This window comes from uncultured Sphingomonas sp. (genome assembly GCF_913774285.1).
Lineage (GTDB): Bacteria > Pseudomonadota > Alphaproteobacteria > Sphingomonadales > Sphingomonadaceae > Sphingomonas.
Window position 1 is genome coordinate 108,380 of the sequence record NZ_CAJYHX010000031.1, and the last position, 49,849, is coordinate 158,228.

Annotated in this window: 53 protein-coding genes and 1 tRNA gene (1 of these 54 only partly in view); 38 read left to right on the plus strand and 16 right to left on the minus strand. The window is 67.2% G+C overall.

What is annotated here, in order from left to right; genetic code table 11:
* Positions 1 to 609, plus strand: the 3' portion of a protein-coding gene (locus tag QZ670_RS17620; protein WP_294257801.1) for an alpha/beta hydrolase. The gene continues 360 nt to the left of window position 1, outside the view; only the last 609 of its 969 coding nucleotides appear in the window; the start codon falls outside the window, past its left edge; its stop codon occupies positions 607 to 609.
* Positions 610 to 668: 59 nt separating this feature from the next.
* Entirely contained in the window at positions 669 to 800 is a 132-nt protein-coding gene (locus QZ670_RS17625) for a hypothetical protein (protein ID WP_294257804.1), read from the plus strand.
* Between the two features lie 2 nt (positions 801 to 802).
* Here QZ670_RS17625 and QZ670_RS17630 read toward each other — a convergent pair whose 3' ends face one another.
* Positions 803 to 1,654, minus strand: coding sequence for an IclR family transcriptional regulator (locus QZ670_RS17630; RefSeq protein WP_294257805.1), 852 nt, complete (start codon positions 1,652 to 1,654; stop codon positions 803 to 805).
* 122 nt (positions 1,655 to 1,776) lie between these two features.
* Between QZ670_RS17630 and QZ670_RS17635 the strand changes: the two genes are divergently transcribed.
* The 4 genes from QZ670_RS17635 to fucP are packed head-to-tail and all read left to right on the plus strand — an operon-like array spanning position 1,777 to position 5,906.
* Entirely contained in the window at positions 1,777 to 2,517 is a 741-nt protein-coding gene (locus tag QZ670_RS17635; RefSeq protein ID WP_294257808.1) for an SDR family oxidoreductase, read from the plus strand.
* Positions 2,505 to 3,827: an L-fuconate dehydratase gene (locus QZ670_RS17640; protein ID WP_294257810.1), complete on the plus strand. Its 1,323-nt coding sequence runs from the start codon at positions 2,505 to 2,507 to the stop codon at positions 3,825 to 3,827. The genes QZ670_RS17635 and QZ670_RS17640 overlap by 13 nt, the downstream gene beginning before the upstream one ends.
* Positions 3,824 to 4,591, plus strand: coding sequence for an SDR family oxidoreductase (locus tag QZ670_RS17645; protein WP_294257812.1), 768 nt, complete (start codon positions 3,824 to 3,826; stop codon positions 4,589 to 4,591). Before QZ670_RS17640 ends, QZ670_RS17645 begins: the two co-directional genes overlap by 4 nt.
* Positions 4,592 to 4,625: 34 nt before the next feature.
* Complete coding sequence (gene fucP, locus QZ670_RS17650; RefSeq protein WP_294257815.1) at positions 4,626 to 5,906, plus strand: L-fucose:H+ symporter permease; 1,281 nt, start codon at positions 4,626 to 4,628, stop codon at positions 5,904 to 5,906.
* A 47-nt stretch (positions 5,907 to 5,953) separates the two neighbouring features.
* On the opposite strand, the gene QZ670_RS17655 is transcribed toward fucP, so the two are convergent.
* From QZ670_RS17655 to QZ670_RS17670, 4 genes are read right to left on the minus strand one after another with little or no spacing between them, the layout of a single operon-like run.
* Positions 5,954 to 6,571 carry an LUD domain-containing protein gene (locus QZ670_RS17655; protein WP_294257817.1) on the minus strand — a complete coding sequence of 206 codons (618 nt, stop codon included), beginning with the start codon at positions 6,569 to 6,571 and terminating at the stop codon, positions 5,954 to 5,956.
* The gene (locus QZ670_RS17660) at positions 6,568 to 7,959 is read right to left on the minus strand and encodes a lactate utilization protein B (RefSeq protein WP_294257819.1); all 1,392 of its coding nucleotides are present in this window, start codon (positions 7,957 to 7,959) and stop codon (positions 6,568 to 6,570) included. Before QZ670_RS17660 ends, QZ670_RS17655 begins: the two co-directional genes overlap by 4 nt.
* The gene (locus QZ670_RS17665; protein ID WP_365894684.1) at positions 7,956 to 8,717 is read right to left on the minus strand and encodes a (Fe-S)-binding protein; all 762 of its coding nucleotides are present in this window, start codon (positions 8,715 to 8,717) and stop codon (positions 7,956 to 7,958) included. The genes QZ670_RS17660 and QZ670_RS17665 overlap by 4 nt, the downstream gene beginning before the upstream one ends.
* A gap of 50 nt (positions 8,718 to 8,767) precedes the next feature.
* Complete coding sequence (locus QZ670_RS17670; protein WP_294257825.1) at positions 8,768 to 9,400, minus strand: TetR/AcrR family transcriptional regulator; 633 nt, start codon at positions 9,398 to 9,400, stop codon at positions 8,768 to 8,770.
* A 102-nt stretch (positions 9,401 to 9,502) separates the two neighbouring features.
* Here QZ670_RS17670 and QZ670_RS17675 point away from each other — a divergent pair, with 102 nt between their 5' ends.
* From QZ670_RS17675 to QZ670_RS17695, 5 genes are all read left to right on the plus strand, one after another.
* Complete coding sequence (locus QZ670_RS17675; RefSeq protein WP_294257828.1) at positions 9,503 to 10,705, plus strand: efflux RND transporter periplasmic adaptor subunit; 1,203 nt, start codon at positions 9,503 to 9,505, stop codon at positions 10,703 to 10,705.
* A gap of 6 nt (positions 10,706 to 10,711) precedes the next feature.
* Positions 10,712 to 13,885 (plus strand): efflux RND transporter permease subunit, encoded by a 3,174-nt coding sequence (locus QZ670_RS17680; RefSeq protein WP_294257830.1) that lies wholly within the window; start codon positions 10,712 to 10,714, stop codon positions 13,883 to 13,885.
* 5 nt (positions 13,886 to 13,890) lie between these two features.
* Positions 13,891 to 15,321, plus strand: a complete 1,431-nt coding sequence (locus QZ670_RS17685) for an efflux transporter outer membrane subunit (RefSeq protein WP_294257833.1) — start codon at positions 13,891 to 13,893, stop codon at positions 15,319 to 15,321.
* Positions 15,322 to 15,382: 61 nt separating this feature from the next.
* Positions 15,383 to 15,691 (plus strand): hypothetical protein, encoded by a 309-nt coding sequence (locus tag QZ670_RS17690; protein ID WP_294257835.1) that lies wholly within the window; start codon positions 15,383 to 15,385, stop codon positions 15,689 to 15,691.
* 279 nt (positions 15,692 to 15,970) lie between these two features.
* Positions 15,971 to 16,822 carry a fumarylacetoacetate hydrolase family protein gene (locus QZ670_RS17695; protein ID WP_294257838.1) on the plus strand — a complete coding sequence of 284 codons (852 nt, stop codon included), beginning with the start codon at positions 15,971 to 15,973 and terminating at the stop codon, positions 16,820 to 16,822.
* Positions 16,823 to 16,984: 162 nt separating this feature from the next.
* On the opposite strand, the gene QZ670_RS17700 is transcribed toward QZ670_RS17695, so the two are convergent.
* Together QZ670_RS17700 and mgrA are read right to left on the minus strand one after the other, a co-directional pair.
* Positions 16,985 to 17,446: a GreA/GreB family elongation factor gene (locus QZ670_RS17700; protein ID WP_294257840.1), complete on the minus strand. Its 462-nt coding sequence runs from the start codon at positions 17,444 to 17,446 to the stop codon at positions 16,985 to 16,987.
* Complete coding sequence (gene mgrA, locus QZ670_RS17705) at positions 17,443 to 18,507, minus strand: L-glyceraldehyde 3-phosphate reductase (protein WP_294257982.1); 1,065 nt, start codon at positions 18,505 to 18,507, stop codon at positions 17,443 to 17,445. The genes QZ670_RS17700 and mgrA overlap by 4 nt, the downstream gene beginning before the upstream one ends.
* Before the next feature lie 148 nt (positions 18,508 to 18,655).
* Here mgrA and thrC point away from each other — a divergent pair, with 148 nt between their 5' ends.
* From thrC to QZ670_RS17720, 3 genes are all read left to right on the plus strand, one after another.
* On the plus strand, positions 18,656 to 20,047 hold the full coding sequence (gene thrC, locus QZ670_RS17710; RefSeq protein ID WP_294257842.1) for a threonine synthase: 1,392 nt from the start codon (positions 18,656 to 18,658) through the stop codon (positions 20,045 to 20,047).
* The gene (locus tag QZ670_RS17715) at positions 20,044 to 20,913 is read left to right on the plus strand and encodes a class I SAM-dependent methyltransferase (RefSeq protein WP_294257845.1); all 870 of its coding nucleotides are present in this window, start codon (positions 20,044 to 20,046) and stop codon (positions 20,911 to 20,913) included. The genes thrC and QZ670_RS17715 overlap by 4 nt, the downstream gene beginning before the upstream one ends.
* A 218-nt stretch (positions 20,914 to 21,131) precedes the next feature.
* Complete coding sequence (locus QZ670_RS17720) at positions 21,132 to 22,481, plus strand: PQQ-binding-like beta-propeller repeat protein (RefSeq protein ID WP_294257848.1); 1,350 nt, start codon at positions 21,132 to 21,134, stop codon at positions 22,479 to 22,481.
* A gap of 350 nt (positions 22,482 to 22,831) precedes the next feature.
* Here QZ670_RS17720 and QZ670_RS17725 read toward each other — a convergent pair whose 3' ends face one another.
* Both QZ670_RS17725 and ykgO read right to left on the minus strand, forming a co-directional pair.
* Positions 22,832 to 23,452 (minus strand): HAD family phosphatase, encoded by a 621-nt coding sequence (locus tag QZ670_RS17725; RefSeq protein ID WP_294257851.1) that lies wholly within the window; start codon positions 23,450 to 23,452, stop codon positions 22,832 to 22,834.
* A gap of 8 nt (positions 23,453 to 23,460) precedes the next feature.
* Entirely contained in the window at positions 23,461 to 23,586 is a 126-nt protein-coding gene (gene ykgO / locus QZ670_RS17730) for a type B 50S ribosomal protein L36 (RefSeq protein WP_010543750.1), read from the minus strand.
* A 228-nt stretch (positions 23,587 to 23,814) separates the two neighbouring features.
* Here ykgO and QZ670_RS17735 point away from each other — a divergent pair, with 228 nt between their 5' ends.
* From QZ670_RS17735 to QZ670_RS17760, 6 genes are all read left to right on the plus strand, one after another.
* Positions 23,815 to 24,426, plus strand: a complete 612-nt coding sequence (locus QZ670_RS17735; RefSeq protein WP_365894682.1) for a DUF4136 domain-containing protein — start codon at positions 23,815 to 23,817, stop codon at positions 24,424 to 24,426.
* The gene (locus tag QZ670_RS17740) at positions 24,423 to 25,541 is read left to right on the plus strand and encodes a M14-type cytosolic carboxypeptidase (RefSeq protein ID WP_294257861.1); all 1,119 of its coding nucleotides are present in this window, start codon (positions 24,423 to 24,425) and stop codon (positions 25,539 to 25,541) included. Before QZ670_RS17735 ends, QZ670_RS17740 begins: the two co-directional genes overlap by 4 nt.
* Entirely contained in the window at positions 25,538 to 25,996 is a 459-nt protein-coding gene (locus QZ670_RS17745; RefSeq protein WP_294257865.1) for a GNAT family N-acetyltransferase, read from the plus strand. The genes QZ670_RS17740 and QZ670_RS17745 overlap by 4 nt, the downstream gene beginning before the upstream one ends.
* 75 nt (positions 25,997 to 26,071) lie before the next feature.
* Positions 26,072 to 27,148, plus strand: coding sequence for a S8 family serine peptidase (locus tag QZ670_RS17750; RefSeq protein WP_294257869.1), 1,077 nt, complete (start codon positions 26,072 to 26,074; stop codon positions 27,146 to 27,148).
* 799 nt (positions 27,149 to 27,947) lie between these two features.
* Positions 27,948 to 28,454, plus strand: coding sequence for a hypothetical protein (locus QZ670_RS17755; RefSeq protein ID WP_294257871.1), 507 nt, complete (start codon positions 27,948 to 27,950; stop codon positions 28,452 to 28,454).
* Positions 28,454 to 28,771 carry a hypothetical protein gene (locus QZ670_RS17760; RefSeq protein ID WP_294257874.1) on the plus strand — a complete coding sequence of 106 codons (318 nt, stop codon included), beginning with the start codon at positions 28,454 to 28,456 and terminating at the stop codon, positions 28,769 to 28,771. The genes QZ670_RS17755 and QZ670_RS17760 overlap by 1 nt, the downstream gene beginning before the upstream one ends.
* 133 nt (positions 28,772 to 28,904) lie before the next feature.
* Here the strand turns inward: QZ670_RS17760 and QZ670_RS17765 are convergent, their stop codons facing one another.
* The 7 genes from QZ670_RS17765 to QZ670_RS17795 all read right to left on the minus strand — a co-directional run bounded on the left by QZ670_RS17765 (position 28,905) and on the right by QZ670_RS17795 (position 34,585).
* Positions 28,905 to 29,126, minus strand: coding sequence for a hypothetical protein (locus QZ670_RS17765; protein WP_294257876.1), 222 nt, complete (start codon positions 29,124 to 29,126; stop codon positions 28,905 to 28,907).
* A gap of 89 nt (positions 29,127 to 29,215) precedes the next feature.
* Positions 29,216 to 29,833 (minus strand): response regulator transcription factor, encoded by a 618-nt coding sequence (locus QZ670_RS17770; RefSeq protein WP_294257878.1) that lies wholly within the window; start codon positions 29,831 to 29,833, stop codon positions 29,216 to 29,218.
* Positions 29,830 to 31,599: a PAS domain S-box protein gene (locus tag QZ670_RS17775; protein ID WP_294257881.1), complete on the minus strand. Its 1,770-nt coding sequence runs from the start codon at positions 31,597 to 31,599 to the stop codon at positions 29,830 to 29,832. Before QZ670_RS17775 ends, QZ670_RS17770 begins: the two co-directional genes overlap by 4 nt.
* The gene (locus QZ670_RS17780; RefSeq protein WP_294257884.1) at positions 31,596 to 31,958 is read right to left on the minus strand and encodes a response regulator; all 363 of its coding nucleotides are present in this window, start codon (positions 31,956 to 31,958) and stop codon (positions 31,596 to 31,598) included. Before QZ670_RS17780 ends, QZ670_RS17775 begins: the two co-directional genes overlap by 4 nt.
* A gap of 134 nt (positions 31,959 to 32,092) precedes the next feature.
* The gene (locus QZ670_RS17785) at positions 32,093 to 32,737 is read right to left on the minus strand and encodes a sulfite oxidase-like oxidoreductase (RefSeq protein ID WP_294257886.1); all 645 of its coding nucleotides are present in this window, start codon (positions 32,735 to 32,737) and stop codon (positions 32,093 to 32,095) included.
* A gap of 13 nt (positions 32,738 to 32,750) precedes the next feature.
* The gene (locus tag QZ670_RS17790) at positions 32,751 to 34,127 is read right to left on the minus strand and encodes an FAD-containing oxidoreductase (protein WP_294257889.1); all 1,377 of its coding nucleotides are present in this window, start codon (positions 34,125 to 34,127) and stop codon (positions 32,751 to 32,753) included.
* Positions 34,124 to 34,585 carry a DUF4126 domain-containing protein gene (locus QZ670_RS17795; protein WP_294257891.1) on the minus strand — a complete coding sequence of 154 codons (462 nt, stop codon included), beginning with the start codon at positions 34,583 to 34,585 and terminating at the stop codon, positions 34,124 to 34,126. The genes QZ670_RS17790 and QZ670_RS17795 overlap by 4 nt, the downstream gene beginning before the upstream one ends.
* A 164-nt stretch (positions 34,586 to 34,749) precedes the next feature.
* On the opposite strand from QZ670_RS17795, the gene QZ670_RS17800 reads away from it, so the two are divergent.
* The 18 genes from QZ670_RS17800 to QZ670_RS17885 all read left to right on the plus strand — a co-directional run bounded on the left by QZ670_RS17800 (position 34,750) and on the right by QZ670_RS17885 (position 49,678).
* Positions 34,750 to 35,862, plus strand: coding sequence for an S-(hydroxymethyl)glutathione dehydrogenase/class III alcohol dehydrogenase (locus tag QZ670_RS17800; RefSeq protein ID WP_294257893.1), 1,113 nt, complete (start codon positions 34,750 to 34,752; stop codon positions 35,860 to 35,862).
* 20 nt (positions 35,863 to 35,882) lie between these two features.
* Entirely contained in the window at positions 35,883 to 36,266 is a 384-nt protein-coding gene (locus tag QZ670_RS17805; protein ID WP_294257894.1) for a VOC family protein, read from the plus strand.
* Positions 36,266 to 37,102, plus strand: a complete 837-nt coding sequence (gene fghA, locus QZ670_RS17810) for an S-formylglutathione hydrolase (protein WP_294257897.1) — start codon at positions 36,266 to 36,268, stop codon at positions 37,100 to 37,102. The genes QZ670_RS17805 and fghA overlap by 1 nt, the downstream gene beginning before the upstream one ends.
* Positions 37,103 to 37,165: 63 nt before the next feature.
* On the plus strand, positions 37,166 to 38,089 hold the full coding sequence (locus QZ670_RS17815) for a TraB/GumN family protein (protein ID WP_294257900.1): 924 nt from the start codon (positions 37,166 to 37,168) through the stop codon (positions 38,087 to 38,089).
* Positions 38,090 to 38,156: 67 nt separating this feature from the next.
* Positions 38,157 to 38,642: a DUF1440 domain-containing protein gene (locus QZ670_RS17820; RefSeq protein WP_294257903.1), complete on the plus strand. Its 486-nt coding sequence runs from the start codon at positions 38,157 to 38,159 to the stop codon at positions 38,640 to 38,642.
* A 274-nt stretch (positions 38,643 to 38,916) separates the two neighbouring features.
* Positions 38,917 to 41,106: a sodium-translocating pyrophosphatase gene (locus tag QZ670_RS17825; protein WP_294257906.1), complete on the plus strand. Its 2,190-nt coding sequence runs from the start codon at positions 38,917 to 38,919 to the stop codon at positions 41,104 to 41,106.
* A 310-nt stretch (positions 41,107 to 41,416) separates the two neighbouring features.
* On the plus strand, positions 41,417 to 41,635 hold the full coding sequence (gene infA / locus QZ670_RS17830; RefSeq protein ID WP_003049127.1) for a translation initiation factor IF-1: 219 nt from the start codon (positions 41,417 to 41,419) through the stop codon (positions 41,633 to 41,635).
* 13 nt (positions 41,636 to 41,648) lie between these two features.
* On the plus strand, positions 41,649 to 42,218 hold the full coding sequence (locus QZ670_RS17835; RefSeq protein ID WP_294257909.1) for a nucleoside triphosphate pyrophosphatase: 570 nt from the start codon (positions 41,649 to 41,651) through the stop codon (positions 42,216 to 42,218).
* Positions 42,211 to 43,161 carry a ribonuclease gene (locus QZ670_RS17840; protein WP_294257911.1) on the plus strand — a complete coding sequence of 317 codons (951 nt, stop codon included), beginning with the start codon at positions 42,211 to 42,213 and terminating at the stop codon, positions 43,159 to 43,161. The genes QZ670_RS17835 and QZ670_RS17840 overlap by 8 nt, the downstream gene beginning before the upstream one ends.
* A 5-nt stretch (positions 43,162 to 43,166) precedes the next feature.
* The gene (gene yacG, locus QZ670_RS17845) at positions 43,167 to 43,349 is read left to right on the plus strand and encodes a DNA gyrase inhibitor YacG (protein WP_125977343.1); all 183 of its coding nucleotides are present in this window, start codon (positions 43,167 to 43,169) and stop codon (positions 43,347 to 43,349) included.
* A 31-nt stretch (positions 43,350 to 43,380) separates the two neighbouring features.
* Positions 43,381 to 43,456, plus strand: a tRNA-Phe gene (locus QZ670_RS17850).
* 162 nt (positions 43,457 to 43,618) lie between these two features.
* Complete coding sequence (locus QZ670_RS17855) at positions 43,619 to 44,830, plus strand: integrase arm-type DNA-binding domain-containing protein (protein WP_294257916.1); 1,212 nt, start codon at positions 43,619 to 43,621, stop codon at positions 44,828 to 44,830.
* Positions 44,831 to 45,067: 237 nt separating this feature from the next.
* Positions 45,068 to 46,303, plus strand: coding sequence for an integrase arm-type DNA-binding domain-containing protein (locus tag QZ670_RS17860; protein ID WP_294257918.1), 1,236 nt, complete (start codon positions 45,068 to 45,070; stop codon positions 46,301 to 46,303).
* Positions 46,304 to 46,575: 272 nt separating this feature from the next.
* The gene (locus tag QZ670_RS17865) at positions 46,576 to 46,908 is read left to right on the plus strand and encodes a metalloregulator ArsR/SmtB family transcription factor (RefSeq protein ID WP_294257920.1); all 333 of its coding nucleotides are present in this window, start codon (positions 46,576 to 46,578) and stop codon (positions 46,906 to 46,908) included.
* An 11-nt stretch (positions 46,909 to 46,919) separates the two neighbouring features.
* A complete protein-coding gene (gene arsC, locus QZ670_RS17870) occupies positions 46,920 to 47,348 on the plus strand; it encodes an arsenate reductase (glutaredoxin) (protein WP_294257922.1) in 429 nt (142 codons plus the stop codon).
* A gap of 4 nt (positions 47,349 to 47,352) precedes the next feature.
* Positions 47,353 to 48,432 (plus strand): ACR3 family arsenite efflux transporter, encoded by a 1,080-nt coding sequence (gene arsB, locus QZ670_RS17875; protein ID WP_294257924.1) that lies wholly within the window; start codon positions 47,353 to 47,355, stop codon positions 48,430 to 48,432.
* Positions 48,432 to 49,187, plus strand: coding sequence for an arsenical resistance protein ArsH (gene arsH / locus QZ670_RS17880; RefSeq protein WP_294257926.1), 756 nt, complete (start codon positions 48,432 to 48,434; stop codon positions 49,185 to 49,187). The genes arsB and arsH overlap by 1 nt, the downstream gene beginning before the upstream one ends.
* Positions 49,184 to 49,678: an arsinothricin resistance N-acetyltransferase ArsN1 family B gene (locus QZ670_RS17885; protein WP_294257930.1), complete on the plus strand. Its 495-nt coding sequence runs from the start codon at positions 49,184 to 49,186 to the stop codon at positions 49,676 to 49,678. Before arsH ends, QZ670_RS17885 begins: the two co-directional genes overlap by 4 nt.
* The last annotated feature ends 171 nt before the right edge of the window (positions 49,679 to 49,849 follow it).

The following is a 49,849-nucleotide window of genomic DNA, read 5'->3' on the forward strand; positions in this document are numbered from 1 at the left end:
ATCCTGCGCTACCGCATCCCCACCGAGGGCTGGGCCAACCGTTCCACCGTGCCCCTCGCCGACGCGCAGCGCGGGCTGCGGCTGATCCGCGCCTCGGCCAAGCGCTACGGCATTGACCCCGCGAGGATCGCGACGATCGGCTTCTCGGCCGGCGGCCACCTCGCCGGCAGCCTGGCGACCCGCCATGCCGAGCGCGTCTACACCCCCGTCGACGCCGCCGACCAGCTTTCCGCCCGCCCCGATCTCGCCGGGCTGATCTACCCGGTGGTGAGCATGGCCGCGCCGTTCACCCATATCGGCTCGCGCGATCAGCTGTTCGGCACCGGCGCCGATCCCAAGGCGCTCGACGCCGCGTCGGTGGAGAAGCGCGTCACTGCCGAGACGCCGCCGATCTTCCTCACCCATGCCAGTGACGACGGGCTGGTGCCGATCGAGAACAGCATCGCGCTCTACCAGGCGCTGCTCGCCGCCAAGCGCCCGGGCGAGTTGCATGCGTTCGACCAGGGCGGCCACGGTTTCGGCGTGCGCCTGCCCAAGACGGTGCCCGCCTCGGCCTGGCCGACCCTGTTCGCAGCCTATGCGCGGCGGCTGGGGCTGCTCGCCGGCTGAACGCAACGATCGGCGTCCCGAAGCGTCTTTTCCTTGAATAATCAATGAGGAGGCGCCGCATGGACCCGAGAACCGAACCCGTCGAGAAGCGCGCCCGCAAGGGGCTCGGCGCCGTCGCGCTGATCGTACTGGCGATCATCGCGACGGTGTTTGTCGGCTACAACATCTACTACGCCGTCACGCCGGGCTGAGCCTAGTCGGCGCCCAGCCGGGCGCGGCGGCGGCGGACCGGGCTGGCGATCGACAGGCTGGGCACCACCGGCGACTCCACCCGATCGAACCAGCCGAGCGCCGAGGAGATCGCCGTCGCCGTGCTCCGCAGGACCGCCAGTGCCTCTTCCTGCGAGACGTGCGGCGCGTCGTCGATCGCCGCCAGGAACGGAATGGTCAGCGCCGCGACGACATGGCCGTCGAAACCGAAGATCGGGCAGCTCATGTCCGATACGCCCGCCATCCGCGCGCTGGGGATCGATTCATACCCCTTGGCGCGCACCTCGCCCAACCGATCCAGCAACTCCCTGGGAAGCCCCTTCGGGTACAGCGCTGCGCGCCGCTCCTCGTCCATCGCCGAAAGCAGCACATGGCCCGAACAGCTGGTCAGCAGGTCGATCTCGGTGCCCAGCCGCACCGCGAATCCGGTCTGGCCCGGGCTCTCCTGCCGCGCGACGATCAACCCGCGCGTGCCGTTGACCACCACCAGGTGGCAGGATTGCACCGTCGCCGCCGCCAGGCTGTGCATCAGCGGCGTCGCGACGTGGGTGAGCTCCTGCGCCGGCGTGGCGCGGTGAGCGATTTCCAGCACGCGGTAGGTCACCCGGTAGCGATCGCTGGCGCCGTCCTTGTGCAGCCACCCCCGCCGATCGAGCACGACGATGATGCGGAACAGCTCGCTGATCGATCGCCCCAGCCGCTGCGCGATCTCGCTGATCGTCAGCCCCTGCGGCTCGGTGCCGAGCAGTTCGATGACGTCGATCGCCTTTTCCAGCGCAGGCGCGGCATAGGCGGGCGATTTGTCGGCCGACGCGGTGGGTGCATTCTCGCTCATGCCAGCTAGGCTAGCCAATGCGACGAGCGGTGTCATGCCACTTGCGAACAATCGCGGCTTGCGCCTAAGAATGTGAAAGTCATTTTGACCTATGAAAACGTTCTGAAGGAGTTGGGGAGGCGATGCGTTTCGGCAACAAGACCGCGCTGGTAACCGCGGCAGGGCACGGCATCGGCCGCGCGACCGCGCTGCGACTGCGCGACGAGGGCGCCAGGGTGTTCGCGCTCGACCGCGACGCTGCCGCGCTCGCGACGCTCGACGGCGTGGAGCCGGTGGTGCTCGATCTGCTCGATGCCGACGCCATCGCCGCACTCCCCGAGACGATCGGCCAGGTCGACGTGCTCGCCAACATCGCCGGTTTCGTGGCGGCGGGCTCGATCCTCGACGGGACCGACGCCGACTGGATGCTCTCCTTCGACCTCAACGTCCATGCGATGCACCGCATGATCCGCGCCTTCCTGCCGGGCATGCTGGCGCAAGGCGGCGGCGCGATCGTCAACATGTCGTCGATTGCGTCGAGCGTGAAGGGCATCCCCAACCGCCATGCCTATGGTGCCTCGAAGGCAGCCGTAATCGGCCTGACCAAATCGGTGGCGGCGGACTTCGTCGCCAAGGGCATCCGCTGCAACGCGGTGTGCCCGGGCACGGTCGACACGCCCAGCCTCCGCCAGCGCGTCGCCGAACAGGCCGCGCAGCAGGGCATCGCGGTCGAGGAAGCACATGCCGCCTTCGTCGCGCGCCAGCCCATGGGTCGGCTCGGCCTGGAAGACGAGATCGCCGCGCTGATCTGTTACCTCGCCAGCGACGAGGCCAGCTTCACCACCGGCGCGGTGCATGTGATCGACGGCGGGTGGGTGAACTGATGGACATGGCGACTTCCACCCAGGCGACGCTCGGCGCCCGCATCACCGGCCTGCGCACGATCGACCTGCGCTTCCCGACCAGCGCCTCGCTCGACGGCTCCGACGCGATGAACCCGGACCCCGATTATTCGGCGGCCTATGTCATCCTGGAAACCGACGTGCCGGGCCTCGAAGGCCATGGCCTCACCTTCACCATCGGCCGCGGCAACGACATCTGCGTCGCCGCGATCGAGGCGATGCGCCACCTGGTGATCGGCCTCGACCTCGCCTGGATCGCCGAGGAGCCCGCGCGGATGTGGCGGCACCTGACCGGCGACAGCCAGCTGCGCTGGATCGGCCCGGACAAGGGCGCGATGCACCTCGCCACCGGCGCGGTGGTCAATGCGATCTGGGACCTCTGGGCCAAGGCCGAGGGCAAGCCGGTGTGGAAGCTCGTCGCGGACATGACGCCCGAGCAGCTCGTCCGCGCGATCGACTTCCGCTACCTCACCGATGCGATCACGCCCGAACAGGCGCTCGCCCTGCTCGCCGAGCGCGCCGCCGGCAAGGCCGAGCGCGTCGCCACGCTCGAGGCAAACGGCTATCCCTGCTACACCACGTCGGCCGGTTGGTTGGGCTATCCCGACGAGAAATTGCGCCGCCTCGCGCAGGAAGCGGTCGATGCCGGCTTCCACCATATCAAGCTCAAGGTCGGCCGCGACCTGGAGGACGATATCCGCCGCGTCCGCATCGCCCGCGAAGTGCTCGGGCCGGATCGCAAGCTGATGATCGACGCCAATCAGGTCTGGGAAGTCGGCCAGGCGATCGAGTGGGTCAACGCTCTCGCCTTCGCCAAGCCCTGGTTCATCGAGGAGCCGACCAGCCCCGACGACGTGCTCGGCCACAAGGCGATCCGCGACGGCATCGGCCAGGTACAGGTCGCGACCGGCGAGATGTGCCAGAACCGCATCCTGTTCAAGCAGTTCATGGCGGTGGGCGCGGTGGACGTGATCCAGCTCGACGCCTGCCGGATCGGCGGGGTGAACGAGGCGCTGGCGGTGCTGCTGCTCGCCGCCCGCTACGGCCTGCCGGTATGCCCGCATGCCGGCGGCGTGGGGCTGTGCGAATACGTCCAGCACTTGTCGATGATCGACTATCTGTGCTTTGCCGGCACCATGGACGGCAGGGTCATCGAATATGTGGATCATCTCCATGAACATTTCCTGGAGCCCTGCGTGATCCGCGACGCGGCGTACATGCCGCCGCAGCGCCCCGGCTATTCGATCGAGATGAAGCCCGAGACGCTCGTCCAATATCGGTTCGGCGCATGAACCTGGGGCTCGCCGGCAAGGTCGTTATCGTCACCGGCGGCTCGTCGGGGATCGGTGCCGCGATCGTGGCGGGACTGGCGCGCGAAGGCGCGGTCCCCGCCATCGTCTCGCGCGAACCGCCCCGGCCCGAGCTGGTCGCGCAGCTCGGCGAGGACTGGCTGTTCCACCCCTGCGAGCTCGCCGAGGACGATGCCGTGGTCGCCGCGGTCGACGCGGTGGCGGCGCGCTTCGGGCGGATCGACGGGCTGGTCAACAATGCCGGGCTCAACGACAATCTCGGCTTCGAGGCGACCCCGGCGCAGTTCCGCGCCTCGCTCGACATCAACCTCGTCCACTATTTCGGCATGGCGCGCGCGGCCCTCCCGCACCTCAAGTCGGCGCAGGGCGCGATCGTCAATATCGGCTCGAAGACCTCGATCACCGGGCAGGGCCACACCAGCGCCTATGCCGCCGCCAAGGGCGCGGTGCTGGCGCTGACCCGCGAATGGGCGGTGGCGCTGCGCGGCGACGGCATCCGCGTCAATGCGATCGTGCCCGCCGAGGTCGAGACCCCGGCCTATGCCGAATGGCTGAAGAGCTTCGACGACCCCGCCGCAAGGCGCGCGGAGATCGAGCGCCGCGTGCCCTTCGGCCACCGCTTCACCACGCCCGAAGAGATCGCCGACACCGCGCTGTTCCTGCTTTCCGGGCGGGCCAGCCACACCACCGGCCAGTGGCTGTTCGTCGACGGCGGCTACACGCATCTGGACCGCGCCATCGAATGACCCCAACAGGGGCGTCGCACCAAGGAGAGGACACATGGCCAGCAAGGCCGGACGCTACACCCCCGCCATCATCCTGACGGTCTCGCTGTTCTTCCTGTGGGGAATGGCGAACAACCTCAACGACATCCTGATCGCGCATTTCCGCCGCGCCTTCACGCTGAGCGATTTCGAGACCAGCTTCGTCCAGCAGGCCTTCTACATGGGCTATTTCCTGCTCGCGACGCCGGCGGCGATGCTCGCGCGGCGGCGGGGCTACAAGGCCGCGATCGTGACGGGACTCACCCTTTACGCGATCGGCGCGTTGCTCTTCTATCCGGCGACGCATTTCGGCGAATATCGCTGGTTCCTCGCCGCGCTGTTCGTGATCGCCTGCGGCCTGGCCTTTCTCGAAACTTCGGCCAGCCCGCTGATCGCCGAGCTCGGCAGCCCCGAAGGCGCCGCGCGCCGGCTCAACTTCGCCCAGGCGGCCAATCCGCTCGGCACGATCTTCGGCGTGCTGGTCGGCAAATATTTCATCCTCTCCAGCTTCGCGCAGGACGATCACGCGCTCGCCTCGATGTCCGCCGCCGAGCGGACCGCGACGCTGCGCGGCGAGCTCGCCTCGGTGCAGACGCCCTATCTGGTGATCGGACTGGTGGTGCTCGCCTTCGCGATCGCCGCCGCGCTGATCGCTTTCCCGGACAACCGCCGCGACGGCGACGCGCCCGCGGTGCCGACGGGCAAGGCGCTCGGCACCGTGCTGCGCAACCGGACGCTGCTGTTCGCGGTGGTGGCGCAGTTCTTCTATGTCGGCGCGCAGGTGGGGCTGTGGAGCTACACGATCCGCTACGCCCAGGTGAACCTGCCCGGCCTCACCGAGCAGGGCGCTGCCGACTATCTCTTCGCCAGCCTGGTGCTGTTCGGCGTGGGCCGTTTCGTCGGCGCGGCGATGCTCGGCAAGGTCTCGGCGCCGCAGCTGCTGGTGGTGTTCGCCGGGCTCTCGGCGGCGCTGGCGGCAGTGGCGGTGTTCGTCGGCGGGACGACCGGGCTCTATGCGCTGGTCGCGGCGAGCTTCTTCATGTCGATCCAGTTCCCGACGATCTTCGCGATCGGCATCGGCGGTCTGGGCCCGCTCAAGCAGATTGGCGCCTCGCTGATCGTGATGGCGATCATCGGCGGCGCGGTGCTGACCGCGGCGATGGGGCATGTGTCCGACCTCGCGGGGATCAACCTCGCGCTGCTGGTACCGGCGGTGGCGTTCCTGGTGGTGCTGGGCTTTGGCGTGCGCGCGACGGGGGCGGCGGGGGATGTGGCACTGGCGCCGGCGGGGCATTGAAGCGCTCTTAAGCCCCTCCCCCTGAGGGAAGGGGCTTAAGAAGAAGATCAGCCGACCAGTACCACATGCAGGAACCGCGGGCCGTGCGCGCCCCGCACGTACGTGCCTTCGATGTCGGTCGTGCCGCTGACGCCCGTTACCCAGTAGTGTGCGCGCGGCACTGCCCCGCCCGGCGCCGCATCCTCCAGCCAGCGAACCAGGCCGGCGACTTCCAGCACGACGATGTGCCGCAGCGCCAGGAAGTTGGGCAGCATCGGTGCTTCCGGCGAGGTCTCGAACACCAGCGAGCCCGTTTCCGCCACCCCGGCGCGGGCGAAGGCGAGCACCGTGCCGTCGTCGGCCGGGCAGTCTGCCAGCCCCGTCAGCCCCGACCAATCGAGCCCGTCCACTCGCGCATCGGGCGGCAGCCACAGCGCCGGTGTCGCCCCCTCGGCCGCAAGATACTCCGCCACCGCCTCCGGCAAGTCTGCCAGAGACCCGATCCGCGCGTGCGTCGCCGCCACGCTCGGCAGCGCGAGCTGCGCCAGGAAACGCGCCACCAGATCCTCCGGCCCCGCCGGCCGCTCACGTTCCTCGCCCGCGAGCAAACAGGCCGCCTCCGCCGCCAGCAGCGCTGGATCCCGCGCCGTCCCCAGCCGCGCCAGGATCGCGTCGCGTGCGCTCATCGTTCGCCCTTTCGGTAGCGGTCCATGAAGCTCTCCGGCGCGGGTGCGGGGAAGTCGCGCCCGCCGGTCCAGCCGCCGGCCAGCGGCAGCTTCGCGATCCAGCCGCGCCCGGCCAGCCGCATCGCCCGGATCGCCCAGCGCACCCCCGTCCGGTACGCCCAAGGCCGCCGCGCCGCCCAGGCCCAGAGCCCCAGCCCTGAGCGCAGCGTCACCGGCTCCAGCCCCTCGCGCCAGCTCTTCTCGCGCCAGCCGCGCAGCAGCGTCGGCAGCGGGATCGCGACCGGGCACACCTCCTGGCACTTGCCGTTCATCGTGCACGCGTTCGGCAGGTCGCGGCTCGCCGCCAGCCCGTCGAGCGCCGGGGTCAGCACCGATCCCATGGGCCCCGGATAGGTGCCGCCATAGGCATGGCCGCCGATCTGGCGGAACACCACGCAGTGGTTCATGCACGCGCCGCAGCGGATGCAGCGGAGCATCTCCGCCAGCCCGTCGCCCCGCATCGCGCTGCGGCCATTGTCGACCAGCACGATGTGCATCTCCTCCGGCCCGTCGCGGTCCCCCGCCCGCTTCGGCCCGGCATAGAAAGTGGTGTACTGGGTCAGCGCCGCGCCGGTCGCCGAGCGGGCGAGCAGCCGCAGCAGATGCACGGCATGGTCCATCGAGGGGACCAGCTTCTCGATCCCCGCGGTCACGATATGCACGCGCGGCGGCACCAGCGAGAGCTCGGCATTGCCCTCGTTGGTGACGGTGCAGATCTGCCCCGAATCCGCGATCAGGAAATTGGCGCCCGAGATGCCGACATCGGCGCCCAGCATCTCGCCCCGTAGCTGTCGCCTTGCACTCGCCGCCATCGCGACGATGCTTTCCTCGACATGCGGTTCGCGGTGGCGGGCATGGAAGAGTTCGGAGACCTGCTCGCGCGTCTTGTGCATCGCCGGCCAGATGATGTGCGAGGGCCGCTCGCCAGCGAGCTGGATGATGTGTTCGGCAAGATCGGTCTCGACCCGGCCGATGCCTGCTGCCTCCAGCGCATGCGGCAGGCCGATCTCCTCACCGAGCATCGACTTGGAGCGCGCGACGCTCTTCGCCCCCGCCTTGCGGCAGATGTCCACGACGATCGCACAGGCCTCGTCGGCGGTGGCTGCCCAATGGACCGTCGCGCCCGAAGCGGTCGCCGCCGCCTCGAACTGGAGGAGATAGGCCCCGAGATTGGCGATCACATGGTCCTTGATCGCCGCCGCCCGCTCGCGCGCCGCGCCGAAGCTGGGCCAGGCGCCGATCGCCGCGCCCCGCTTGGCCTCAGCGGTGCCGGCGGTACGCTCGACTGCGATCTTGAGCTGGCGGTCGGCGAGCGCGGCATCGACGCGCGCGTCGAAGGCGCGGCTCATTGCGCTTCGCCGATCGCCGGGCCGTCGGCCATGCCGGCCAGCACCTCGATGGTGTGGAAGGCGCGGACGTCCGACCCGCGCCGGTGCAGCTTGCCCGCCAGGTTCATCAGGCAGCCGAGGTCACCAGCCAGCAGCAGCCCCGCGCCCGTAGCCTCCACCGCCGTGGCCTTCTCGTCGGCGATCGCATTGGAGATGGCCGGATATTTCACGCAGAAGGTGCCGCCGAAGCCACAGCAGGTCTCCTCGCCGGCAAGCGGCACGAGGTCCAGCCCGTCGACCGCGCCGAGCAGCCGCCGCGGCTGCGCCTTGATGCCCAGCTCGCGCAGGCCCGAGCAGCTGTCGTGATAGGTCGCGGTCGCCGGCAGCGTCACGCCCTCGGGCCGCCAGCCGCGCGCGTCGAGCCAGGTGAGGATCTCCCAGGTCTTGGCCGCCACCGCTTCGGCCCGCGCCGCCCATGCGGGATCGTCGGCAAGCAGTTCGGGATAGTGGCAGCGGATCGTCCCCGCGCAGCTGCCCGAGGGGACGACGATCGCCTCGTACGGTTCCAGCATCGCGACGTTACGCCGCGCGAAATCGGTCGCCGTCGCGCGGTCGCCTGAGTTGAGCGCCGGCTGGCCGCAACAGGTCTGCGCCTCCGGCACCACTACCTCGCACCCGGCATCGGCCAGCGCCCGCAACGCCGCGAAGCCCACCCGGGGCCGCATCGCATCGACCAGGCAGGTGACGAACAGCGCGACGCGAGATGGCGGGGAACTCATATCCATGCGGCCCTTTCGCATATCGGCACCTGTGCTTCCACAGGAACGGGCTAGCCCGCCGCGGCTTCGGCCTGCATCGCGGCCACTTCGTGTCGGATCATCTTGAGTACCAGCGCGGCGGCGCGGTCGGTATCCTCGGCGGGACTGAGGAAGCGATGCTGCATCAGTCCCAGCGCCGTCGCGGTGATCAGGTCGGTCAGCGCACAGCGCCGCTCGGCAAAGGCGTCGCCCGGAATCAGCGCGGTCAGCGCCGCGAGCATGGTGCCGCGCACGTCCTCACGCGTTTCCTCGAAGATCGCGGCAATGCGTCCATTGCGCGCCGACTCGGCGACGATCTCGGCGAACAGCGGATCGGATTCGTCGGGTTCGGGGCGGATGAAGTCGCCCAGCCAGTTCCATACGAACTCCGGATCGCCGCTCTTGATTCCCGCGCACAGCGACTCGGGCGCGAGGAAATCCATGCAGTCGGCTTGCACAATTTGCGCGACAATCGCCTCCTTGGAGGAAAAATCGCGATAAATTTGACCGACCGCAATGCCCGATTCCTTGGCAATCTGGGCCACGCCGGTTGCGTGAAAACCGTTCGCAATGAACAACCTGCGCGCGGCGGACACGATTTTTTCGCGCCGCAACAGGGCCTTATCGCGGTGGGGAACTCCGCCTTCTTCCGTGGTTTCTGCCATCGGGCGTCCCTATAAAACCATCTTGACCGAGTCACTCGCTTCGCAGTAGCGGCGAATGTGAGCGAACGTTCACTCACATATATCACAACGGCAGGCATCCGCATGACTTTTTTCCGTCACACCGCGCCGGCTCTCGCGCTTGTCCTCGCCGCCTGTGGCGGTCAGTCCCAGCAGCAGGGTGCCGGGGCCTCCGGCGCCGCCGGCGGCCAGCAGGCGGCGCCGCCGCCGGTCTCCTATGTCGTCGTCCAGCAGCAGGCGGTGCCGCTCACCAGCGAACTGCCCGGCCGGCTGAGCCCCTATGAGAGCTCGGACGTGCGGCCGCAGGTCAACGGCCTGATCCTGGAGCGGCTGTTCACCGAAGGCGACATGGTGCGCCAAGGCCAGCCGCTCTACCGGATCGATCCGGCGCCCTACCGCGCCGCCGTCGCCAGCGCCCGCGCCGCGCTGACCCGCTCGCAGGCCGCGATCGCGTCGAGCGAGGCGCTCGCGCGTCGCTATGGCGAACTGGTCAAGATCAACGCGATCTCGAAGCAGGAATATGAGAATGCGGTGACCAGCGCCGCCCAGGCCCGCGCCGATGTCGCCGCGCAGAAAGCCGCGCTCGCCACCGCCGAGATCGACCTTGCCCGCACCACGATCCGCGCGCCGATCAGCGGCAAGATCGGTCGGTCGCTCTACACCACCGGCGCGCTGGTCTCGGCATCGCAGACCAATGCGCTGACCACGATCCAGCGGCTCGACCCGATCTATGTCGACATCCAGCAGTCGAGCGCCGACATCCTCAAGCTGCGCCAGTCGATCATGGCGGGCCAGGTCGCGCGCGACGGCAACGCCAAGGTCGCGCTGACGCTGGAGGACGGCACCAACTACGGCCCGCAGGGCACGATGCGCTTCGCCGACGTGACCGTCGACGAGACCACCGGCAGCCAGGTGATCCGCGCGCTGTTCCCCAACCCCAACGGGTTGCTGCTGCCGGGCATGTTTGTCCGCGCCCGCCTTGTCGAGGGCACCCAGCAGAACGCGATGCTGGTGCCGCAGCGCGCCGTCAGCCGCGACGAGCGCGGCAACCCGACGGTGCTGATCGTCGGCGCCGGCAACAAGATCGAGCCGCGCCCGATCCAGACCAGCCGGACCGCCGGCGACGCATGGATCGTTACCGGCGGGCTCAAGCCGGGCGACAAGGTGATCGTCGAGGGCGCGATGATGCTGCGCCCGGGCATGCCGGTCACGCCGCAGCCCTGGAATCCGAACGCCAAGCCCGCCCAGGGCCAGCCGGGTGCCGCCGCGCCTGCCCAAGGGAAGTAAGCCCTTATGTCGCGCTATTTCATCGATCGGCCCATCTTCGCCTGGGTCATCGCGATCATCATCATGCTGGCGGGCATCCTCGCGATCCGCAGCCTGCCGATCGCGCAGTTCCCGGCGATCGCGCCGCCCGCCGTCTCGATCACCGCGACCTATCCGGGCGCGGATGCCCGGACGCTGGAAAACACGACGACGCAGATCATCGAGCAGCAGCTGAAGGGCATCGATCACCTTCGCTATTTCTCGTCCTCGTCCTCGTCGGCGGGCACCGTTACGATCACCCTCACCTTCGAGCAGGGCACCAATCCTGACATCGCCCAGGTGCAGGTGCAGAACAAGCTGCAGGCGGCCACCCCGCTCCTGCCGCAGGAAGTGCAGCAGCAGGGCATCCAGGTCGCCAAGGCCACCCAGAACTTCCTGGTGGTGATCGGCCTCTATTCGGAGAACGGGTCGCACAGCGGCACCGATCTCGCCGACTATGCCGTCTCCAAGCTGCAGGATCCGCTGTCGCGCGTGAACGGCGTCGGCGATACCCAGGTGTTCGGTTCGCAATACGCGATGCGCATCTGGGTCGATCCGGTGAAGCTCAACAAGTATGCGCTCACTATGGACGACGTGACGACCGCGATCCGCGCGCAGAACGCGCAGGTCTCGGCAGGTCAGCTGGGCGCGCGCCCCGCGCCGAAGGAGCAGATGCTCAACGCCACGGTGTCGGTCCAGTCGCGGCTCACCACGCCCGACGAGTTCGCGCAGATCCGCCTGAAGAGCGGCACCGATGCCTCGGTGGTGCGCCTCGGCGACGTCGCCCGCGTCGAGATCGGCGCGGAAAGCTATGGCTTCGATTCGAAGTGGAACGGCAAGCCCGGCGCCGGCATCGGCATCAAGCTCGCCCCCGGCGCCAACGCGCTGACGACGGTCGATCTGGTCAAGGCCCGCGTCAACGAGATCGCCAAGACCTTCCCGGCCGACATCAAGGTCATCTACCCGTACGACACCACGCCGTTCGTCCGCCTGTCGGTCGAGCAGGTGGTGCACACGCTGATCGAAGCGGTGGTGCTCGTCTTCCTGGTGATGTTCCTGTTCCTGCAGAACTTCCGCGCCACGCTGATCCCGACGATCGCGGTGCCGGTGGTGCTGCTCGGTACCTTCGCGGTGATGGCGATCGCCGGCTATTCGATCAACACGCTCACGCTGTTCGGCATGGTGCTGGCGATCGGTCTGCTGGTCGACGACGCGATCGTCGTGGTCGAAAATGTCGAGCGCCTGATCACCACCGAGCATCTCAGCCCGGTCGATGCCGCGCGCAAGTCGATGGAAGAAATCACCAGCGCGCTGGTCGGCATCGCGCTCGTCCTCTCGGCGGTGTTCCTGCCGATGGCGTTCTTCGGCGGTTCCACCGGCGTGATCTACCGCCAGTTCTCGATCACGATCGTCTCGGCGATGGTCCTCTCGGTGTTCATCGCGCTGGTGCTCACGCCCGCGCTCTGCGCCACTATCCTCAAGCCGCACAATCCGGACAAGGCGGAGGGCCATGGCCCGCTCGCGCGCTTCTTCCGCTGGTTCAACCGCAATTTCGATCGCGGCCAGGCCAAGTATGAAAAGGGCGTACGCCGCACCGCGCGCAGCTGGAAGCGCTCGGGCCTGATCTATCTGCTGATCATCGGCGGCATGAGCTTCCTGTTCCTGCGCCTGCCCGGCGGCTTCCTGCCCGAGGAAGACCAGGGCATCGTGATCGCGCTGGTCCAGGGGCCGGCGGGCGCCACCTCGGCGCGTACTGACAAGGGGCTCGACCTGATCCGCGACCACTTCCTCAAGGAGGAAGCGGGCAATGTGAAGGGCGTGTTCACGATCAACGGCTTCAGCTTCGCCGGTGCCGGCCAGAACAGCGGCCTTGCCTTCATGCCGCTCAACGACTGGTCCGAACGCCCCGGCGGCAAGAACGCCGCGGGCTCGATCGTCGGGCGCGCGATGGGCGTGTTCTCGCAATATCGCGACGGCCTGATCTTCGCGATCACCCCGCCCGCGGTGCAGGAGCTCGGCAACGCGACCGGCTTCGACCTGCAGCTCGTCGATACCGGCGGCATCGGCCATGAACGCCTGCTCCAGGCGCGCAACATGATGCTGGGCATGGCGATGCAGGACAAGCGCCTGGTCGGCGTGCGCCCCAACGCGCTCGACGACGCGCCGCAGCTCAAGGTCGATATCGACCAGGACAAGGCCAAGGCGCTCGGGCTAGACCTCTCCTCGGTCAACAGCACCATCGCCACCGCCTGGGGTGGATCGTACGTCAACGACTTCATCGATCGCGGCCGCGTCAAGCGCGTCTATGTCCAGGCCGATGCCCCCTATCGCCTGACGCCGGAGGACATCGCCAACCTGTTCGTCCGCGGTCCCACCGGCACGATGACGCCCTTCACTGCCTTCTCGACGCTCAGCTGGGCGCAGGCGCCGGTGCAGCTCACCCGCTATAACGGCCTGCCCTCGATGGAAATCCTCGGCTCGCCCGCCCCCGGCACTTCGACCGGCGACGCGATGGCGGCGATGGAGGCGATCCATGCCAAGCTGCCGCCGGGCACCCAGCTCGAATGGACGGGCCTCTCCTATGAGGAACGCCTGTCGGGCGGCCAGGCGCCGGCACTCTATGCGCTGTCGCTGCTGATCGTGTTCCTCTGCCTCGCCGCGCTGTACGAGAGCTGGTCGGTGCCGATCTCGGTCATCCTGGTGGTGCCGCTCGGCGTGCTCGGCGCGCTGCTCGCGGCATGGCTCACCGGGCTCAACAACGACATCTACCTGCAGGTCGGCCTGATCACCACGATCGGCGTGTCGGCGAAGAACGCGATCCTGATCGTCGAATTCGCCGAGGAGCGGATGCGCGAGGGCATGAGCGCCTTCGACTCCGCAATCGAAGCCGCCAAGCTGCGTCTGCGCCCGATCCTGATGACCAGCCTCGCCTTCATCTTCGGCGTGCTGCCGCTGGCGATCTCCACCGGCGCGGGCGCCGGCGGCCAGAACGCGATCGGCCGTGCGGTGGTGGGCGGCATGCTCTCCGCGACGGTGCTGGCGATCTTCTTCGTGCCGATGTTCTTCGTCGTGGTGCGCAATCTGTTCGATCGCCGCCGCAACCGGAACGCGGGCCCGGATACCAACCATGACGGCGGTGCAACTGCGCCGCAGGGAGCCTGACGGCCGTGACCAACCGCTTCCCCCTGTTCCTCGCGCTGGCCGCGAGCACCGCGCTCTCGGCCTGCAACCTGGCGCCCAAGTACAACCGTCCCGAGCCGGCGATCCCGGCGGCGCTGCCCCAGGGCGGCGTCTACCCGGCGGCGGCCACCGACGCGCCGGACATCAGCAAGGTCGGCTGGCGCGACTTCTTCACCGACGATCGCCTGCGCAAGGTGATCCAGCTGGGCCTGGACAACAACCAGGACCTGCGCCTCGCCGCCGCCAACGTGCTGCAGGCGCGGGCGCAGTACCGCGCGCAGCGGGCGGACCTGTTCCCCGCGATCGGCGTGAGCGGCACCGGTACCTATACCAACACCGCGCAGTTCGCGGCGAGTGCCGGCGGCGCGCTGGGCGGCGGCGGCGTGCAGGACGTCCAGAACTTCAGCGTCTCCGGCGGCATCACCTCCTATGAGATCGACCTGTTCGGTCGCGTCCGGAACCTCAGCCGCGCGGCGCAGGAGCAGTATTTCGCGAGCAGCGAGGCGCAGCGCGCCACCCGCGTCTCGCTGATCGGCGAGATCGCCAGCGCCTGGCTCACCCTCGCCTCGGACCGCGAGCAGCTCGCCATCGCGCAGAACACGCTCAAGGCGTTCCAGCAGTCGCTGGAGCTGACCCGCGCGCAGTTCCGCATCGGCACGGCCTCCGAACTCGAGTCGCGCCAGGCCGAGACCAGCTACGAATCCGCGCGCAACGACGTGGCGACGGCACAGACCCGGATCGCGCAGGACATCAACGCGCTCCAGCTGCTCACCGGCGCCACCGTGCCGGCCGAGCTGCTGCCCGAGACGCTGGGCGACGCCAAGGCGACGATCGACGCGCTGCCCGGCAACGTGCCGTCGGACGTGCTGCTGCGCCGCCCGGACGTGCTCCAGGCCGAGCACCAGCTGATCGCGCAGAACGCCAATATCGGCGCGGCGCGCGCGGCCTTCTTCCCGAGCATCTCGCTCACCGCGACGGTCGGCACGATCGCCTCGACGATCGGCAAGCTGTTCGGGTCGAACACCGACACCTATACGGTCTCGCCCTCCGCCTCGCTCAACATCTTCAACTTCGGCAAGAACCAGGCGAACCTCGACTATTCGAAGGCCTCGCGCGACGCGGCGGTGGCGACCTATCAGAAGACAATCCAGACCGCCTTCCGCGAAGTCGCCGATGCGCTCGCCCAGCGCGGCACGATCGACGAGCAGTTGCGGGCACAGAGCGCGCGGGCCAATGCCGCGGAGGTCGCGGCGCGGCTGTCCGACGCGCGCTACCGGGCGGGGGTCGATTCGTTCCTCACCGTGCTCGATTCGCAGCGCAGCGCCTATGCCGCGGAGCAGAGCCTGGTCACCACCCGGCTCACCCGCGCGAGCAATCTGGTTACCCTGTATAGAACCTTAGGCGGCGGGCTCGACTAGACGCTTGCCAGTTGCGAAAATCGGCATAGTCTCTGGATCCAATAGGAGAAGGAGAGGTGTCGTGTCGCTGAACGAAGTGCACCCCGAACAGGCGCAGGAACTGCCGCTGCCACAGCTGCCGGTGCAGGCCGCCGACGAGAGCATGATCATCCTTGAGGCCCTGTTGTGCGTGATGCGGGAGAAGAACCTGCTCTCGCGCCAGGACCTCGAGCTGCTCTGCCAGAAGGTCGAGCGCCGCGCCGCGGGCGTGAGCAAGAACCCCCTGCCCTGCTGCCCGGACAAGGCGGCGAACGCGCGCAACTATATCCAGCGCCTCGCCGACTATCTGGGCCACCGCTATGGCGGCAAGCACCTCCGCCGGGTGAGCTGAGGGCCTAGGGGCACCCGCCCCATCCCCAGCCGTCATCCCGGCGAAAGCCGGGATCCATTGGGGTCTCCGTTGCGGCTCTTGCCGCAGCCGAGTGGCATCTGGATCCCGGCTTCCGCCGGGATGACGGGTGTTGATGCTGCGTGATGCGACCCCACCGGCGATTTCCGCTCGCCCCGCCCCCGCCTCCAATAATCCGACAAATCCGCAAATCCCGCTTTGGCGAGGCGGTTGCCCGCGCTAGGGCGCAATCGTCTGTCTTTCCTGAATGAGGACGCTTGCATGAAGTTGCTTCGCTACGGCCCGCGCGGGGGCGAAAAGCCCGGTATCCTGGACGCCGAAGGCCGCATCCGCGACCTGACCGGCCTGGTACCCGACCTGACCGTCGACGTGATCGAGCGGATCCGCGCGGTCGATCCCACCACGCTGCCGCTGGTCGAGGGCGATGTCCGCCTCGGCGTGCCGGTCGCGAACATCGGCAAGTTCCTCGCGATCGGCCTCAACTATGCCGATCACGCCCGCGAAGCCGGCCTCGAGCCGCCGCCCGAGCCGATCTTCTTCACCAAGGCGATCTCGTGCCTCACCGGCCCCAACGACCCGGTGATGATCCCCAAGGGCTCGCAGAAGAGCGACTGGGAAGTCGAGCTGGGCGTGATCATCGGCAAGACCTGCCGTTATGTCGACCAAGCCGATGCGCTGGACCATGTCGCGGGCTTCGTCCTCGCCAACGACGTGTCCGAGCGCGCCTTCCAGAAGGAGCTCGGCAGCCAGTGGGACAAGGGCAAGGGCTGCGACACCTTCGGACCCGTCGGCCCGTGGCTGGTCACCCCGGACGAGGTTGCCGATTGCCAGGCGCTCGACATGTATCTCGACCTCAACGGCAAGCGCATGCAGACCGGCAACACCGCGACGATGATCTTCCCGGTGGCGGAATGCATCGCCTATATGAGCCGCTTCATCACGCTGCACCCCGGCGACCTGCTGATCACCGGCACGCCCCCGGGCGTCGGCGAGGGGCAGAAGCCGGAGAAGATCTTCCTCAAGCCCGGCGACGTGATGGAGCTGGGGATCACCGGCCTCGGCACCCAGCGCCAGGAGGTGATCGCGTTCGATCTCGGGGCGTTCAACGACTGAGCCCCGACTCTTCTTCTTCTAAATCCCCCTCCCGCCTGCGGGAGGGGTTAGGGGAGGGGGTGTGAGGGTGGCAGGCGAGACGCTGGGGGAACGGGCAAAGCAGCACATCTTCGATGTCCGCCCTTGCCTTCCGCCCTCACCCTCCCGCAAGCGGGAGGGGAGTTAGATCGCCTCCACCGCCAGCACTTCGATCGCCTCTCGCTTCCCCCCGAAATCGACCCGCTCGCCTTCCTCCGCGCCGAGCAGCGCGTGCGCCAGCGGTGCCTGGAAGGCCAGCCGGTCGGCGGCGGGATCGGCCTCGTCATGGCCGACGATCTCGATCACCCGCTCGCGGCCATTGAGCCGGATCCGTACCCGCGCGCCGATCCCCGCCACGCCGTCCTCGATGGGCGGCGCGATCTGGGCGGTGGCGGCGCGGGTGTTCCAGTAGCGGAGCTCGCGCTTCAGCAATTCCTTCGCCTCCGCATCGCCCTCGGCCTCGATCGCCGCCGCTAGCGCCGCGACCTTGCTCGCGATCAGCGCCGGCCCCGCCGCCGTGACCAGGTTGGGCCCGGCCGGCAGCGGCAGCTCGAACTTCGGTTCCTTGTGTTCCTCGTCGCTCTCGCGGCGAAACGCGACACTCATCGTTGCGGCAGATCCTCAAGCGTGGACGATACCTTCCAAAGATCGATCGCGCCTTCGGTTGCATGGGTGTCGATCTCGGCCAGCTCCTCGGCGGTGAAATCGAGATTCTTCACCGCATCGAGCGAATCGTCGAGCTGCTGCACCGTCCGCGCGCCGACCAGCGCCGAGGTGACGCGGGGATCGCGCAGCACCCAAGCGATCGCCATCTGCGCCAGCGTCTGCCCGCGCTTCTCGGCGATGGCGTTGAGTGCACGGATGCGGGCGATGTTCTCGTCGGAGAGCAGCCGCGTGTCGAGCGAGGTGCCGCCCTTCGCCGCGCGCGCATCCTCGGGCACGCCGTTGAGGTACTTCCGCGTCAGCATCCCCTGCGCCAGCGGCGAGAAGGCGATGCAGCCGGTGCCGAGATCCTCCAGCGTGTCGAGCAGGCTCTCCTCGATCCAGCGGTTGAGCATCGAATAGCTCGGCTGGTGGATCAGCAGCGGCACCTTGTAGTCCGCCAGGATCGCCGCGGCCTTGCGGGTCAGCTCGGGCGAATAGCTGGAGATGCCCACGTACAGCGCCTTGCCCTGGCGGTGGATCTGGGCGAGCGCGCCCATCGTCTCTTCCAGCGGCGTCTTGGGGTCGACACGGTGCGAGTAGAAGATGTCGACATAGTCGAGCCCCATCCGCTTGAGGCTCTGGTCGCACGAGGCGATCAGATATTTCTTGCTGCCGCCGACGTCACCATAGGGCCCGGGCCACATGTCCCAGCCCGCCTTGGTCGAGATGATCAGCTCGTCGCGGTGCGTCGCGAAGTCGGTCGCCAGCACGCGGCCGAAATTCTCTTCGGCCGAGCCATAGGGCGGGCCGTAATTGTTCGCGAGATCGAAGTGCGTCACGCCGCGATCGAACGCCCGGCGCAGCATCGCGCGGGCATTTTCGAACACGTTGGTGCCGCCGAAATTCTGCCAGAGCCCCAGGCTTATCGCCGGCAGGTCGAGCCCGCTGACGCCGCAGCGGCGATAGGGCATGCGACCGTCATATCGGTCGGCATCGGCATGCCAGGGCTGGGGATAGGCCATCATCTCTCTCCATCGGGAAGGCTGTACGGAACGCGCCTATACGCAGACCGGGTCCGTCGCGGAACACCCTCGGCTGCCAACAATGACAAGCCGCCCCCAAGGACAGCTATCTTGTCGTGCCGCCCCTCGCCCGGTAACGCGGTCGGCCATGCAGTATCACAGCACCCGCGGCGGCGCGCCCTTGCTGGGCTTTCGCGACGTCACCCTCACCGGCCTCGCCAGCGACGGCGGCCTCTACGTCCCGACCCAGTGGCCGAGCTTCTCGGCCGAGGACATCGCCGCGATGCGCGGCCTCTCCTATGTCGAGACGGCGGTGCGCGTCATGCTGCCCTTCGTCACGCCGGACCTGAGCGAAGACGAGCTGCGCACGCTCTGCACCCAGGCCTATGGCCGCTTCTCGCACGCCGCGGTGACCCCGCTCGTCCAGATCGACCAGCAGCACTGGCTGCTCGAGCTGTTCCACGGCCCCACCCTCGCCTTCAAGGACGTGGCGCTCCAGCTGCTCGGCCTGTTGTTCGAGAAGTTCCTGAGCGGCACCAACCAGCACCTCACCATCGTCGGCGCAACCTCGGGCGACACCGGCAGCGCCGCGATCGACGCGGTGGCGGGGCGCATCGGCGTCGACATCTTCATGCTGCACCCGCAGGGCCGCGTGTCCGACGTTCAGCGCCGCCAGATGACCACGGTGCTCGCGCCGAACGTCCATAACATCGCGATCGACGGCAGCTTCGACGATGCCCAGGCGCTGGTGAAGGCGATGTTCAACGATGCAGCCTTCTCGGGCCGCTTCCAGCTGAGCGCGGTCAACTCGATCAACTGGGCCCGGTTGATGGCGCAGGTGGTCTATTATTTCTACGCCGCCGTCCGCCTCGGCGCACCCGAGCGCGCGATTGCCTTCTCGGTGCCGACCGGCAATTTTGGCGACGTCTTCGCCGGCTATGTCGCGGCGCGCATGGGGCTGCCGATGGCCAAGCTGGTGGTGGCGACCAACGTCAACGACATTCTCCACCGTGCGCTGTCGGCCGGCGACTATTCGGCGGGCACCGTCACCCCCACCGCCGCGCCCTCGATGGACATCCAGGTCAGCTCGAACTTCGAGCGGCTGCTCGCCGATCTTGCCGGAGCGCCGATCGCGGAGCAGATGCGCGGCTTCGAGAGCAGCCGCGCGATGCAGCTCACCAACGCCCAGCGCGAGGGTGCGTCCAAGCTGTTCACCAGCGACGCGATCGACGCCGACGGCATGAACGAGGCGATGCGCTGGGCCTGCGCCGAGGCGGGCCAGGTGATCGACCCGCACACCGCGATCGGCCTTGCCGCCGCGCAGCGCGCCGGGCTGGCGCAGGACGTACCCGTGGTCACCCTCGCCACCGCGCACCCGGCCAAGTTCCGCGACGCCGTGGAACGCGCCACCGGCGTCCGCCCGCACGTGCCGAACCGCATCGGCGACCTGTTCGATCGCCAGGAGCGCTACGACACCCTCCCCGCCAGCTTCGATGCGATCACCGGCTATATCGCCGAGCGGGCCCACGCCCGCCCATGAAGCTCGTCACCCTCACCGGCGAGCCTTGGGCCGACTATGGGCTGATCGATTCGGGCCATGGGCGCAAGCTCGAGCGCTACGGCGCCTATCGCTTCATCCGCCCCGAGCCCCAGGCGATGTGGGCCCCGGCCTCGGCCGAGTGGGACGCGCATGCCGAGTTCGTCCCCGGCTCCGACGAGGATGGCGGCGGCCGCTGGGAGTATCTGAAGCCGACCCCGCGCGAGGGCTGGCCGCTGGCGTGGCGCGAGGTGCGCTTCACCGCCCAGACCACGCCCTTCCGCCATCTCGGCTTCTTCCCGGACATGGCGCCGGTGTGGGACTGGATGCGCGGCCGCATCGAGGGGATGGACAGCCCTGAGTGCATGAACCTGTTCGGCTACACCGGGGTCGGGTCGCTGGCGCTGGCCGCGGCGGGCGCCAAGGTGACGCATGTCGATGCCTCCAAGAAATCGGTGATGGAGGGCAAGGCCAACGCGCAGCTCTCGGGCATGGCCGACAAGCCGATCCGCTGGATGATCGACGATGCGATGAAGTTCACCGCGCGCGAAGTGCGGCGGGGGCGGCGCTATGACGGCATCATCCTCGATCCGCCGAAATGGGGCCGCGGGCCGAACGGCGAAGTGTGGAAGCTGGAGGAAGGGCTGCCGTCGCTGATCGACGACGTCGCAAAGCTGCTGGATGCAAATTCGCGCTTCCTGTTCCTGACGGTCTACGCGGTGCGGATGTCGGCGCTGGCGATCGGCGAACTGGTCCGCCAGGCGATGGCGGACAAGGGGGGTGTGGTCGAGGCGGGCGAGTTGACGGTGCGCGAGGAAGCGCGCGGGCTGGAGCTGCCGACGGCGATCTTTGCGCGGTGGAGTAGGTAGGGACCGCAGAGCGCTGCCTGTTTGCGCTAACTGCCACTATGGGGCAGCAATAGCTCATTCCTGCCATTCCCAGCTTAACCATCCCCGCACGCAAGACGAAGTGACCACGACAAATCAAGTGCATGTGCCGAAAAGCTTATGTGGAAGCACTTGCAGATCGACGCAAACTGGCACTACCACGCCGATGCAACATCACATTTGATTGCACCGGGGGGAAAATGAAACAATCGTCGCTGACCGTATTGCCCTTATTGCTGTTGGCAAGCGCCTGCAGCGGCGGCGGCTCTGGTGGCGCAGGAAGCGTGGTCGTCACACCAACGCCGACGCCCACGCCAACCCCTACACCAACTCCTACGCCCACCCCCACACCGACGCCTACACCAACGCCCACACCACTGGCGACGCCGACGCCGCTTGCCGCCGACCCGAACTGGTCCACCTTACAGCGAGATCCCGGCCACACCGGCTATGTCCCTGCCAGTTTCTCGACCGCAAGCTTTGCCGATGCGTGGACGATCACCACGCCCAACATGCCCAGCAACGTCGCAGCGCGCTCTGGAGCTGTATTCTACAACGTTTTCCATGCGGACGGTCGAATGTACACGCATGCCATATCGACCTCCAACGGCGCTTCGTTGTGGGCGTACGATCTGGGGGCAGGCATCTTCCGTTCCGGTATGCGCCCCTATGGGCCAGCCTACGCCAATGGACGAGTGGCATCAGCACCGCCAAACTCGACTTCGACCGCTGCCCCCTTGCAGGTCATCAACGCGAGCACCGGTGCCTATGTCAGCACGGCAAGCTACTATTCTCAGGGCAGCAACGGGAGCGTCCCGACACTGGTTGGCGACGAAATTCTTTTGGCATCAGGCTATTATGGCAATGCCGTATACAGTGCTTATGCACTTACCGGCGGTGCAAATTGGTCGGTGACAATCACGAGCCAATATGGCGGCTATGTCATGGAAGGCGAGAGTGTCGCCGTTGACCAACAATATGTCTACTTTTTTCAAGCGGGATCCATCATGGTCCTGTGGAGAAATGGTGCTCTTGCGAAATTCATTCAAAATCCATTTTTTACCAAAACCGGATTAAGCTATTCCGGTGAGTATGCCAGCGCACCCATTCTCGACAAGAATGGCCACATATTTGTTTTTACTGACAACTATGCGACTGGTGACGCACTCCCCATCGCGGCCTTCTCCATTTTCAATGAAAAGCCGTTGTGGCGATCCGGCTACAGCTACACGGGTCAGCCGGCAGTTCGCAATGATCGACTTTACGCCATTCGATCGTCGAGCAGGATTGTTGATGTAATCGACACATCCACGGGTCTTTTAGCTGGATCCATCAATGTTGGCGGCAGCGACAATCTTACGAGCAACGTGGTTGTTTCTGACAGCCACTTGTTCGTCGCAAGCGCCACCACCACTTTCTCCATAGATTTGACCAAGAACGGCTTCCCAGTAGTGTGGAGCACACCCTTCGGCGGCGTACTTGCCGTAACGCCTGACAACTACCTTATCATATCCACCGCAACCGCAATCCATGCGGTGAAGCTGCAATAATCACGCGGGGGGGGGGGGGGAGGTCCAAGCCTGCGCGCGGAAGCGAATTCCACTGCCCGATCGTGCATCCGCCCGCCCCCCCCCTCTGCGCCCGCAAAGTGATTCCAAACCTTGAGTTTGCAGGCCCATCAGGCGCTTTGGGGGAAAGGTACATGAGGGTGCAGAACTGATTGACCGCCCTCTCCAAAAAGCGCGGCCAGTCGCCTTCGTACCCGCACACACGCATCTAGCGACAAGCCGAGAACCGTAGGACACGGCGGCATGGTAGCTATTTGGTACATCTCCATAACGGATCCCGACCTTCGTCGAGGTGGCAGCCGCAGTGATGGAAAAAAAGAAGCCGCCGGCCCTCAGCCGGCGAGCACGCCCAGCCGAACCAGCTCGGCGCGGAACGCCTCGGCGCCGGTGAACACCACGCCGTGGATGCCCTGGGCCCGCGCCGCTTCGACATTCACCGGCAGATCGTCGACGAACACCGCGTCCGGGCCAGCCAGCCCGAATCGCGCCAGCGCCAGCGCGTAGATGGCGGGATCGGGCTTCACCAGCTTCTCGTCGCCCGAGACGACGATGTCCTGGAAGCGGCCGAACAGCCAGTCGACCTGCGGCATCCAGGCCCGCCAGAACTCGCCGGAGAAGTTGGTGATGCCGTACAGGGGCACGCCCGCCGAATCGAGTTCCTCGACCAGCTCGGCCATGCCGGGGATCGGCGGACCCAATTGGTCGCCGAACTGCGGCCCCCAGAGCGCGATCTTGTCGGCATGCTCGGGGTACAGCGCGCTCAGCTCCGCCGAGGTCTCGGCGAAGGGGCGGCCAGCGTCATGCTGGAAATGCCATTCCTTGGTGACGACCTGCGACAGAAACGCGTCGAGCGCCTGCTCGTTGTCGAACAGGCGCTCGTACAAACGCCGCGGTTCCCAAGGGAAAAGAACGTTGCCGACGTCGAAGATGACGGCGTGCGGCGCAGTCCCCACGTGTGGGCTCAGCCCTGACGTGCCTTGAAACGCTTCTGCGTCTTGTTGATCACGTAGATCCGGCCACGGCGGCGGATCACGCGGTTGTCGCGGTGCCGCCCCTTGAGCGACTTCAATGAATTGACGATCTTCATGACCGATTCGCTTCTCAAATTATCTGGAATGCCGGAAAGAGCGGCTCGCCTATAAGCGCGGGGACGGGAAGTCAAGGCCGCGCGTGGCCCATGCTGCCGATACGCCGCCGATATGCAGCCGAACGCCGCGCTCGAACGTTCCACCGCCGATGGGCAACGCAAATCCGCTCGCCCGGCCGGCGCCGGCAGGATACACCCGTTGCGCCCACGAAACAGGAGTGCGTGTTCGTGAATCCGTATCTGCGTCTTGCCCTGCTCGCTACCCTGCCCGCGCTCGCCGCCGGCTGCACCACCACCGGCGCCCGCCCACCGATCGACGTCACCCGCTATCATTTGAGCGAGCCGTTCGAGCGCACCACCGTTTCCGTCATGCCGATGTCGGGCGCGATGGACGTGACGCCGGAATTCCGCGCCTATGCCGATGCGGTACAGGCGGAGCTGAACAAGCTCGGCTATGTCCCCGCCACCAGTGACCGCCCGGCAGGCTATATCGCCTCGGTATCGTTCACCCGCGCCTCGCGCGGCGTGGTGCGCGAACCGTCGCCGGTTTCGATCGGGCTGGGCGGCGGCAGCTTCGGCGGCAACCGCGGCGGCGGCGTCGGGCTGGGCGGCGGTATTTCCTTCGGCCTCGGCAAGCGCAAGCAGAACGAGATCCTCGTCTCGCAGCTCTGGGTGCAGCTGCGCCGCCGCGCCGGCGAGAACGTGATCTGGGAGGGCCGCGCCGAGACCACGGGCGTCGGCATCAAGGACAACCAGCCCGCCGCCACCGCCCAGCGACTCGCCGCTGCGCTGTTCAAGGACTTCCCCGGCGACTCCGGGATCACTACGACGGTCAAATGAGCATCCAGATCAGCGCCGCGTTCGACAGCGGCAACATCCGCGTGGTCGCCATCGAAGGCGACCGGGTCGACTGCGAGATCGTCCTCGATCACCAGTCGGACTTCTTCCAGTGGTTCCACTTCCGCGTCGCCGGCGCCAAGGGCCGGACGCTGACCTTCCGCATCCTCAATGCGGGCAGCTCGGCCTATCCGTTCGGCTGGCCGGGCTACAAGGCGCGCTGGTCGGCCGACCGCGAATCGTGGCGAATGGCGGAGACGGAGTATGCCGGCGGCATCCTCAGCTTCACCCATCACTTCCAGACCGACCTCACCTGGTTCGCCTATTTCGCGCCCTATTCGATGGAGCGGCACCATGATCTGGTCAGCCGCATCGCGCTGCAGGACGGCGTGACCCACCGCCAGCTGGGCACGACGCTGGACGGCCAGCCGATCGACTGTCTGTCGATGGGCGAAGGCCCGAAGCAGGTCTGGCTCTATGCCCGCCAGCATCCGGGCGAGAGCATGGCCGAATGGTGGATGGAAGGCGCGCTGGAGTTCCTAACCGACGCGGACAATGCCGTCGCGCAGGCGCTCCGCAGCAAGGCCACCTTCCACTGCGTGCCCAACATGAATCCGGACGGCTCGCGCCGCGGCCATCTGCGCACCAATGCGGCGGGGGTGAACCTCAACCGCGAATGGCACACGCCGACGCCCGAGCGCAGCCCGGAAGTGCTCGCGGTGCGCAATGCGATGGACGAAACCGGTGTGCATTTCGCGATGGACGTGCACGGCGACGAGGCGATCCCGGCCAACTTCCTCGCCGGCTTCGAGGGCATCCCCAGCTGGACCGACGAACTGGGCGAGAAATTCTACGAGTTCGGCCGTCGCCTCGCGGCGCACACCCCCGATTTCCAGACCGAGCTGGGCTATGACAAGTCGCCCCCGGGCAAGGCCAACCTCGCCATGTCGACCAACCAGCTCGCCGAGCGCTTCGGCGCGGTGTCGATGACGCTGGAAATGCCGTTCAAGGACCATGACGCGAACGCCGATCCCGAATTCGGCTGGTCGCCGATCCGCAGCAAGCTGCTCGCCCATGCCTGCCTGGAAACGCTGGCCGGGATGATCGACGAACTGTGATCACGATCCGGGAAGGCGGGCTGGACGATGCCCAGGTGCAGGATCTCCTGCGCCTGCACGCCTCGGGCATGCTCGCCAACTCGCCCGCGGAGAGCTGCCACTTTCTCGACTTGTCGGGCCTCCAGGCGGCGGACGTCACCTTCTGGAGCGCCTGGGCGGGCGAGGACCTGCTCGGCATGGGCGCGCTCAAGCAGCTCGACGCGACGCACGGCGAAGTGAAGTCGATGCGCACCGTGCCGGCCCATCTCGGCAAGGGCGTCGGCGCGGCGGTGCTGGAGCATATCCTCGCCGCCGCCCGCGCGCGCGGGCTGACGCGGCTGAGTCTGGAGACGGGTACCGCGCCGGCGTTCGAACCGGCGCACCGGCTGTATAGCCGCTATGGATTCGTCCCCTGCCCGCCTTTCGGCAGCTATAGCGAAGATCCCCACAGCCAGTTCTTCACGCTGCTACTGTAAGAACGCAGCATTTGTTCATGCCAACGCCATAATGTGCGTGTCATTCTCCGCGCGCATCTTGGGGGGAAGGGGAACATGCGCAAGCGATGTTGGGCAATGCGCGGTGCCGGGCTGGGTTGTCTGGCGCTGGTTTCGGCGTGCAGCGGCGGGGGCGGCGGCAGCGATTCGGGCAAGGGGGTCGTCGTCGTGCCCAGCGGCCCGACGGCGAATACCCCTGCGCCCTCTCCCACCGCCGAGCAGCTGGAAGACCAGCGCTCCAACGCCGCCAATTTCGCCCAGGCGGAGGCAGCCTATCGGCTCGGCTTTACCGGTCGCGGAGTGAAGATCGCGGTCCTCGACACCGGCATCGCGCCGGGCGTGTCCGAGTTCGCCGGCCGGATCGACCCCACCAGCGCCGATGTCGCCGGCACGCGCGGACTGGTCGATACCAGCGGGCACGGCACGATGATGGCCTCGGTCGCGCTGGCGGCGCGCGACGGACAGGGGATGCACGGGGTCGCGTATGACGCGACCCTGGTCTCGCTCAACTTCTCCAATCCGGCCAGCTGCACCGGGCTGACCGACTGCACCTTCCTCAGCGCCGGCCTGATCGCCGGGATCGACGCCGCGATCGCCGCCAGGGTACGGGTGATCAACCTCTCCTTCTCGATCGACCAGAGCTATGACGTGTTCGTGGAGGCGATACGCCGCGCCGCCGCCGCGGGGATCGTGACCGTGATCAGCGCGGGCAACAACGATGGCGACCCGCGCCAGCCGCTGCTGATGGCCCGCGCCTTCGCCCTGGCGGCGCCCGGCTGGGTAATCATCGCCGGCGGCGTCGACGCGACCGAGACCTTCGCCTTCGACCGCGCCAACCAGGCCGGCACCGGCGCCGACGCCGCCTGGTACCTGACCGCGCTGTTCAAGGACGTGAACATGGTGGGCCCGGACGGCCTGCTGGTGCAGCATGACGGCACCTCCCCCGCCGCCGCGGCGATCAGCGGCGCGATTGCGCTGGTCGCCCAGGCCCGGCCGAACCTGACCGGCGCGCAGATCGTGACGCTGCTGCTCGCCAACGCCACCGATGCGGGCACGCCGGGACGCGATCCGGTGTATGGCAACGGCGTACTGAACATCGCCAAGACGTTCTCGGCGTTGCCGCCGGCGGGGTAGGACGACGCCTTCTGCTGTAAAGACAGCTTCCGCCCCAATTGCAGACATTGCCAAGGTGGTCCAAACTCCAGCGATGGGCCTAGTATTCGCACTGTCTCTCCTCGCGTTGCTTCCAGGCGGCTCTCCGGCTGCATTCTTGCAGAACCATGAAATCAGTTATGGAGCCGCAGTGACCTTCTCCAAGGGCCAATGCTGGTTCTGGACAGGGGATCCTGGTCTCACAGCGGTCGAGTTCCAGAGCGCCCTCGCAAGCCGATTGGATCGGCGCGGCACGATTATCATTTCCCACATCGCAAGCACGCCAACTCGATGCGTTGAGACGGCCCGCCGTTCGGCGGCTCGTGCCGGGTTCAAGCGCATAAAGACCGAGGTGGGGGTTGATGCCGGTCCAATCGGACCATCTATGAACGGCAGCTAACCACCCCATTCCGGGCGTTCCCGACGATCCCCGCCGGCACCTCCAGACACTGCAGCGTCCGTCTTGCGGCTTCAGCTACGTTCCCCATATGTACTGCAGCCACCGCCCTGGGGCTGATCGCTCTTTAATCCTGCTGGAATGCTTCTTCGCCCGCGAGGCGATGCGTCGCGACCTCGGCCTGTCTCGGGGGGCGGCACGCGCTGAATCGCCACGACCCTCAACTTCCTAAAGTGCGGTTGGTGGCGGCCGCCCCGGCGCGGCGGTGCTCCCCCAACGTTAGCGTTCAACGCCCTGCGCCCTTCGCCGCTGGAACGGTCGGGATTTCGCATCCGACGCCTTGGAGAACTTCCTGCACGCTGCCGCCCATGCCACACCCCGCCCATGCCCCTCCGCCCCCTGCTCGCCTTGCTGGCGCTGGTCGCCGCTCCGCTGCTCGTCGCCTCCGGCAAGGAAGTCGTGCGCGAGGAGCGGCGCGTCACCATCGGCGGTGTGCAGGAGGTGTGGCGGCTGGTCTTGCGCGGGGCGCCGCGGGACGATGCGATGTGCGGGCCCCAGGATCCCGAGATGGCGATCACCTGCCCGTGCAGCGGTGTCGCCTATGCGCAGACCGGCGACCTGGTACTGGAGCGGCGCCCCCACGCGGCGCCCGAGCGGATGGCGCTGGCGCGGCTGTTCGCCGATTCCGAGATGCTCTCTACTGAGAAGGGCCTCGCCGTAGTGCTGCCGCGCTGGCCGATGGGCGACGATGATGCCTCGAAGGAGGTTTCGCCCAAGGCGATCCGCGTCCGTCCCCGGTCCCGATCCTCAAGCTCGCCGACTATGACCATGACGGCGTCGCCATCGAGTTCCTGCTGCAGATCGACGCGCTGCCCTGCGGCAAGCAACTGATGGTGGCGGTGGGCACCTCGCGCGCGCACCCCGGCCTCCATGCACTGACCAGCGCCGAGCATCCCGAACGCCCCCTGGCGCTCTATCGCTGGCAATGGGAGGCGCTGGCCCGCAACCCGCGCCCGGCCGAACTTGCCGACTGGCCCTGCGGTGACCATGGTGCCGAAGAGGAGGCGACGCTGCGGCTCCGCGCCGACCGCGGGGCGGTTCATGCGACGCGGATCACCAGCACCTGCCCCGACGAACCTACCGCGCCGGGCGCAGCGGGCAAGGACCGACGCTTCGTCAGAAAGATCCTGTCACGCGAGGTCTTGTAGAGGGGTCGGGTGGGCCGGCGAGGCTCCAGTCAGCGGCGCGTATCAGCACGCGTGTCCCTGCAGGCTGTGCCGCCCCGGCAGGCGAGCGGCGGCCGTCACCCCTCCCGGCCGCCCGTCGCCAATCGCCTTAGTCTCACGCGAACAGCGACAGCGCCCCGCTTTCCAGCGCTTCGGGGATGGTCAGCCGATCGCTGCGGCTGACCTCGTGGGTGGCGGGCTGCGGCACCAGGTTCCACGGCGTCACCACCGCGTCGCACCAGGCGGTGAACAGGCCCGACGACCAGGACCGCAGGCTCTCTTCCACTTGCGGCAGCACCGCTGCCATGGCGTTCGGTTCGCTGTGCATCGTCATCATTCCCGCTCCTCAGCGTGCGTGATTCCGTGTGTTCCCGAGTCCCTCGATCTTATCACGAGCGCGCCAAGGATGCACGGCTGTGCAATCGTTTAACTTGCGCCCATCCCCGCCGCGAACGCGATTCTGAGCGCTTCGGACAGGCTCTTCGCACCCAGCTTCGCCATCACATTGGCGCGGTGCACTTCCACGGTGCGCGCCGAGATGCCGAGGTCGTAGGCAATGGTCTTGTTCGGGTATCCCTGCGCCAGCCCGTCCAGCACCTCGCGCTCGCGCACGGTCAGCGCGCCGAGCAGGGTTTCGGCGTCGGCGGCGCGCGTCTTGACGTCCTCGGCCGCCTCCAGCCGCTCGAAGCCGCGGTTGATCGCGTCGATCAGCGCGCGGCTCTCCATCGGCTTTTCGAGAAAATCGACCGCGCCCGCCTTCATCGCCTTGACCGCCAGCGACACGTCGCCATGGCCGGTCAGCACGATCACCGGCAGCGCAATGCCGCGGGCGTGCAATTCCTGCTGCACCTCCAGCCCGTCCATCTCGGGCATGCGCACGTCGAGCAGCACGCAACCGGGCTCGACATGCCGCGCCTCCTTGAGGAAGGCGACGCCCGAAGGCCAGGTTTGCACCGTGAAGCCCGAGGTCTTGAGCATGAAGCTGGCGGAACGGCGGACGCCATCCTCGTCGTCGACGATATGGACGAGGCGCTTGTCGGTCACGGGAGAGTCCCTTCTTCTACATGGACGAGGGTGAAGTGGAAGCAGCTGCCGCCGCCCTCGCGCGGCTCCAGCCAGATGCGGCCGCCATTGGCCTCGACGATCGTGCGGCAGATCGACAGGCCGAGGCCCATGCCCTCCGCCTTGGTGCTGTGGAAGGCACGGAATAGGTCCTCCGCAACCTCGGCCGCGACGCCCGGCCCGGTATCCGCTACCGTCACCCGCACGAAACCGGGCGCTTCGACCCGGGTGGAGACGGTCAGCCGCCGCTCGGGCGACTCGGCCATCGCCTCGATCGCGTTGCGCATCAGGTTGATCAGCACCTGCTGGATCTGGATGCGGTCGACCAGCACCGGGCCACCGGCGGGATCGAATAGGAACTCGGCGACGACGCCCTTCTCGCGCGCGCCGATCAGCGCCAGCTTGCAGGCTTCGTCGACGAGGTCGGGGATCTGTTCGACGCTCTTCTCCACCTCGCCGCGCGCGACGAATTCGCGCAGCCGCCGGACGATGGTGCCGGCCCGCAGCGCCTCCTGCGCGGTGTCGTTCAGCGCCTCGCGGATCATCGGCAGGTCCTCCGGATCGCTCGCGTCGATCAGATTGGAGACGCCGTTCACATAGTTCACCACGGCGGTGATCGGCTGGTTGAGTTCGTGGGCCAGCGTGGAGGCCATGGTGCCCATCGCGCTCACCCGCGCGGCGTGGATCAGGCCGGAGCGCAGTTCCTCGATCCGCTGCTCGGCGCGCTGCTTGTCGCTCAGGTCGCGGATGAAGCCGGTGAAGACGCGCTCGCCCTCGGTCATGGCCTCGCCCACCGACAATTCGATCGGAAAGGTGCTGCCGTCCCGGCGGCGGCCGGTGACCATGCGGCCGGTGCCGATGATCCGGCGCTCGCCGGTCTCCAGATACCGGCGGATATAGCCGTCGTGCCGCGCGCCGTCCCCGGCGGGCATCAGCAGGCTGACATTGGCGCCAACCACCTCGTCCTCGGCATAGCCGAACATCCGCTCGGCGGCGGCGCTGAACGAGACGATGTTGCCGCGCTCGTCGATGATCACCATCGCGTCGAGCACCGTCGCCAGAATCGAGCGGAGATGGTTGGCAGAGGCGGTCGCCTGCCGCTCGCTGGCGCGTTGCTCGGTGATGTCGCGGATCACCTTGCCATAGCCGCGCAGCCGCCCGTCGGGCCCCCGCAGCGGCGTGATCAGCACCTGCGCCAGGAACTCGCTGCCGTCCTTGCGCAGCCGCCAGTCCTCCTCCTCGAACTTGCCGTCGCGCAGCGCCGCGTCGAGATCGGCGCGCGGCTTGCCCGCCGCGACGGCCGAGGCGGGATAGAAGAGCGCCATGTCGCGGCCGAGCACGTCCTCCTCGCGCCAGCCCTTCAGCCGGCGTGCGCCTTCGTTCCAGAAGGACACGCGGCCCCTGGGATCGACGGTATAGATCGCGTAGCCGACCGCGCCGTCGATCAGCAGATTGAGCTCGGCTGCGAGTTCGTCCGCACGATCGGCCCGCCTTCGGGCATCGGCTTCCTCGGCACGCAGGCGGCGGCGCAGTGCTCGACTGTACGACGCGAGCAGCAGGATCGCCGCGGCCCAGGCGAACAGCACGCCCACCAGCACATAGCGTTCGCCGCGCGACACGAGTGGCGCCAACGCCAGCCCCGAAACCAGCAGCAGCAGCGTGGCCATCGCCTCGGGCAAGCGTCGCCGCAACCGATCGCCGAGCGTCAACGGCGCCGGCATGTCGAACGGCGGCAGCGGGAAGTTCATCGCGCGAGCGCGCCGAGCAGCTCGAGTCGGCCGACCGGTTTCTTCACCACGCCCGCGAACCCTGCGGCGCGCGCGGCGTCGTCGAGTTCGGCATGGCTCTGGCCGATGAGGATGGCCCTGCCCTGCCAGCCGCGCAGCGCCAGCTGGCGCAGCACATGGATCGCATCCCCGTCGGACAATTCGCGCGCGATCAGCAAGGTGCGAATCTGGTCCAAGGTCGCCTCCGCCATCGCCGCCGCGGCGGAGGCGAAGGCGCGGACGTCCATGCCGCAGCCCTGCAGCAGCAATTGCACCGCGCGCCGCGAATCGTCCTGCGAATCGACCAGCAGCACGCGCTCGCGTACGCCCCGGGCCGGCATAGGGACGCCCTCCTTCATGCGCGCAACCCGCGCGGCACGAAGGGGCAAGAAAGGCAGATGCTGAACCGCATGGCGCCGAGATATTGTGCCGCCATCAGCAGCGTCATGCGGATTGGTACGTATTGCGCCTCGGTTCAGCGCGAATAGCGCTCCTCTGCCCAGGGGTCGCCACGCAGGTGATAGCCATTCACTTCCCAAAAGCCCGGCCGGTCACGTCCGATCACCTCGATCCGCGAGATCCACTTGGCGCTTTTCCAGAAATAGAGGTGCGGCACCACCAGCCGCGCCGGGCCGCCATGGTCGCGGTGGAGCGGCTTCCCCTCCCAGCGATGCGCGATCAGCGCGTCGGGTGCGGCGAAATCGGCGAGCAGCAGGTTGGTGGTATAGCCGTCATAGCCGTGGAGCATCACCGCCTCGGCCTCGTCGCGCGGCTCGACCATATCGAGCAGCCGCTGGGTGGCGACGCCCGCCCAGCGATTGTCATAGCGCGACCAACTGGTGACGCAGTGGATGTCGCTGACGCGCTCGTCGGTGGCGAGGGCCTCAAAGGCCGGCCAGTCGAGCGTCAGCGGGCGGGCGACCATGCCGTCGATGGTCAGGCGCCAGCGTTCGGTGCGCACCTCCGGCTGGCGGCCGAGATCGAGCACCGGCCAGTTGGTCACCAGATGCTGGCCGGGCGGCAGCCGCTCGGCCTCCGGACGCGACGTGCTGCCGGTGAGGAACTTGCCCGCCGCGGCCCAGGCGCGCTTGGAGCGGGTGAGCTTGCTGTCCTCGTCCATCGGGTATTCCTCGTCAGGCCGGCTTCCGCTCACCAGCTATGGTCGGCAATAGCTCGGAGACGGTCGGGTGGATATGCACGGCGTGGGCCAGATCGGTCGCCGTGCCCTGCTTCACCATCAGGTCGAGCACGCTGTGGATCGCCTCGTCGCCGCTGGTGCCGAGGATCGCGCCGCCCAGGATCTTGCCGGTATCGGCGTCGCTCACCAGCTTCATGAAGCCGAGCGACTCGTCCTTCTCCACCGCACGGCCGACGCGCGTCATCGGCCGTCTGCCGACCTCGATGCGGTGGCCCGCCTTCTTCGCCTCCGCCTCGCCCAAGCCGACGCGGCCGAGCGGCGGGTCGATGTAGAGCGCATAGGCCGGAATGCGATCGGTCACCTTGCGGTCGGCGCCGTCGAGCAGATTGTTGGCGACGATCTCGAAGTCGTTATAAGCCGTGTGGGTGAAGGCGCCGCGGCCGTTGCAGTCGCCCATCGCCCAAATGTGTTCGACATTGGTGCGCAGCCGATCGTCGACCTGGATATAGCCGCGCGCGTCGGTCTGAACCCCGGCGACGTCCAGCCCAAGATCGTCGGTGTTGGGCGTGCGCCCCACCGCGAGCAGCACATGGCTGCCGAGCACTTCGGGGCTGCCCTCGTGGCAGTCGACCCCGACCAGCACGTCCTCGCCCTGGGCGGCGAAGCGGATGCACTCGGCGCCGGTGCGGATCGCGATGCCCTCCGCCTCCAGGATATCGCGCACCGCGTCGGAGATTTCGGGATCCTCGCGGCCGATCAGCCTGGGGCCCTTCTCGACGATCGTCACCTCGGCACCGAAGCGGCGGAACATCTGGCCGAACTCCAGCCCGATATAGCTGCCGCCGACCACCACCAGGTGCCGCGGCACCGCATCGAGCTTGAGGATCGTGCTGTTGGTGAGGAACGGCACGTCGTCCACGCCCGGCATGTCCGGCACCAGCGCGCGGCCGCCGACGTTTAGGAAGATGCGGTCCGCTTCGAGCAGCTCGTCGCCGACGCGCACGCGGTGCGGCGATTCGAACACCGCCTGGCCGAAAAACAGCGTGCAATGCGCCATCCCGTCGATCCAGCTTTGCAGCGAGACGCGCGAGTCCGCCGAGATTTTGTCGGCCCTTGCCCGCACCTTGGCGAAATCGATGCCCACCTCTCCCTTGATCGTCACGCCGAAGTCGGCGGCACGCCTGGCCATGTGCGCGGCATAGGCGCTGGCGACGAGGGTCTTGGTCGGCTTGCAGCCGGTGTTGACGCAGGTGCCGCCGAGCAGGTGCCGCTCGACCAGCGCCACCGACATGCCGGCATCGCTCAACCGCCCCGCGAGCGGCGTCCCCGCCTGCCCCGCACCGATGACGATCGCGTCGAACCTGCGGCTCACAGCGAGGCCGCCACGAACGCGGCGACGCCGATCGCCGCAAGGTCCTCGACCAGCGCGGCGGGCAGATCGGTGCCGAACGCACGGCACAGCCCCATCCGCGCCGCATAGCCGCCGAAGGTCCCGATCACCGCGCCCACGACACCCGCACCGAGGCACAGCGGCAGCGAGCTCGCCGCCAGCCCAATCGCCGCGCCGCACAGCGCGCCGGAGATGGTCCGCCCGATGAACCCCGGCGGCGACTTGCGGCTGGGCGTGGTCGGCAGCTTGTCCGCGACATATTCCCCGATCGCCAGCAGGGTGAGAATCCAGGGCGTCCCCCACCAGCCCAGCCAGCCGAGCCAGGTGCCGGTAAGCGGCAGCCAGCCGGCATAGGCAGCCCAGGAGATCGCCATGGGCGCGGTCATGGTGCGCATGCCGGCGACGATGCCGATCAGCAGCGCGAGGACGAGGGGCGGCATCAACAGGTCTCCCATAGGCGGCACCCACCCAGCGCCTTTCTGCGCGCCTGCGCAACTGGACGTGAGTATGGTCCCGCCGCCAACGAAACGAACCGCTACGGGTTGCAAGCCGCCACCGATTGAAGGATCAGGCGGGCCAACCAAGCCCTACAGGAGAACCGGCCATGAAGACCCGCGCCGCCGTCGCCTTCGAAGCGAAGAAGCCGCTGGAGATCGTCGAACTCGATCTGGAAGGCCCCAAGGCGGGCGAAGTGCTGGTCGAGATCATGGCCACCGGCCTGTGCCACACCGATGCCTACACGCTGGACGGGCTCGATTCCGAAGGCCTGTTCCCCTCGGTGCTCGGCCATGAAGGTGCCGGCATCGTCCGCGAAGTGGGCGCCGGCGTCACCAGCGTGAAGCCCGGCGACCATGTGATCCCGCTCTACACGCCGGAGTGCCGCCAGTGTAAGTCGTGCCTCTCGGGCAAGACCAACCTGTGCACCGCGATCCGCGCGACCCAGGGCAAGGGGCTGATGCCGGACGGCACCACGCGGTTCAGCTACAAGGGCCAGCCGATCTTCCACTATATGGGCTGCTCGACCTTCTCCAACTTCACCGTTCTGCCCGAGATCGCCGTGGCGAAGATTCGCGAGGACGCGCCCTTCCAGACCAGCTGCTATATCGGCTGCGGCGTCACCACCGGCGTCGGCGCCGTGGTCAACACCGCCAAGGTGCAGGTGGGCGAGACGGTCGTGGTGTTCGGCCTGGGCGGGATCGGCCTCAACGTGATCCAGGGTGCAAGGCTGGCCGGCGCGGGCCAGATCATCGGCATCGACGTCAATCCGGACCGCGAGGAATGGGGCCGCAAGTTCGGCATGACCCACTTCCTCAACACGCGTGGCATGTCGCGCGAGCAGATCGTCGCCAAGGTGGTGGAACTCACCGATGGCGGCGCCGACTACAGCTTCGATGCGACCGGCAACACCGAGGTGATGCGCACCGCGCTCGAATGCTGCCACCGCGGCTGGGGCGAATCGATCATCATCGGCGTGGCCGAGGCGGGCAAGGAAATCGCCACCCGTCCGTTCCAGCTGGTCACCGGCCGAGTCTGGAAGGGCACCGCATTCGGCGGCGCCAAGGGCCGGACCGACGTGCCGAAGATCGTCGACTGGTACATGAACGGCAAGATCGCGATCGACCCGATGATCACCCACGTGCTGACGCTGGACGAGATCAACAAGGGTTTCGACCTGATGCATGCGGGCGAGAGCATCCGCAGCGTCGTCGTCTATTGAGCGAAAAAGGAGAGGAAGCGATGTTCAGTCACGTGATGCTCGGCGCCAACGACATCGAGGCGTCCAAGGCATTCTACGACGCGGCGCTCGGCGCGCTGGGGATCGGTCCCGGCCGCATGGATCCCAAGGGGCGCGTCATCTACATGCACCCGGACGGCCTGTTCATGCTGACCAAGCCGATCGACGGCGAGCCCGCCTGCCACGCCAATGGCGGCACACTGGGGTTCCGCGCGGCGACGACCGACGCGGCCGATGCGTGGCACGCCGCCGGTCTGGCGCATGGCGGCACCGCCTGCGAGAACCCTCCGGGTTGGCGTGAGGGCAGCTTCGGCCCGCTCTATCTCGCCTATCTGCGCGATCCGTCGGGCAACAAGCTGTGCGCGCTGCACCGCAAGCCGGCCTGATGGAGACGCTCTCGACCAACAAGGCATATGGCGGGGTGCAGGGCGTGTACCGCCACGCCTCCGCCGCGACGGGCACGCCGATGACCTTCTCGGTCTATGTGCCGCCGCACGGCGAGGGCGCGAAGCTGCCGGTGCTCTGGTATCTTTCGGGCCTCACCTGCACCCATGCCAACGTCACCGAAAAGGGCGAATATCGCCTTGCCTGCGCCGAGGCGGGCGTGATCTTCGTCGCGCCCGATACGTCGCCGCGCGGCGAAGGCGTGGCCGATGTGCCGGACTATGATTTCGGCCAGGGCGCCGGCTTCTATGTCGACGCGACCCAGGCGCCCTGGGCCGAGCATTTCCACATGCGCAGCTATGTCAAGGACGAGCTGCCCGCCCTCCTCGCCGAGCAGTTCCCGATGGCAGACATGGGCGCGCAAGGCATTACCGGCCATTCGATGGGCGGGCACGGCGCGCTGACCATCGCCTTGCGCAATCCCGAGCGCTTCCGCAGCGTCTCCGCCTTCGCACCGATCGTCGCACCCAGCCAGGTGGCTTGGGGACGGAAGGCGCTGGGCGGCTATCTCGGCAACAATCCGGCGGCATGGCGTACCCACGACGCGGTCGCGCTGATCGAGGACGGCGCCCGCCTGCCCGAGCTGCTGGTCGACCAGGGCGATGCCGACAGCTTCCTCGCCGAGCAGCTTCGCCCGCAGTTGCTGGCCGATGCCTGCGCCGCCGCCGGCTTGCCCCTCACGCTGCGGCTACAGCCCGGCTATGACCACAGCTATTATTTCGTCTCGACCTTCCTCGCAGAGCACGTCGCCTGGCATGCCGCGCGGCTGAAAGCGTGATATGAGACCAGCACACCGATGCGGCGCGGGGCCGCGCCGGTCCATGAGGGGGAGTTTTCGGGCGTGAAGTTGAAGTCGCTGTTCGCCGTCGCCGCTGCGCCGCTCGCGCTGCTGTTCAGCCCGCTGGCGTTCGGCCAGGCCGCGCCGGCGGCGGGCGCTCCCGCCGTGCAGAGCCGCCCGGCCGATCCGGCGCTGTGGGTGGTCAAGGATGCCGATACCACCATCTATCTGTTCGGCACCGTTCATGTGCTCAAACCGGGCCTTGGCTGGTTCGACTCGGCGGTGAAGACCGCCTTCGACAAGAGCGACACGCTGGTGCTCGAGCTGGTCGAGCCAGATCCCGCGGCGATGCAGGGGCTGCTCGTCAAGATGGCGATGGCCCCGGCGGGCTCGAAGCCGATCGCCGAGCAACTGCCGGCCGACAAGCGCGACGCCTATCTGAAGGCGATGGGCGATATCGGCGTGCCCCCCGCCGCGTTCGACATGCTCCAGCCGTGGGTGGCGGGCATCACGCTCAGCGTCGCCGGCCTGCCCAAGCTCGGCTATGATCCTGCGAGCGGCGCGGAGAAGGTGCTGACCGCGGCCGCGAAGGAAAGCGGCAAGCCGGTGATCGGGCTGGAGAGCGCCGAACAGCAGCTCGGCTATTTCGCGACGATGCCGCCCGCACTGCAGCTAGCCTTCCTCACCTCGGCGGTGGACGACTACCCGAAGCTGGGCACCGAACTCGGCAAGATGATCGACCAATGGGCCGCCGGCGATCCCGAGGCGCTGGGCGCGACGATGAACGAAGGCATGCGCGATACCCCCGACCTCGCGCGCATCCTGCTGACCGAACGCAATGCCCGCTGGGCGAAATGGATCGAGGCACGGCTCCAAAAGCCAGGAACGGTGTTCTTGGCGGTAGGCGCCGGCCATCTCGCCGGTACCGATAGTGTCCAGGCGTTCCTCGCCAGGGATCGAGTAACAGCGGAGCGCATCCGCTACTGACGATCCCGGCGGGGCGCGCTTTCCTTCCGGTGCGGCCGCGCGTCGCATCCCTTTCGGAGCAATTCGCATGGCATCGAATCCCCGTCCCCTGATCGGCCTGCTCGCGGGCGTCGCCGCCGGCCTGGTCGCCTCGGCCGCTATGGCCGCGTTCCAGAACCAGGCGAGCAAGCTGATCCCCAAGGAGGACCAGAGCGACGGCGATCCGGCGACGGTGAAGGCCGCCGACGTGGTGGTCGAGGCGACGACGGGCGACAAGGTGCCGGAGCCGTATCGCGAAGCCTCGGGTCAGGCGGTGCATTACATCGTCGGTGGCGTGCTGGGCGGCATCTACGGGCTGATCACCGAGTATCGCCCGGAGGCAGCGTCGGGCTTTGGCGGCGCGTACGGGGTGGTCACCTCGGCGTTGCTCGATGAAGGCGCGGTCCCGGCGCTGGGCCTTGGCAGCGGGCCGAGCGAGACGCCGGCTTCGGTGCATGCGTACGGCGCGGCGTCGCACCTGGTCTATGGCGTGGTACTGGAAGGCGTGCGGCGGATTATCGCGGGCGCGCGGTAACGGCGCGATCCTCCGCTCCCTAGCTCGAAGCCGTCATCCCCGCGCAGGCGGGGATCCATTGGGGTAGCCCGATCGGCGCTTGCCTTGAGCGCGCAGGCGAAGGGATCCCCGCCCTTCGCGGGGATGACGTTGGGGTTGGCGAACCAGTCTCCCATCTCCACCCCCCAACCGCCTTGCGCGAACCCCTTATTGCTATACCCTCCCGGGTCGCGGACGAGACCGGACACAGCCGGCGCGCGCCGCGACCCGCAATTGCAGGGGAGGATGTCACTCTATGACGATCGTCTATTTCGCTATCGTCTGCGGCCTGATCGCCGTGGCCTATGGCTTCATCACCAGCCAGCAGGTGCTGCGCGCGCCGGCGGGCAACGCCAAGATGCAGGATATCGCCGCCGCCATCCAGGAAGGCGCAAAGGCCTATCTGACGCGGCAATATACCGCCATCGCCGTGGTCGGCGTCGTGGTCGGTATCGTGCTGTTCCTCACGCTGGGGGTGATCCCCACCATCGGCTTCCTGATCGGCGCGATCCTGTCCGGCGTCGCCGGCTTCGTCGGCATGAACATCTCGGTGCGCGCGAACGTGCGTACCGCCGAGGCAGCACGCGGCAGCCTGCAGGGCGGGCTCACCCTCGCCTTCCGCTCCGGCGCCATTACCGGCATGCTGGTGGCGGGCCTGGGCCTACTCTCGATCGCGGTGCTGTTCTGGTATCTGGTGGAGGTGGCGCACCATGCGCCGGGCGATCGCATCGTCGTGCTGACCCTCTCGACCCTCGCCTTCGGCGCCTCGCTGATCTCGATCTTCGCGCGGCTGGGCGGCGGCATCTTCACCAAGGCCGCGGACGTCGGCGCCGATCTCGTCGGCAAGGTCGAAGCGGGCATCCCCGAGGACGACCCCCGCAATCCTGCGGTCATCGCCGATAATGTCGGCGACAATGTCGGCGACTGCGCGGGCATGGCGGCCGATTTGTTCGAGACCTATGTGGTGACGCTGGGCCTCACCATGGTCACGATCGCGCTGCTGCTGCGCGGCGTCGATGCGGCGTTGCTGACTAAGCTGATGGCGCTGCCGCTGCTCGTCGGCGGGGTGTGCATCCTTACCTCGATTATCGGCACCTATATGGTGCGGCTGGGCGCCAACCAGTCGATCATGGGGGCGCTCTACAAAGGCTTCTGGACCACCGTGATCCTGGCGGTGCCGGCGATCTACGGCGTCACCCATTATACGCTGGGCGGCCGGATGCAGGATTCGATCGCCTCGCTCGGCGAGCCTTCCGCGCTGCTCGACGGCAGCACGCTTTCGGCCGACGCCGTGGCGGCTGCTGCGGCGATGCCCACCGTCACCGGCATGGGCCTGTTCTGGTGCATGATGATTGGCTTGGCGGTGACCGGGCTGCTGGTGTGGATCACCGAATATTACACCGGCACCAATTTCCGCCCGGTCAAGTCGATCGCCAAGGCCTCGGTAACCGGCCACGGCACCAACGTCATCCAGGGCCTCGCGATCAGCCTCGAATCGACCGCGCTGCCGACGCTGGTGATCGTCGTCGCAGTGATCGCCACCTATCAGATCGCGGGCATCCTCGGCGTGGCCTTCGCGGCCACCTCGCTGCTGGCGCTGGCCGGCATGGTGGTCGCGCTCGACGCCTATGGCCCGGTGACCGACAATGCCGGCGGCATCGCCGAGATGGCCGGCCTCGAAGACGAGGTCCGCCACAAGACCGACGCGCTCGACGCGGTGGGCAACACCACCAAGGCGGTGACCAAGGGCTATGCGATCGGCTCGGCGGCGCTGGCGGCCTTGGTGCTGTTCGGCGCCTACACCACCGATCTCGACCATTACCGGGACGCGCTGGGGCTGACCGGGCCAGTCAACTTCTCGCTCTCCAACCCGTACATCATCGTCGGCCTGCTGCTCGGCGCGCTGCTTCCCTATCTGTTCGGCGCGTTCGGCATGACCGCGGTCGGCCGGGCGGCGGGGTCGGTGGTGGAGGACGTCCGCGCCCAGTTCCGCGACAATCCGGGCATCATGGCGGGCACCAGCCGTCCCAACTATGCCCGCACGGTGGACATCGTCACCAAGGCGGCGATCCGCGAGATGATCGTGCCGTCGCTGCTGCCTGTGCTGAGCCCGATCATTGTCTATTTCCTGATCGCCGCAGTGGCAGGCAAGGAACAGGGCTTCGCAACCGTAGGCGCGATGCTGCTAGGCGTGATCGTCTCCGGCCTGTTCGTCGCCATCTCGATGACCAGCGGCGGTGGCGCCTGGGACAATGCGAAAAAGTACATCGAGGACGGCAACTATGGCGGCAAGGGTAGCGATGCCCACAAGGCCGCGGTGACCGGCGATACGGTGGGCGACCCGTACAAGGACACTGCGGGTCCGGCGGTGAATCCGATGATCAAGATCACCAACATCGTGGCGCTGTTGCTGCTCGCGGCCCTCGCGGCCGGCGGCACGCACTGACCTGAAATCCCCCTCCCGCTTGCGGGAGGGGCTGGGGGAGGGTGTGTAAGGTTCGCGGGCGACACCGTCGCAGAAAGAGCCTCCACAACACACCCTCCCAGCATCAGGTCGGCCATGCCCCCGGCATGGCCGACCTGATGCTCCCTCCCGCAAGCGGGAGGGGAGATTTGTACCTTCCCTTGCCTCCCCGCCTGCAAATCCCCACATTGCGCACGAAGACACGCGCCCGTGCCGCGCCACCTTCCCTTTTTCCTTCCAGCGCTGTAAGGGCGACGCACTTTTACGCGCGCTAATCCCTGAGAGGCATTTTTTGGCCAAAGAAGAACTGCTTGAAATGCGTGGACAGGTTGTGGAGCTTCTCCCCAACGCCATGTTCCGCGTCCGGCTCGAGAACGATCATGAGATTCTCGGCCACACCGCCGGCAAGATGCGCAAGAATCGCATCCGCGTGCTGGTCGGCGACGAGGTGCTCGTCGAGCTGACCCCGTACGACCTGACCAAGGGCCGCATCACCTACCGCTTCAAGTAAGCGGGTGCCGCCCATGCGGCTCGTGCTCGCTTCCACTTCGCCGCGACGGCTCGATCTGCTCACCCGGATCGGCGCCGTGCCCGACCGCGTCGCTGCGCCCGATGTGGACGAGGATGTCCGCCCCGGCGAGCTGCCGCGACCCTATGTGCTGCGCGTCGCCAGGGCCAAGGCGCATGCGGTAGCGCGTGCCCCGGACGAGATCGTCCTCGCCGGCGATACTACCATCGCCGTCGGCCGCCGCATCCTCGGCAAGCCCGCGGACGAGGCCGATCTGCGCCGGATGCTGGCACTGCTCTCCGGCCGCCGCCACCATTGCCTGTCTGCACTCTGCGTGATCGGCGCCGACGGCCGGACACGCACCCGCGTCTCCGACACCGTCGTCGCCTTCAAGCGCCTGAGCGATGCCGATATCGACTGGTACGTCGCCAGCCGCGAAGGCATGGGCAAGGCGGGGGGCTATGCCATCCAGGGCAAGGCCGAGGCCTTCGTGCGCTTCCTCTCCGGCAGCCATTCGGGCGTGGTCGGTCTGCCGCTGTTCGAGGCGCGCGCGCTGCTCGCCGCCAGCGGCTATCCCCTTGGCTGAGTGGCTGTACGAGACGGGGATCGGCGAGAACCGCGCCGCCCTCGTTTCGCGTGGGCTTATCTGGAAGGCGCGGATCGAGCTGGCGGGCACTCGTCCCCAAGTCGGCGCGATCTGCGCGGCCCGGCTTGCGGACAAGTCCACGGGCAAGGTGACGCTCGACCAGGGCGGCGAGGCGCTGTGCGATCCACTACCCAAGGGCATCACCCAAGGCGCGCCGCTACGCGTGAAGATCGTCCGCGAGGCGATTCCCGAGCCCGGCCGCGCCAAGCTCCCCAAGGCCGTACCTGCACCCGCTGAGGCGCCCTTGGGCGACGGCCCGAACCTGCTCGCCCGCATCACCGCCAGCGACCATCCGGTGCGGATGCTGCGCCCCCACGAGGCCGATGCGCTGGAAGAGGCCGGCTGGTCCGAGCTGCTCGACGAAGCCTATACCGGCGAGATCGCCTTCCCCGGCGGCGCGCTGCGCATGTCCCCTACCCCCGCCATGACCCTGTTCGACGTCGACGGCTCCGGCCCGCTCGAGCCGCTGTCGATCGCCGCCGCCCATGCGGTGGCCCGCGCGATCGAGCGATTCGGCATCGGCGGCTCGATCGGCATCGACTTCCCGACGCTGAGCAGCAAGGCCGCCCGCAACGCGGTTGCCGAGGCGATCGACGCCGCCCTGCCCCAGCCCTTCGAGCGCACCGCGGTGAACGGCTTCGGCTTCCTCCAGATCGTCCGCCGCCGCACCCGACCTTCGCTGCCCGAGCAGCTCCACGCCGATCCGGTCGGCGCCGCCGCGCGCGCCGAGCTGCGTCGGCTGGAGCGCCTTCCCCCACCGGTGCCGGCCACCCATATGGTAGACACCCGAATCGCCCGCCGCCTGGCGCGCGAGCCCGACTGGACCGAGACGCTGGCCCGCCGCATGGGCGGCACGGTCCAGTTCGTGACCCCCAAGGAGTGACCCGCATGCCCCGCGACGCCTGCCCGATCTGCGGCAAGCCTACCGCCAGCGACTTCAAGCCCTTCTGCAGCCGCGGCTGCAAGGACCGCGACCTGCTGCAATGGCTGGGCGAGGGCTACCGCGTGCCCGGCGAGCCCGCGCAAACAAATGTGCAATCGGGGCTGGACAGCCACGAATTCCCCGACTAACAGGCGCGCTCCCCGGCGGCTCCGCCGGTGTGCCCGGGTAGCTCAGTTGGTAGAGCATGCGACTGAAAATCGCAGTGTCGGCGGTTCGACTCCGTCCCCGGGCACCATCCACCTCTCCGCACAGATCCACGAAGGTCCAAAAATCGGCAGATTTGCGTGGTTTTTGACGGTATCTGATCCGCCCAAATCCGGGCCGATCCATTGGAACCCGCGGGCTTTGGCGGTATATTTGACGGTATCAGCACTGCGCCAGCGGAGGAGATACCGTCATGCTCACCGATGCAGCCGTCCGCCGAATCAAACCGCGGGACAAAGCGTTCAAGACTCAGGACATGCACGGCATGTACCTCCTCGTTCAGCCTGGCGGTGGTCGGTACTGGCGGTGGGACTATCGTCACGACGGCAAGCGCGGCACGGTGGCGCTGGGCGTATATCCTAACGTCTCCCTAAAGGAAGCGCGCGAGCGCCGAGAGAACGCTCGGAAACTGCTCGAGAAGGGCATTAACCCCTCCTCCTACGGCAAACTGACGCGCGGCGTGGGCAGCATTTCGGCCGGAGATACGTTCGCCACCGTCGCCGACGAATGGCTGAAGAAGATCGAGGCGGAAGGGCGAGCGGCGAAGACGCTCGAAAAGCTCCGGTGGCTGATCGCGTTCGCCAACCCACTGATCGGCACTCGACCGATCGGCGACATCAGCGCACCAGAGCTGCTCACCGTATTGAGGACCGTGGAGGTTCGGGGCCGCTATGAGACGGCACGACGCCTCCGCAGCACCTGTAGCAGCGTCATTCGCTACGCGATCGCCACCGGACGCGCGCAGAGAGATGTGACTGCCGATCTCCAGGGCGCCCTGATCACGCCCAAGGTCAAACATCATGCCGCGATCATCGAGCCCGACAAGGTCGGCGCACTCTTGCGCGCCATAGACGGGTACGAGGGCCAGCCATCGGTTGCCTTGGCTCTTCGGATCGCCCCACACGTCTTTGTGCGTCCGGGCGAATTGCGCGCTGCTGAGTGGGCAGAGTTCGATCTGTCAGCGAAGGTCTGGACCATTCCCGGCGAGAAGATGAAGATGGGGCGCCCGCATCGGGTCCCCCTCTCCAAGCAGGTGCTTGCGCTCCTGGCGGAGCTTCGGGAGATGAGCGGCAGGTCGAAACTTCTGTTTCCAAGCGTCCGGTCAGACGCTCGCCCGATCTCCGACAACACCATCAATGCCGCCCTGCGCCGACTGGGCTACGACAAGACGCAGATGACGGGCCATGGCTTCCGCGCGATGGCCAGCAGCCTCCTCAACGAGAGCAGAAAATGGCACCCCGATGCGATCGAGCGGCAGCTGGCGCATGTAGAGAACAACGACGTCCGCCGCGCCTATCTTCGCGGTGAGCATTGGGACGAACGGGTTCGAATGATGCAGTACTGGTCAGATTATCTCGATCGCTTGAAAGCCAACGGGAACGCCAGAAGGTCAAAATGCGCCTAGCCCGTCGCGAAGGCGAGACGGCTACATCGCTCTCACGGCGAAAACACGGGTTCGAGTCCCGTAGGGGTCACCAACTTGCCTTCCCAAGGCATTCCAGAACATGCCATAACTGGCTGTTTTCTGCGGTTTTTTGGTGGTATAAGTCTCTCATTCAAGCTGGCAGAATGCCACTACATACCAGCAAGCTGATGGTATTTTTGATGGCATGTGCCGGTCGCTTCGACGGGAGATACCATCATGGCGCTTTCGGTGGTTGCCATCAAAGCCGCAGAGATTCGCGGCAAGGCTTACAAGCTAAGCGATAGAGACGGGCTCTACCTGCTCGTGACACCATCCGGCGGACGCTATTGGCGGATGAACTATCGGCATTACGGGAAGCAAAAGACCCTCGCTTTCGGGGTTTGGCCCGACACCGGCTTGGCAGAGGCGCGCGCCGAATGTGATACCGCGCGGAAAGTGCTGGCCCGGGGCGAAGATCCCGCCGAGCGGATCAAACTCGATCGGGTAGCGGCGACCGTCGCTGCCTCCAACAGCTTCGAAGCGGTCGCGGACGAATGGCTCTCCAAGGTTGAAAAGGAAGGCCGCTCGCCGGTCACCATGAAGAAGCTCCGCTGGCTTCTCGGTTTCATCAACGCGTCGATCGGCAAACGTCCGATCGCTGCGATATCCGCGCAGGAACTGCTTCTGATGCTGCGGAAGATGGAAGGCAACGCGCGTTACGAGACGGCAAAGCGGCTCCGCAGTACCTGCTCGCAGGTATTTCGCTACGCAATTGCGACCGCACGCGCCGAGCGTGACGTGGCCGCCGACCTCCGCGGCGCACTGATCGCGCCCAAGCCAACGCATCGCGCCGCAATTACCACGCCAAAGGCCGCAGGAGAGCTGCTGAGGGCCATAGAGGGCTTCCAGGGGCAGCCAAACACCCTTGCGGCGCTGCGGCTCCTGCCACACGTCTTCGTCCGCCCTGGCGAGCTACGTTTCGCAGAGTGGCAGGACTTCGACCTGGAACGGGCGATCTGGACCATTCCGCCGCACAAGACGAAGATGCGGCGAGCCCATGCGATCCCCCTCTCCCGCCAAACGCTCGCGATCCTCACCTCGATCGAGCACGACGCAGACTATAGCAGCTATCTCTTCCCCTCCCTCCGCTCCGTCCGAAAGCCGATGTCGGAGAACACGATCAATGCAGCACTCCGCCGAATGGGATATGCGCAGGACGAAATGACCGGCCATGGCTTCCGCGCAATGGCAGCCACGCTGCTCAACGAAATGGGTCTATGGCACCCCGACGCCGTCGAACGGCAGCTCGCGCACTGCGACAACAATGCCGTCCGCCGCGCATACACCCGAGGCGAGTATTGGGACGAACGCGTGCGCATGATGCAGCACTGGTCCGACCACCTAGATTTCCTGCGCGACGGTGCGAAGGTGTTGAACGGGAAGTTCGGACAAGCGGCTGAGAATCGAGGTTAGCCGGATGGGAGAAGCCGCCACTGCCGATCAGCAGCACGCGGAGGCCGCAGTCGACCAAATTAAGTCGTTCACATCGGCGGGTGGGAACGACCGTTCGGACCGAAAGCGGCCATTGGCGGCTCCACTGGCCTGATCGGCGGTGGTGATCAGGAATCGATTACCGTGCTGGCTGCTCCCAGCCCAAAGGCGGCCACTGCCGTCATGTCCCGTTCAACCAACATCAGCCATCCGACATCACTAGCCAGCCGAAACATATCTGCTATGCTGGATATATGGAAAACGATTCTGCAATCGCTGCCTTGGGTGCTTTGGCGCAAGGAACACGCCTTGATGTGTTTCGCCTGCTGGTGCGGCACGAGCCGAACGGCATGGCGGCGGGGGAGATCGCGCGCCAGCTGGACGTGCCGCAGAACACCATGTCGGCGCATCTCGGCATCCTCGCGCGCGCCGGCCTTGTCCGCTCCGAGCGACAGAGCCGCTCGATCATCTATCGCGCCGACCTGGCGGGCCTGCGCGTGCTGACGCTGTTCCTTGTCAAGGATTGCTGTGCCGGCAGCGCCGAGTTGTGTGCGCCGCTCGTCGCCGAACTCACCCCCTGCTGCTGAAAGGACGCGCCATGGCCGTCGACATCATCATCTACCACAACCCCGAATGCGGCACGTCGCGCAACGCACTCGCCATGATCCGCAATGCCGGCATCGAGCCGCACGTCGTTGAGTATCTGAAGACCCCGCCTTCGCGGACGATGCTGGTCGAACTGATCGCCCGCGCCGGGATGCGCCCACACGACCTGCTGCGCGAGAAGGGCACGCCTTATGCCGAGCTGGGTCTGGGCGAACCGTCGCTGTCCGACGATGCGCTTCTCGACGCCATGATGGCGCACCCCATCCTCATCAACCGCCCCCTGGTCGTCTCGCCGCTGGGCGTGAAGCTTTGCCGCCCCTCGGAAGCCGTGCTCGACCTGTTGCCGGCCGCCCAGCGCGGCGCCTTCGCCAAGGAGGATGGCGAGCAGGTGGTCGATGCCGCTGGCGAACGGGTGCGCTGACGCGATGTCGACGATCTTCCCTACACGCGACGCCACACCCCCACGGCCCGGCATCGGCACCTTCGAGCGCTATCTGACGCTGTGGGTGATGCTCTGCATCGTCGCTGGCATCGGCCTAGGGCAATTGCTCCCTGGCGTCTTCGCGTCGATCGCGGCGGCCGAGGTCGCGCGGGTCAACCTGATCGTCGCCGTGCTGATCTGGCTGATGATCATCCCCATGCTGCTCAAGATCGACTTCGGCGCGCTCGGATCGGTGCGGCAGCACTGGAAAGGCATCGGCGTCACGCTGTTCATCAACTGGGCGGTGAAGCCCTTCTCGATGGCTGCGCTGGGTACGTTTTTCATCGGCTGGCTGTTCGCACCGCTCCTGCCGGCGGGAGAAGGGCCGTCCTATATCGCCGGCCTGATCCTTCTCGCGGCGGCGCCCTGCACGGCGATGGTGTTCGTGTGGTCGAACCTCTGCGAGGGGGAGCCGACCTACACACTGTCGCAGGTCGCGCTCAACGACGTGCTGATGGTGTTTCTCTTCGCGCCGCTGGTCGGGTTGCTGCTCGGCGTGGCATCGGTGACGGTGCCATGGCACACGCTGCTGATCTCGGTGCTGCTCTATATCGTCGTGCCGGTGACCGCCGCCCAGCTCGTCCGCCGCACCGTGTTGGCGCGCGGCGGGCAGGCAGCGCTCGACCGTCTATTAGGCCGCCTCGGTCCGGTGTCGCTCGTGGCGCTGCTGGCGACGCTGGCCCTGCTGTTCGGCTTTCAGGGCGAGGCGATCGTCGCACAGCCGCTGGTGATCGCGCTGCTGGCGGTGCCGATCCTCATCCAGGTCTATCTGAACGCGGGCCTCGCCTATTGGCTGTCCCGCCGGTTCGGCGTGGACTGGTGCGTTGCGGCGCCCGCGGCGCTGATCGGTGCTTCCAACTTCTTCGAGCTGGCGGTAGCCGCCGCCATCTCGCTGTTCGGGCTCAAGTCGGGCGCTGCGCTGGCGACGGTCGTCGGCGTGCTGGTGGAAGTGCCGGTGATGCTGTCGGTCGTCTCGATCGTAAAGGCCTCGCGGGGCTGGTATGAACGGGGAGCCGCTGCCTGATGCCGCTACGCACGCTGGAAGATCCGGACACGCTGCCGGCACTCGATGCCGCCTATGTCCATTCGCGGCCGGCACTGGGGCTGGGTGCGCTCGAGCCCGCGCCCCGTATCCTGTTGCTCTACGGTTCGCTGCGCGAGCGCTCCTTCTCGCGCCTTGCGGTCGAAGAAGCGGCGCGCCTGCTTCGCCTGTTCGGCGCAGAGACGCGCATCTTCGACCCCTCCACCTTACCGCTCCCCGACCAGGTGCCCGGCGACGATCACCCGGCGGTTCACGAGCTGCGCGAACTGGCGCTGTGGTCGGAGGGGCAGGTCTGGTGCAGTCCCGAGCGGCACGGCCAGATCACCGGCATTATGAAGGCGCAGATCGACCATCTGCCGCTGGAAATGAAAGGCATGCGCCCGACGCAGGGGCGGACGCTGGCCGTCATGCAGGTGTCGGGCGGCTCGCAGTCGTTCAACGCGGTCAACACACTGCGCCTGCTCGGCCGTTGGATGCGGATGTTCACCATCCCCAACCAGTCTTCGATCGCCATGGCCTACAAGGAATTCGACGGGGCGGGGCGAATGAAGCCGTCGAGCTATTACGATCGGATCGTGGACGTGATGGAGGAATTGGTGCGCTTCACCGTCCTGCTGCGTCCGCACGCGCCGCAGCTCGTCGATCGCTATTCGGAACGAAAGCAGGCGGGCGTGGCCCTCGATCCCGCCGCCGATCTGTCGAGCGTCGCAATCGCGCCACAAGGGCGCCGCGCATGAGTGCCGTGTCCGTGCGACCTGCAACGGTAGCGGACGCTGCCAGCGTGCACGCAATCTATGCACCCGTCGTGGAGCATACCGCGATCTCATTTGAAGAGGTGGCGCCTACGATAGAGGAGATGTCGGCCCGGATTGAAGCGACGTCCAACGCCTATCCCTATCTCGTCGCGGAGCGCGACGGCATGGTGGTGGGCTATGCCTATGCCAGCCAGCACCGGACACGCTCAGCCTATCGCTGGTCCGTCGATGTCACCGTCTATATCGCCGAGGATGCGCGGCGGTCGGGTGTGGGCAGTGCCCTCTACGCCCGGCTCTTTGCGGAACTGGTTGAACGCGGCTTCCATGCTGCGTTCGCCGGCATCGCATTGCCGAACTCTGGAAGCGTCGCCCTTCATGAGCGGATGGGTTTCGAGCCACTCGGTGTCTACCGCGAGGTAGGCTCGAAATTTGGGCGCTGGCACGATGTAGGATGGTGGCAGCGTTTGCTTTGACGGAGCCTCTGCTCCGCCGTCCGCTATCCCCGGTGTCTCCCTATAGGCCATCAGACAGCTTATCCCCCATTCCCCGGCAATTGCTCGCGGATCGCAGCCCGAACAAGGTTCGTCCGCTTCTGGCAGTAACGGCCATTCAGGATGCTTCTAGGAAATGGCAGAAATGTCCCA

Excerpts from the sequence above, each read along its gene's own strand:
- QZ670_RS17625 (WP_294257804.1), top strand. The coding sequence starts at position 669 with ATGGACCCGAGAACCGAACCCGTCGAGAAGCGCGCCCGCAAGGGGCTC.
- QZ670_RS17630 (WP_294257805.1), bottom strand. The coding sequence starts at position 1,654 with ATGAGCGAGAATGCACCCACCGCGTCGGCCGACAAATCGCCCGCCTAT.
- QZ670_RS17635 (WP_294257808.1), top strand. The coding sequence starts at position 1,777 with ATGCGTTTCGGCAACAAGACCGCGCTGGTAACCGCGGCAGGGCACGGC.
- QZ670_RS17645 (WP_294257812.1), top strand. The coding sequence starts at position 3,824 with ATGAACCTGGGGCTCGCCGGCAAGGTCGTTATCGTCACCGGCGGCTCG.
- fucP (WP_294257815.1), top strand. The coding sequence starts at position 4,626 with ATGGCCAGCAAGGCCGGACGCTACACCCCCGCCATCATCCTGACGGTC.
- QZ670_RS17655 (WP_294257817.1), bottom strand. The coding sequence starts at position 6,571 with ATGAGCGCACGCGACGCGATCCTGGCGCGGCTGGGGACGGCGCGGGAT.
- QZ670_RS17660 (WP_294257819.1), bottom strand. The coding sequence starts at position 7,959 with ATGAGCCGCGCCTTCGACGCGCGCGTCGATGCCGCGCTCGCCGACCGC.
- QZ670_RS17665 (WP_365894684.1), bottom strand. The coding sequence starts at position 8,717 with ATGAGTTCCCCGCCATCTCGCGTCGCGCTGTTCGTCACCTGCCTGGTC.
- QZ670_RS17670 (WP_294257825.1), bottom strand. The coding sequence starts at position 9,400 with ATGGCAGAAACCACGGAAGAAGGCGGAGTTCCCCACCGCGATAAGGCC.
- QZ670_RS17675 (WP_294257828.1), top strand. The coding sequence starts at position 9,503 with ATGACTTTTTTCCGTCACACCGCGCCGGCTCTCGCGCTTGTCCTCGCC.
- QZ670_RS17680 (WP_294257830.1), top strand. The coding sequence starts at position 10,712 with ATGTCGCGCTATTTCATCGATCGGCCCATCTTCGCCTGGGTCATCGCG.
- QZ670_RS17695 (WP_294257838.1), top strand. The coding sequence starts at position 15,971 with ATGAAGTTGCTTCGCTACGGCCCGCGCGGGGGCGAAAAGCCCGGTATC.
- QZ670_RS17700 (WP_294257840.1), bottom strand. The coding sequence starts at position 17,446 with ATGAGTGTCGCGTTTCGCCGCGAGAGCGACGAGGAACACAAGGAACCG.
- mgrA (WP_294257982.1), bottom strand. The coding sequence starts at position 18,507 with ATGGCCTATCCCCAGCCCTGGCATGCCGATGCCGACCGATATGACGGT.
- thrC (WP_294257842.1), top strand. The coding sequence starts at position 18,656 with ATGCAGTATCACAGCACCCGCGGCGGCGCGCCCTTGCTGGGCTTTCGC.
- QZ670_RS17715 (WP_294257845.1), top strand. The coding sequence starts at position 20,044 with ATGAAGCTCGTCACCCTCACCGGCGAGCCTTGGGCCGACTATGGGCTG.
- QZ670_RS17720 (WP_294257848.1), top strand. The coding sequence starts at position 21,132 with ATGAAACAATCGTCGCTGACCGTATTGCCCTTATTGCTGTTGGCAAGC.
- ykgO (WP_010543750.1), bottom strand. The coding sequence starts at position 23,586 with ATGAAGATCGTCAATTCATTGAAGTCGCTCAAGGGGCGGCACCGCGAC.
- QZ670_RS17740 (WP_294257861.1), top strand. The coding sequence starts at position 24,423 with ATGAGCATCCAGATCAGCGCCGCGTTCGACAGCGGCAACATCCGCGTG.
- QZ670_RS17750 (WP_294257869.1), top strand. The coding sequence starts at position 26,072 with ATGCGCAAGCGATGTTGGGCAATGCGCGGTGCCGGGCTGGGTTGTCTG.
- QZ670_RS17755 (WP_294257871.1), top strand. The coding sequence starts at position 27,948 with ATGCCCCTCCGCCCCCTGCTCGCCTTGCTGGCGCTGGTCGCCGCTCCG.
- QZ670_RS17760 (WP_294257874.1), top strand. The coding sequence starts at position 28,454 with ATGGTGGCGGTGGGCACCTCGCGCGCGCACCCCGGCCTCCATGCACTG.
- QZ670_RS17765 (WP_294257876.1), bottom strand. The coding sequence starts at position 29,126 with ATGATGACGATGCACAGCGAACCGAACGCCATGGCAGCGGTGCTGCCG.
- QZ670_RS17775 (WP_294257881.1), bottom strand. The coding sequence starts at position 31,599 with ATGAACTTCCCGCTGCCGCCGTTCGACATGCCGGCGCCGTTGACGCTC.
- QZ670_RS17780 (WP_294257884.1), bottom strand. The coding sequence starts at position 31,958 with ATGCCGGCCCGGGGCGTACGCGAGCGCGTGCTGCTGGTCGATTCGCAG.
- QZ670_RS17785 (WP_294257886.1), bottom strand. The coding sequence starts at position 32,737 with ATGGACGAGGACAGCAAGCTCACCCGCTCCAAGCGCGCCTGGGCCGCG.
- QZ670_RS17795 (WP_294257891.1), bottom strand. The coding sequence starts at position 34,585 with ATGCCGCCCCTCGTCCTCGCGCTGCTGATCGGCATCGTCGCCGGCATG.
- QZ670_RS17800 (WP_294257893.1), top strand. The coding sequence starts at position 34,750 with ATGAAGACCCGCGCCGCCGTCGCCTTCGAAGCGAAGAAGCCGCTGGAG.
- QZ670_RS17805 (WP_294257894.1), top strand. The coding sequence starts at position 35,883 with ATGTTCAGTCACGTGATGCTCGGCGCCAACGACATCGAGGCGTCCAAG.
- fghA (WP_294257897.1), top strand. The coding sequence starts at position 36,266 with ATGGAGACGCTCTCGACCAACAAGGCATATGGCGGGGTGCAGGGCGTG.
- QZ670_RS17820 (WP_294257903.1), top strand. The coding sequence starts at position 38,157 with ATGGCATCGAATCCCCGTCCCCTGATCGGCCTGCTCGCGGGCGTCGCC.
- QZ670_RS17825 (WP_294257906.1), top strand. The coding sequence starts at position 38,917 with ATGACGATCGTCTATTTCGCTATCGTCTGCGGCCTGATCGCCGTGGCC.
- QZ670_RS17835 (WP_294257909.1), top strand. The coding sequence starts at position 41,649 with ATGCGGCTCGTGCTCGCTTCCACTTCGCCGCGACGGCTCGATCTGCTC.
- yacG (WP_125977343.1), top strand. The coding sequence starts at position 43,167 with ATGCCCCGCGACGCCTGCCCGATCTGCGGCAAGCCTACCGCCAGCGAC.
- QZ670_RS17855 (WP_294257916.1), top strand. The coding sequence starts at position 43,619 with ATGCTCACCGATGCAGCCGTCCGCCGAATCAAACCGCGGGACAAAGCG.
- QZ670_RS17860 (WP_294257918.1), top strand. The coding sequence starts at position 45,068 with ATGGCGCTTTCGGTGGTTGCCATCAAAGCCGCAGAGATTCGCGGCAAG.
- QZ670_RS17865 (WP_294257920.1), top strand. The coding sequence starts at position 46,576 with ATGGAAAACGATTCTGCAATCGCTGCCTTGGGTGCTTTGGCGCAAGGA.
- arsC (WP_294257922.1), top strand. The coding sequence starts at position 46,920 with ATGGCCGTCGACATCATCATCTACCACAACCCCGAATGCGGCACGTCG.
- arsB (WP_294257924.1), top strand. The coding sequence starts at position 47,353 with ATGTCGACGATCTTCCCTACACGCGACGCCACACCCCCACGGCCCGGC.
- arsH (WP_294257926.1), top strand. The coding sequence starts at position 48,432 with ATGCCGCTACGCACGCTGGAAGATCCGGACACGCTGCCGGCACTCGAT.
- QZ670_RS17885 (WP_294257930.1), top strand. The coding sequence starts at position 49,184 with ATGAGTGCCGTGTCCGTGCGACCTGCAACGGTAGCGGACGCTGCCAGC.